Consider the following 57,671-nt stretch of genomic DNA (forward strand, 5'->3'; position numbering starts at 1 on the left):
CTCGGCCGCACGATATTATTCTGATAGCGGGCAAAGGCCACGAAACCTACCAGGAAATCAACGGCATAAAATATGCCTTCGATGACCGGGCTGTGCTACGGGAGGCTTTCGCAGAACACGAAAATCAATAACTTTAGCACATAATTGCGAATGAGTGAATGAGCGAATGAGTGAATAGCTGACGCAAGAATATTCAGCCGGATGGTATTCACTCATTCACTCATTCGCTCATTCACTCATTAAGCACTATGCTCTATTACCTCTTCCAGTTTCTCGACGAACGCTATAACTTCCCCGGAGCGGGAGTTTTTCAATATATTTCGTTTCGTGCGCTTGGGGCGGTTGTCACGTCGTTGATGGTGGCCGCCATATTTGGGCGACGAATTATCGACAAACTCCGCAGTCTTCAAATTGGCGAATCCATCCGCGACCTGGGCCTCGAAGGCCAGATGCAGAAGCGAGGAACGCCCACGATGGGCGGTTTCATTATTCTGGCATCGCTATTGATTCCTGCTCTATTGTTTGCCAAACTCTCCAGCGTCTACGTCATACTGGCCCTTATTTCAACCGTCTGGACGGGTCTTATTGGGTTTTTAGACGACTATATTAAAGTCTTCAAGAAAAATAAAGAAGGGCTTCAGGGAAAATTTAAAGTGGTTGGGCAAGTTGGTCTTGGCCTCATTGTTGGGCTAACCTTATCGTTCAACGACTTTGTCAAAATCCGCAAATATGCACCCCGCCTGCTCAGTACATCGACCGTACCGGATATATACACCGATATTAAATCGACGCTGACTACAGTGCCGTTCATTAAGAATAATGAATTCGATTATAGCTCGCTGCTGTTTGGGTTAGTGCCCGACAGTTATACCTGGATTGTGTATGTACTGGTCTGCATTTTCATCATCACGGCCGTTTCCAACGGGGCCAATATTACTGATGGTATCGACGGACTGGCGGCTGGCACATCGGTCATTATCGGCCTGACGATTGGTGTACTGGCTTACCTCTCGGGCAACAAGGTATTCTCCCAATACCTTAACATCATGTACATTCCCAACGCTGGCGAACTGGTTATTTTCTGCGCGGCCTTCGTAGGGGCCTGCGTCGGGTTTCTGTGGTACAATTCTTATCCCGCGCAGGTGTTCATGGGAGACACGGGGAGTTTAATGCTCGGTGGTGTGATTGCCGTCCTGTTTTTGTCTATCCGCAAAGAACTGATGATTCCGGTCATATGCGGCATTTTCTTAGTCGAACTGATGTCAGTCATGATGCAGGTTAGCTATTTTAAATATACGAAGCGAAAATATGGAGAAGGCAGGCGAATCTTTCTGATGTCGCCCCTGCACCACCATTTTCAGAAGAAAGGTTACCACGAAGCCAAACTCGTTACCCGCTTCTGGATTGTCGGTATTATTCTGGCTGTGCTGGCTCTGGCAACGCTGAAATTGCGATAGACCAACAGAGCCGGGATACCTACTCCCGACTCTTTTTTAACTGTTCAATGTCATTTAAGTCTCTTGCTCGTCCTGCTGCTTCTTTGGCACGAATCAGGTGGTTATAATTAATAAGCCGAACTAATAATCCATCTACATCTACTTCAGAAGCCTGTGCAAAAACCTCTTCAAAAGATACCCCCTTCATGGCCGTTAAAATGTCGATAGCCACTGGTGGCCGGCCGAATGTGAATACATCGAACGCAGTATTGTTCAAAAAATTCTCAGCCGTCATATCAAAAACCGACATTCCAAAATCATAGAAAGCCTTAACGAGTCGTGTATAGTTTTCCATAGATTTCTCCACAAGGATATCCATATCACCAGTTGTTCGATTGTAGCCATGCAGGATGACAGAATAGCCGCCAATCAAGACATAACGAACGTCACGCTGTCGCAGGGCTTGCACAAAATCCTGAAAGTCAGGGTTAAACAAGTCAGCCATTTTCGTGTTTTCGAGCCGAAAAAGCCATTCGGTCTAATCGGGGTGGATTATGAATATCATACCGAAATGCAATACTATTTAAATAAGTAGCCGCTCGTAAACGCTCAGCAAAGGTTTTGGGCTGGCTACGCGCGTAATAATTTTCCGCTTCTTCATGCGTACCCATATGAAAGGCAAGGCGGTCAAGTCGAAAAGAATCAGCCATATACTGTATGTAAAGCAGTCGCTTCAAAATTACGGATTCACGGCTATATTCCAGCCATCCCCTTGTTTTTCAGCTTGATAACGCCTATATTTGCACTCCCGTTTCAGAACGGGGCCACTTTTTTTGTGGGCAAGTCATTAAAAATCAACCAATTAGTCTCCATAAAGTGAACACGCTCAGTTACAAGACCATCTCTGCCAACAAAGAAACGGTGCAGAAGGAGTGGATTGTGGTTGACGCCCAGGGTGAAGTGCTTGGTCGGCTGGCCAGCCAAATCGCACGCCTGATTCGCGGCAAACACAAAACTAACTTCACTCCGCACGTTGACTGCGGAGATAACGTGATTGTCATCAATGCCGACAAGGTACGCCTGACGGGCACGAAGATGACCGACAAAGTTTACGTTCGCCACACAGGCTATCCCGGTGGTCAACGGTTCGCATCGCCCCGGCTGCTGCTCGAAAAACATCCCGAACGCATCATTGAACACGCCGTGAAAGGTATGTTGCCTAAAAACCGGCTTGGCCGGCGGTTGTACACCAACCTGTACGTTTACGCGGGTGAACAACATCCACACGAGGCTCAGCAACCCACAGCAGTTAAATTCTAAGTTATAATGGATCGTATCAATACCATTGGCCGACGTAAAACTGCCATCTCCCGCATTTATATGTCGGCAGGCAGTGGAGCCATCTCGGTAAACGGAAAAGATTACAAACAGTATTTTCCGACCGAAGTTCTGCAAATCATTTTAAACCAGCCATTTGCCACCGTTAACGGTGTTGGCGGTTACGACGTGAAGGTCAACGTTCGCGGTGGTGGCGTAGCCGGTCAGGCCGAGGCTACACGCATGGCTATAGCCCGTGCCTTAGTCGAACTGAACGCTGAATTCCGTCCAGCCCTTAAGAAAGAAGGATTCCTGACCCGGGATTCGCGCATGGTTGAACGGAAGAAGCCCGGCCGGAAAAAAGCCCGCCGTAAGTTCCAGTTCTCGAAACGCTAATTTCATTAGTGAATACTGTAAACTGCATAATAGCCTGCGGGCGAACTCATTTTACAGTATTCATTTGTCCTTATACATTAAAATAGTCCAGACCTCGCTTAGATGATGCCGATGCGGGGTGCTGCGTATTTTTCATTTTTCATTCTCTATTTTTCATTGTATCCCAATGGCACAAATTGAATATAAAGACCTCTTAGACGCTGGTGTGCATTTTGGCCACCTTACGCGCAAGTGGGACCCCCGGATGGCTCCGTATATCTTCATGGAGAAGAACGGTATCCACATTATTGACCTCAACAAAACCGTTGCTGCCCTCGACGAAGCCTGCAATGCCATGAAAGGTATTGTGCGTTCGGGTCGGAAAGTAATGTTTGTGGCGACCAAAAAACAAGCGCAGGAAATCGTATCGGAAGAAGCACGTCGCCTGAAGATGCCCTACGTCACCGACCGCTGGCAGGGAGGTATGCTGACCAACTTTGCCACGATTCGTAAGTCGCTCAAGAAAATGCAAACGCTGGATAAAATGCTGAAAGACGAGGAGACCGTCAAGGGCATTGCCAAGCGTGAGCGTTTGACCCGCAGCCGCGAAAAAGAGAAACTGGAGCGGGTACTGGGCGGTATTTCCGACCTGACCCGGTTGCCCGCTGCGCTGTTCGTTGTTGACGTGAAGCGTGAACACATCGCTGTTGCCGAAGCGCACCGGTTGGGTATTCCCGTATTTGCGATGTGCGATACGAACTCGAATCCAGAGGAAGTGGATTTCGCTATCCCGGCTAACGATGACGCCTACAAGTCGATTTCGCTGATTACGCTTGCCATCGGAAAAGCCATTGAAGAGGGCCTGATGGAACGGAAACAGGATAAAGACGATCAGCGGGTTCAGGAGGAAGAGGAAGCCAAGCGCAATGAAGATCTTGCTCAGGCTAAAGCAGAAGGCGAAACACAGCCTGAGGCCGAAGTTGCTCCAGCCGCCGTAGCTGAAGACGGACAGGAAGCATAAAAAGAGTTATAAAGCCAGGTAGTTTTAAAGTAGTAGAGTTAGTTAGCGTGTAGCCAATCACTTGATAACTCAACGACTCCGTCAACTTTACAACTTCTAAAGATAGCCCGTAGCCAGCCGCTATGGGCTATTGCATTTCAACTGCAATAAATTCATTACCAATTAATTTTTGGCAATTTAAATCGACAACCACTTTTTATTATGGCAATTACTGCTGCTGACGTAAATAAACTTCGGCAAGAGACCGGAGCTGGGATGATGGACTGCAAAAAAGCCCTGACCGAAGCCGATGGCGATTTTGACAAAGCAAAAGAGATTCTGCGGAAGCAAGGTCAGAAAATAGCCGACAAACGTGCTGATAATGCAACTGCCGAAGGTATTGTGCTGGCTCATGTAAGTCAGGATGGCAAAACGGGTATGGTGGTCGCCTTAGCCTGCGAAACGGAGCCGGTATCGAAAGTTGCCGATTTCCAGAACCTGGCAATGGCCGTGATGAGTGCAGCCGTTTCAACGAATGCTGCTGATAAAGCTACATTATTAGCCACGCCCCAGGCGGATGGCCGCTCACTTCAGGATCATATTACTGACCTGATGGGCAAAATTGGCGAGAAAATTGACGTTGCGTCTTTTGAGACCGTTTCGGCCGATAAAGTGGTGTCATACATTCACTCGAATGGTAAACTGGGCGTGCTGGTTGGTTTAGCCAATACGAACGGTATGGATGTTGCCGAAGTTGGCAAGGATATTGCCATGCAAATTGCGGCCATGAAACCTGTTGCCTTAGACAAGGACGGCGTAGATGCAACAATTGTCGAGCGCGAAATCGAAATTGGTAAAGAGCAGGCCCGTCAGGAAGGCAAACCCGAAGCGATGCTTGAGAAAATTGCCTTAGGCAAGCTGAACAAGTTTTACAAAGAGAATACGCTGCTTAATCAGGAGTTTGTAAAGGACAACTCGGTAACAATTGCTCAATTGTTAGACAAAACCAGCAAGGGTTTAACTGTTTCAGTCTTTAAACGGGTAGCTATTGGTTAATTAAAGTTTATTCTTCTTGTCAAATACCCGGCTTTATGTCGGGTATTTTTATTTTATCGAACTTGATCTGCTGTTTTGATTGGCCACTACCTGGCTACGTTATGTTAATATCATCATTTTAGTTACATACGCCGTAATGATGTATTCTGCATCAACAATTCACACCTATTTTTTAAAAGTGTTTACAACAGGCCATATACCTTGTAAGCAGAAATCCATGAATGTATTTGGCTCCTAATTCTGTCTCTCTTTTGATTAAGTACGTTGTACTACTAACATCTTTTTACTGAATAGTTTGTAAATAAATATTCTCTTTTTAGTATACTATTGCTGGCAGAATTTGCTGTTTTAAAGATAGTAATTAGTTAATAATTAGAACATTATCGTTACTTAAGCCAGATTTTGTGAAGATGAAAACTATATGAGCACCAAAGTAGAATCGGCATCATTATTGGATAATAATTATAAAACAAAATTAAAAACGAATTTCATGTAGTGGAACATGTAAATAGGTTATTAATTTAAACTTATTTACTTATTATTAATCAAATTTTGAATAGATTTTTATTTTAATTTACATATTGTACTGAGTAATTTGTTAGTATTGGGCCTCCAACCTGTGTTATTTTTACAGCAAGTACAGGATTTAACTGCCACCACCACATAAAATGGAGCATTTTTCGGATGAAGAGTTGGCCCGGTTGTATGTCGAGACACAGCGTAATGTATATTTTGAGAAATTATATGAACGCTATTGCGATAAAGTTTACCGGAAATGCCTGTCGTTTACTAAGGACCCCGTTCGGGCTGAGGACCTAACGCACGACATTTTTTTGAAATTAGTTTTTAAGCTGAGTAGTTTTCGGGAGCAGGCTAAATTCTCTACCTGGTTATATTCAATTACATATAACTACTGTACCGATCAACTTCGGTCGCAGCAGTTACGCCGGGAGGTCTATGTAGACGAAGGCTGGGAGCGTTTAGACCTTGGAACGGATGATGGGTTAGGTGAAATGGCGGAGATGGAAGCGCAGCAATTAGAGAAGGCACTTCATCAACTCGCTCCCGATGAACAAACAATGCTACTAATGAAATATCAGGATGACATTAGCATTCGCGATATTGCCATGATTAACGGGCTAACGGAGAGTGCTGTTAAAATGCGGCTCAAACGGTCGCGCGACAAACTGCGTAAACATTACCTGGAAGGGGCCGTTTTCTGGCTATTACTGGCTATCAAAGTTGCTTTATCTATTCGCTGGCCTATTCGTTAACTGAACAGAAAGCTATGGAAAAACCAAACCCATTTAAAGAGATGGAGTCGGATGCCATCTGTCCTCCGCATCTGAAAACCGAGATCGTCTCCGAAATAGACCTGATGCGGAATGTAATGACCGTTGTCGAACTCTATATCGGCGATTTATTCAACCTGGCATCCGCCCTCGCAGACCCATCGAAGACTACTTCCTCTACCAATTCACAAACCGAATCATGAAACAACTTCCTGAGCTAACTGAAGTACTCCGTAACACGTTTCAGAGCCTGATCGACCAATTTGTCGATTTTGTGCCTCGTGTGCTGTTTGCCATCGTTATTTTGATCATTGGATTCAGCGTTGCCCGACTTTCAGCAATTATTGTCCTGCGCGTTCTGGGCAAGGTAGGTTTCGATAAAATCGGTAATCGGCTGAACGAAATCAATGTTATCAAGCAGTTAAAAACAGAAGTTAAACTAAGCGAAATCCTTTCGAAAGTTCTTTACTATTTCATTCTGCTGGTCTTTATCAAAGCAGCCACCGAAAAACTGGGAGTAGCCGCCATTACCGAGATGGTTGCTTCGTTGATTGATTTTATTCCTAAACTCATTGCAGCCGCTATCATGCTTCAGGTAGGAATTTTGCTGTCGGATGGCCTGCGGGCTGCCGTACTGAGCGTATGCCAGTCATTTAATATTGCCTCTGCCCGGCTGCTCAGCATGATTGTATTTGTTTTCTTCGTGATCATCACCATTATCAGCGCATTGGGTCAGGCAGGTATTAATACCGAACTGCTCGAATCAAGTTTCAACCTCATTATTGGCGGAGTGATTTTCGCCTTTGCCATTGGCTATGGCATTGCTTCGCGCGATTTAATGGCCAATATTCTGTCGTCGTTTTACACAAAAAATAAGTATAAAGAAGGTCAAATCATTAAGATTGACGATGCAAAAGGCGAAATCATCAAAGTTGACAATATATCCCTAACCCTTCGTACCGGCGAAACAACGACGGTTATTCCGCTTCAGACCCTACAAACGAAGAAAGTAGAGGTTTTTTAAGACCATTTGCTGCCTTACAATAAATTGACAGGAAGTCCACCGCTCCCTGCTTTATCACTCATGAAGAATGCGTTATCTGGTATTTTTGTGTGCTGGCTTTGGTTTGGCAGTGCAATAGGTCAGGACTCAACCCGGGCTACAACGAATTTCAAGGATACGCTGGTTGTTAGGCCGGATACATCCTACTGGCAGCGATCATTTAGTGGCGGAGTCAATTTCAACCAGGCGTCCTTTAGTAACTGGTCGGGTGGTGGTGTCAATTCGATTGCTTTGGGCGGAGTTGTTGCGGCCCGCGCCCTGTATGAAAAAGAAAAAACCTCCTGGGATAATACCGCCGATCTTCAATTGGGTTACGTTACCCAGTTTGGCAACACCCGGAAAGCCGCCGACCAGATTATTCTGATTTCGGTATTGGGGCATCAAATTGCCCCCAAATGGGATTTATTTATTTCCGGAACGTTCAATACGTTTTTTACGACAGGCTATCGCTACGAGAAACTCCCTGCCGACCAGGCCCGGCTCCGTGTATCTAATTTTTTCGCCCCGGCTCAACTCACACTTTCGGCCGGTATTGCCTACAAACCCAACGATTGGTTTGCTCTCCGGCTCAGCCCTCTCGCTCCACGCATCACGTTTCTGGCCGACCAGAGTGTGCGGGTGCGCGAATTGGCGAACGGTACGTTTGTTGCTGACCCTACCCAAAAAGCATACGGTGTCGAACCCGGAAAGAGCAGCCGAACCGAGTGGCTGGCGTTTCAGCTACAGGCAGCCCTTACTCGTAATTTGTCTGAAAATGTATCCATAAACGCTCGTTACCAACTCTTCACGGAGTATTCGCATTTGAATAACATCAACCACCGGCTCGACCTGATTATGACCGCGAAAGTTAGCCGGTATCTGAACACAACCTTTGGGCTAATTGCCCTGTATAACAAAGATTTCAGTTCAGAACTGCAAATTCAGCAGACGCTGGCAATTGGTCTCTCGTATAACATCAGCTCGTTCCGAAAGAAAAAAGACCCGCTCAAATCGACGGACCCGTTACCGGGCCGGTTTTGATTTGACTTTAAAGTTGCGTAAGTTGACTACCTGCTGTTACTTTTCTAACCCAAAACAAGTATCGTATGCTTCGTGAATTTCGTACATTCATCGCCCAGGGCAACGTGCTCGATTTAGCCGTTGGCATTATCATTGGCGCAGCCTTCACCAAAATTGTAAACTCGCTGGTTGAGGACATCCTAAATCCAATTGTTGGTTTGATTTTGGGAGGAGTAGACCTGACCCAATGGAAAGTAGTACTTAAAGAGGCCGTTGGTACGGCACCGGAGGTGGCCATCCGGTATGGTAATTTCCTGAATAACATCATTCAGTTTCTCATTGTGGCGTGGGTAATTTTTCTGCTTGTAAAAGCTGCCAACCGCGCCCGACTCTCTAATTCACTAACTCCCAAAGAGTAGCTTACCGATAGAAAAAATAATGAAAAGCCCTGGCCCATAGTCGGGGCTTCTGCATTTATGCGTTATTTTGCCAGTAGTATAGCTTTAGTATGTCTGTTCAGAGAATAGTTATTCTTGGGGGGGGCGAAAGTGGAGTTGGTGCGGCTCTGCTGGCGCAATCAAAAGGCTTCGACGTCTTTTTGTCGGATAAAGGTGCGTTAAAAGAAAGCTACCGGGCCACGCTTCAAACGGCAGGAATTCCTTTTGAAGAGGGACACCACACCGAAGAGCGGATTGTAGTTGCTACAGAAGTCATTAAAAGCCCCGGCATCCCCAATTCGGCGCCATTGGTTCAGAAACTGCGGGCGCAGGGAACGTCCGTCATTTCGGAAATTGAATTTGCCGCCCGCTACACAAACGCCAGGCTGATTGGTATAACGGGTAGCAACGGCAAAACCACGACCACGCTCCTGATTTATCACCTGCTTAAAACAGCCGGGTTTAATATTGGTTTGGCCGGAAATATAGGCGACAGTTTCGCCCAGCAGGTTATCGCCGACACATTCGATTATTACGTGCTTGAACTGAGCAGTTTTCAGTTAGACGATATGTATGACACGCACCTCGACGTAAGGGTGCTGCTCAACATTACACCCGACCATCTCGACCGCTACGGCTATGATTTTCAGAACTACGTAGCGTCAAAATTTCGGATTCTACAGAACGCCCGCCCCAGAGACAACTTTATTTTTTTCGCTGAAAGCCAGCCCATTCTGGACGAACTGGCTCACCGTGAACTTGTTATTACCAAGTTACCCATCTCATTGCAGGCACATGTTTCACCCGGTGGTTATCTGGCCAACGGGCAACTGATTGCCTACACTAAAGAACAGTCTTTTACGATTGAGCAAGCTGAAACACCGCTGCGTGGCCCGCACAATGCTATCAATATGCTGGCGGCTATTCTGGCGGCTCAGTCGGTGGGAGTTCCAAACGAAGCCATTACATCAGGTTTAAAGACGTTTCAAAATGCGGCTCACCGGCTCGAACCTGCCGGAACAATCAATGGTGTTCAGTTTATTAATGACTCGAAAGCCACGAATGTGGATTCCGTTTTTTATGCTCTGTCGAGTATGGATTCGCCCACCATCTGGATAGCCGGTGGGTTAGATAAAGGCAACGATTACAGCCAGTTAGACGAAGTAGTACGCCAGAAAGTGAAAGCGTTGATTTGCCTTGGCGTCGATAACCATAAATTAATCGAGTACTTCGGACCTAAAGTGCCGGTTATTTACGAAACGCAATCCGTTAGCGACGCCGTGCAAAAAGCATTAACATTAAGTCAGCCAAACGATATTGTGCTGCTATCACCCGCCTGCGCCAGTTTTGATCTGTTCAAAAACTACGAAGACCGGGGAAATCAATTTAAAGAAGCAGTCAAACGACTGATGACTGATAACTGATGTATGCGGTGTCTTTGCATACATCAGTTATCAGTCATCAGTCATCATTCAGAAAAACATGGCCCTGCGCGAGTGGATTCGTACACATCTTAAAGGCGACCGCCAAATCTGGCTGATTGTCCTGTATCTGTCGATTATGAGTGTGCTGGTTGTGTATAGCGCAACCGGCACAAAAGCGTTTCGGGAACTCGACGGCAACACCGAGATTTTTCTGTTCAAGCATGGAACGCTGCTGCTGGTTGGCATAGCCTGCACCTATTTTGCCCACAAAATTAACTACGTGTACTACGCCCGGCTGTCGAAATTTGGCCTGTGGCTATCGGTACCGTTGCTTTTATGGGCGTTTTTCAAAGGTGAAGCCCTCAATGATGCATCGCGCTGGGTCACCATCCCGATCATCAATCAGACATTCCAGCCATCCGATTTGGCCAAACTGGCCCTTATTTCCAACCTGGCGGCCATGCTGGCCAAACGGCAGCGTTTTATGAACGACCCCACTGTGTTGTTCAATCTTATTATCTGGATAGGGCTGATTTGTTCACTCATTATTCTGTCCAATACCTCAACGGCCCTATTGCTGGGGGCAACGTGCTTTTTGCTCATGTACATTGGCCGCGTGCCGGTTCGCTACTTAGGCTATATGATTGCCGTTTGTGTAGTGTTTGGCGGTATTGGTCTGGCATTAGGCCAACGGTTAGGAACGGCGGTTAACCGGGTCAAAAGTTTTTCTAATTCCGATACCATTGTTTATCAGGTCGAACAGTCTTACATCGCGCTGGCCAACGGTGGCGTAACAGGACAGGGGCCGGGCAACAGTCACCAGCGGAATACGCTGCCCAATCCCTTCTCCGACTTCATTTACGCCATTATTGTTGAGGAATACGGCTTACTCTTTGGCGGTATTCCGGTGGTGCTGGCTTACCTCTGGTTTTTGTGGCGAGGTATGAAAACACTCCAGAAAGCTACCCGACCGTTTGGGGGATTGCTGTCGGCAGGACTAACGTTCAGTATTGTTTTTCAGGCATTTGCCAGTATTTGCGTAGCCATTGGACTGGCCCCCGTAACAGGCCAGCCACTCCCTTTGTTAAGCATGGGCGGCACATCGCTCATTTTCACCGGCTTAGCTATAGGCATTGTCCTGAGTGTCAGCCGGGAAGAAGCCGACGAAAGTAAAATCTAAGTATGAAAGTCATCATCAGTGGGGGCGGAACCGGCGGACATATCTACCCGGCCATTGCCATTGCCAACGAATTGAAGGCCATCGACCCAACAACAGAAATCCTGTTTGTTGGGGCAGAAGGCAAGATGGAGATGGAAAAAGTGCCCCGCGCTGGTTACACCATTGTAGGTTTGCCGGTGGTGGGTATCAAACGGGAACTATCGCTGGCAAATCTGGGCTTCCCGCTCAAACTGGGGCGAAGTTTGTTGCGGGCGCGGCAAATCGTTCGCGATTTTCAGCCCGATGCTGCCGTGGGCGTAGGCGGTTATGCCAGCGGACCCCTGCTGCTGGCGGCATCGCTCAAAGGCATTCCGACCCTAATTCAGGAGCAAAACTCATACGCTGGCCTCACCAACAAAGTGCTGGCCCGCTGGGCAAAGCGTATTTGTGTTGCCTATCCCGGCATGGACGCATTTTTCCCCGCCGAGAAACTTAAACTGACAGGCAATCCGGTTCGCAGCGATATTCAGTTTGCCGGTGAGCAGGTGGAGGCTGGCCGGCAATTTTTCGGTTTGGAAGTCGCTCGTCCAACCCTATTAATTATTGGTGGCAGTCAGGGAGCACGAACCATAAACGAGAGTATGGAAGCGGGTTTGCCGCGTTTTATCGATGCGGGCGTTCAGGTAATTTGGCAAACAGGACCCGCTTTCATCGAGCGGGCGCGAACGGCTGTTGCTGCGGTGGGTTCCCGGTTACTTAACGCGTATGATTTTATTTACGAGATGGACAAAGCCTACGCCGTTGCCGATGTTGTTGTGTCGCGGGCGGGCGCCCTGTCCGTCTCTGAGTTGTGTTTGGTGGGGCGCCCGGCGATTCTGGTACCCTTTCCGGCAGCCGCCGAAGACCACCAAACTAAAAACGCCATGAGCTTAGTCGAAAATGGTGCGGCCTTGCTGGTCAACGACCGAACCGCCCGCGAAGAACTTATAACGGCTGCGTTGGACTTACTTAGCAATCCAGTTCAACAGCAGCAGTTGAGCCGTCAGATAAAAACATTAGCCAGGCCCAATGCCGCCCGCGACATTGCCGACGAAGTACGAAAACTAATAAAATGAGGAGGAAAAGGAGAAGCGGGACGAGTGGGAGGAAAGGGGAAAGAGCAGTAGTTTTTTATCCCACTTGTCCCGCTCCTCTCTTTCCTCCCACTCGTCCTTTTCAATTATGACCTTAGACAAGTTCAACTACATTTATTTTCTCGGTATTGGCGGTATCGGCATGAGCGCCCTGGCCCGATGGTTTCAGGTGAATGGTTATGAAGTAGCCGGTTACGATAAAACCCCAACTGCGCTAACCAACGCGCTGCAAGCCGAAGGCATGACCATTCATTTCAGTGAGGACATTGACCAGATACCGGCTGCGTTTCGGGAAAATCCGGCTCAAACATTAGTGATTTATACGCCCGCCGTGCCAAAAACCCATGCCGAATACATTTATTTCACCGAAAACGGCTTTTTGCTACAAAAACGCTCACAGGTGCTGGGGCTGCTGGCGGGCCAAATGACGACCGTTGGCGTGGCTGGCACTCACGGAAAGACCACAACCTCGTCGATGGTGGCCCATATTCTGCGCGATGCGGGAGTTAACTGTGCCGCTTTTCTGGGCGGCATTACCAATAACTATGGCACCAACTTCCTGCTCAACGAACCCACCGACGACCTTCGCTCGGTGGTGTGTGTGGTTGAAGCCGATGAATTTGACCGCTCCTTTCTAACGCTCTTTCCAACGTATGCTATTGTCACTTCAACCGATGCTGATCATTTAGATATTTACGGAGCGCATGATGCTGTACTTGAATCATTTGGTATATTCGTCAGCCAAATTGAAACAAACGGTGTCCTGTTCATGAAAAAAGGATTGTCGCTGACGGATAAGACAACAGCAACAGTTCGGCAGTATGCCCTGAAGGCTGGCGACTACTACAGCCAGAACCTGCGAATTGAGCAGGCTGCTTTCCTCTTCGATCTGGTTTACCCGCAAGGCATTATCGCCGATATTCACCTGACGGTTCCCGGATTTCATAACGTCGAAAATGCGGTGGCGGCCGGGGCTGTTGCGCTGGAGGTAGGCGTATCGCCAGAGGCTATTCAGTCTGCCCTGAATAGTTACCGGGGTGTTCGCCGACGCTTCGAGTACGTCCTCAAAACCGATTCGGCAGTGCTGATTGATGATTATGCTCATCACCCAGCCGAAGTGCAAGCCTTTTTGTCGTCGGTCAAAGCCCTTTATCCCGATCGCGAACTAACGGCGATATTTCAGCCGCACTTGTTCTCCCGCACCCGTGATTTTGCCGAGGGATTCGCCGAAAGCCTGTCGCTGGCCGACCATGTTCTTTTGTTGGATATCTACCCAGCCCGCGAATTGCCGATAGACGGCGTAACGTCGGATTTGATTTTTCAGGGCATACAATCGAAAACCAAACAAAAATGCACCAAAGCCGAGTTACCCGACGTTGTGCGAAACATGAGGCCTTCGTTGCTTGTCACTATTGGTGCCGGTGACATTGACCAGTTATTACCAACACTAAAAGATGCAGTAACATACCAATAGATAAAAATATCTGATAAACAATTTAGCTTATTTACAGATGTTTTCTACCTTTAATTCATCCAAAAAGTGGTTGTTCGCACTTGGCGGACTTTTAAGCTTGTTTGGTCTCATTGCGTTTACCGAAATTCGGCATGGACAGAAGCACGTTCGGGCGGTAGTTATCCAACTCGATCAGGTCGATGGTTATCGATTTCTGACCCGTCGGGACGTGATGGGCTATCTAACCAACGAAGGCGCTGATCCGATTCTTGGTATAAACTACGCAGAGGTCGATTTTCGGCGGCTGGAAAAAAGGTTGAAACACCATGGGTTAGTAAAAAATTGTCAGGTATCGCGTGACTTAACGGGCAATTTGCTCGTCGTGATTGAACAGCCTCGTCCGTTAGCCCGGCTGATGGCTTCCGTTGAGGGCGTGCGTCCGGTGTCCGGGCAGTATGTGAGTGAAGAAGGAAAGTTTTTTCCTGTATCCATGAACTATTCGGCCCGGGTTGTCTTATTAACAGGCAAATACTTTGCCAAAAATCGCTCCTTAGCGAACCAACGAAACCGGCCATTGCTGGATGTATTGAAAAAAATCCACGATGACCCATTTTGGCGGGCGCAAATCACCGAACTATCGGTGGACGAGCAGGGTGAGCTAACAATGTGGCCCCAAATAGGCAACCATCGAATTGAGTTTGGACCACCGACTGAAATAGAGGCAAAATTTAAAAAGTTAAAATTGGTCTATACGGACGTTTTACCGGCTAAAAGTTGGGACCACTACAGCCGGGTGAGTGTTCAGTACCGAAACCAAATAGTTTGCGAATGACAACAACGGGTATGGACGAGAAAATTGTAGTAGGATTGGACATTGGCAGCACCAAAGTGTGCGCCGTAGCTGGGCGGTTGATCCGGAATAATAAAGAGCACGAAACGCTCGAAGTGCTGGGTGTAGGCGAGACCAATCTGACCGACGGCGTTGTGAAAGGGTCCGTTGTTAATGTCAACAATACCGTGAATGCCATCCGGCGGGCGGTAGCAGAGGCATCAAACCAGTCGAACCTCAACATTCATTTGGTTAATGTCAGTTTTAGCGGGGCGCACGTTACATCGGCGAAGTCGAGTGGTAGTATTACCCGCTCATCGTCGGGCGATGAGGTGCAAATTGAAGACATCGACCACCTGCTGAATGACATGTACCGAACGTCTATTCCGGCTGATAAGGAAATCATTCACGTGCTGCCGATGGATTTTGTGGTCGATACAGAAACCAACGTAAATCAGCCCGTAGGGCGTAATGGCGTTAAACTCGGTGCTGATTTTCAACTAATCACCGCCCAGGCAAATGCCGCCCGTAACATTCGCAAGTGCATCACCCGGAACAACCTGCTCCAGGACACAATGATGCTGTCGGCCCTGGCTTCCGGGTTGGCCGTGCTGACGGATGAAGAAAAGTATGCGGGCGTTGCGTTGATTGACATTGGTGGCGGCACCACCGAGATGGCCATTTATTACCGGAACGTGCTGCGTCATGTGGCCGTGTTTCCGTGGGCGGGCAACAGCCTGACATCGGATATTCAGGCGGGCTGCAAAATTTTGCCTACCCAGGCTGAAATCCTCAAAAAGAAATTTGGCAGCGCCAATCCATCCGAATACAATCTCAACGAAGTAGTGGCCGTGCCGGGTTTAAGTAATCGCAAACCCAAAGATGTGCTATTGAAAAATGTAGCGGTCATTATTGAAGACCGCTTACGCGAAATTGCCGCACTGGTGCAGGCCGAAATTATTCGGTCGGGCTACGAGGGCAAACTGCTGGGTGGCATCGTACTAACGGGCGGCTCGGCGCTGATTCCGGGCGTTGAGCATATTTTTGGCCGCGTAACCAGTGTTGAGGAAGTCCGGGTTGGTTATCCCGAACATCTGGAACCAAACGGTCGTGCCGATTTAGTGGGCGACCCGGCCTATGCCACCGCTGTTGGTTTGGTATGGGCGGGCTATAAAACGATTGACAACCGCATCTCCTTTATTACGGACCCGAATCGGGCCATTTATAAAGATGATGAGCCGGTTGCACGGCCAATATATGGCGGAACAACGGGCGGCCATCGCCCCGAAAAACCCCAGCAGCCTCAGCAGGAAGAACCCGATAAAAAACAGGAAGAGGGTGGCCTGCTGGATTGGTTTCGGAAGCTTACCCGCCCCATTCGCGGTAACGAAACCGACCCGTATTAGCGGCTCGGCAAACCGGTTTTTGCCGGGTCAATAGCAGGAAATTCTTGTATAACGAATAGACATTACATACCCACACGATGAATAATCAGGGCTATAGATTCGAAACAGAGGCCGACGAAAACCCAATTATCATTAAGGTTGTTGGCGTGGGCGGCATGGGCGGAAATGCCGTTAAGCACATGGACAAATTAGACATGAAGGATGTCAGTTTTGCCGTGTGTAATACAGACCGTCAGGCCCTGATGAGCAACCCCGTGAAAACGAAGCTGCAACTGGGCGACGGTTTGGGCGCCGGAACTGAAGCCAAAGCGGGTGAAGATGCGGCCCGCGCTAGTATCGACGAAATTCGAAATCTGCTGGCTCCGCCCACTAAAATGGTGTTCATTACGGCGGGTATGGGCGGGGGCACCGGCACCGGCGCAGCACCGGTAGTGGCCGAAGTAGCCCGCGAGATGGGACTCCTGACGGTTGCCGTTGTGACGGCCCCTTACTGGTATGAAGGAACTGACAAGAAAGAACAGGCACGTGATGGGATTGAAAAGCTAAAGAAAAGCTGCGATACCGTGCTGGTTGTATTGAACGATAAGCTGGCTGAGTTATATAGCGAAGAGACATGGACCGAGGCTTATGCTCACGGCGACGATGTACTGGCCAATGCCGTGAAAAGCATTGCTGAAATTATTACAACCCAGGGCGACATTAATGCTGACTTTGCCGACGTGAAGAAAGTACTCGAACAGGCTGGGCAATCGGTGATGGGTTCGGCGGAGATAGCGGGCGAAGATCGGGCGCTGCGGGCCATCGAAGCCGCGCTGAACTCCCCGCTGCTCAACGACCATGATATTCGCGGAGCCAAACGAATTCTGCTGACGATTTCGTCGAGCAAACAGCACGCCATGAAGTTGAAAGAACAAATGGCGATTTCAGAACACGTTGCCAAGAAAATTCAGAGCGAAGCCCGAATGTTTAAGTTCGGCGCGATCACGGACGAAAATCTGGGCGAGAAGTTGCGCGTGACGATCATAGCGGCTGGTTTCGACGGGACATCTACGCTCATGGATCAGCTTGGAAGTTCAACCGATGCGGGTATAAAGCCTGTGGAGGAGAATGTGAAGGATGCCGAAAATGAGTTGCCGGAAGATAGCCTGAATCAGGAGGGAACATCAGAAGAGCTGGTTCTTGTCGACGCCAATGGCGACGAAATTAATCCCGAACCAGCCGGCATGAGCGTTAAATCGGATGACAAACAAACACCCACTGGCGGCTACAACGTAGGTACGACTACGATTCGGCCAGAAAACCCAACGACGGGCACCTTCATCGACGATGTACTTGACGAAAGTGTGTTGGTGCTGGATGAAGAAGAGCGCCCAAATGACGCCGACCTAATTAAGCGAACAGTAGAAATGTTTGTGAAAGGCCAGTATTTAGCGGCTGACCTTGACCGCCCAACGTTTGAACGGAACAAAACCATGCTCTACTCCCTGCCCCTGCTGTCGGAGCAGGAATTCATTCGCACGAAACTGAATGACTAACCGGAATCTGGCGATGCTACTGGCAGAGACTCCTATGGGTCTCTGCTTTTTTTGTCATTATGGAATTGACTCATACCGACGTTAAACAGACCTTACTGGCACTGGCCCAACCTGAACGGTCCATTCTTGTGGCTCGTTTTTTCAAAACGGGACTGGGTCAATATGGCGAAGGCGACCAGTTTTTAGGGCTTTCCATGCCCCAGCAACACCTTGTCGCAAAACAATACCAGAACCTGCCCCTCGCTGAAACGGAAAAATTAGTGCAGGATTCTTACCATGAATGCCGGATGACCGGACTACTGATTTGGGTGCATCAAACCCGAAAAGGCAATCCGGCGCAACAAGCGGCCATTCTGGAACGGTACTTAGGCAACCGGCAACACATCAACAACTGGGATTTGGTCGATGTCACCTGTCCGCATATTCTCGGTCGGGCGGTCATTTACGGGGATCGTTCCGTTCTTTACGAACTGGCCAGCCAGGCCTATCTCTGGGGCCAGCGCATAGCTATCGTCTCTACATTTGCCCTTATTCGGCTGGGGCAGTTTGCCGATACATTTGCCATCGCCGAACTGCTGCTGTCGCACAAACACGATCTGATTCATAAAGCAATTGGCTGGATGCTGCGCGAAGTAGGCAAGCGTAATGCTGACGCGCTGGAAGAGTTTCTGCACGACCATGTCCGGCAACTGCCACGCACAACCCTTCGTTACGCCATTGAGCGATTCGAACCAGCCCGTCGGCGCTATTATCTGGATTTATGAATGGCAAGGTCAGAACGCGTAGCCCACTGTCAGTTGCCAGAGCGTTGTTTTAGCCGTGAAACGAGCGTCGTTGCCGGGCGTACTGATACCCACCTGCGACAAATCGGAGAGGTTTCCCTCATAACGCGCGTCGAGTTGAAAGCCCAGCAAGGTCAGGCCGACGCCTGCCTGATATCCAAATACGGCTTGTTTGACCGTTTCGTCAATAGATTGTGACGTATATTGGTTTAGAGCACCTTTGAGGCTTTTATTTTCCGAAATGGTTAGCGAAGCCATCGGGCCAGCGTTCAGGCGAAGCGGACCAAGTCGAAAACCGATGAGTACGGGAACATCCAGCGTAGTGAGTCGTACATCGATCTGCTGGGTAGCCAGCCCCGACCGAATCAGGTCGAATGAGCCACCTTTGGCGGAAAAGAGGAGTTCAGGTTGAATAAAGAATTTCTGACCGAACCGAAAAAAAGCCCCGCCAACAATACCTGTGGTGTTTTTATTGTTATCCTGAAAAAAATCATACACAATTTGCCCGCCCGAAACAACCGGTATCCCACCCGGCCCGGTGAGTCGGGGCGTTTTTAACTCGAGCGTGTTAAGCTGGGAGAAATTAGCGCCAACCTTCACGCCGAATGTAAAGAACTTGCCCGTACCGCCAAATTGGGCGAAGCCAATGCTGGGTACGATGAGTAAAATCAGGACAAGTCGGTTCATGAGAAAGGAAGTTAATAAGTTTAGCAGCTACCCACGTCATTGTGTAAATCAGTTTATATCGGGTATCTACTATCCAGCATTACAACAGGTTAGAGAACGACTGAATTGGCACCCAGGCAAAACGCCCCGTCAGCTTAAAGCTGGCGGGGCGTCGGCAATCGTATACCCTAAATACGCTATCGCATCATCTTGTTCAATTTGCCCGATGACTGCATGGTGTTCATTTTCTTCATCATCTTACGCATTTCATCGAATTGCTTCAGCAAATTATTCACCTGCTGAATGCTCGTGCCACTGCCAGCCGCGATGCGTTTCTTACGACTTCCCTCAATGATGTCGGGGCGGCTACGCTCTTGGGGTGTCATCGAACTGATAATGGCTTCAATGGGCTTAAAGGAGTCGTTGTCGATGTCTAAATCCTTAATCATCTTGCCCATACCCGGAATCATACCGAGCAGGTCTTTAACGTTACCCATCTTTTTAATCTGCTGCAACTGCGACAGAAAGTCATCGAAGTCGAACTGATTCTTACGCATTTTAGCGTTGATGCGCTTGGCTTCGTCTTCATCAAACGCCTGCTGCGCCCGTTCCACCAGCGAAATCACATCGCCCATACCCAGAATCCGGCTCGCCATCCGGTCGGGGTAGAACACGTCGAGAGCTTCCATTTTCTCGCCCGTGCTAATGAATTTGATGGGTTTATTAACGACCGTTTTAATGGAAAGCGCGGCTCCGCCCCGCGCATCGCCATCGAGTTTAGTTAGCACTACCCCGTCAAAATTAAGCCGTTCGTTGAACGTTTTGGCCGTGTTGACTGCATCCTGCCCGGTCATCGAATCGACTACAAACAACGTTTCGGTAGGAGAAACGGCCCGCTTAACGGCTTCGATTTCCTGCATCATAACCTCGTCTACCGCCAAACGGCCCGCCGTGTCGATGATAACGATTTTCTTCCCGGTTTTGCGGGCTTCAGCAATACCGTTCTGTGCGATGACAACAGCGTTCTTGTTTTCCGGCTCCGAATACACCTCTACGCCAACCTGCTCGCCCAGCACTTTTAACTGGTCGATGGCCGCCGGACGGTAAATATCGGCGGCTACCAGCAGGACCGTCCGGCCCTGTTTTTTCAGATAGGAAGCCAGTTTGCCTGAAAAAGTGGTTTTACCAGATCCCTGCAAACCCGCGATCAGGATAACGGCTGGTTCGCCCTTGATGTTGATGCCCTGCGCTTCGCCCCCCATCAACTCGGTCAGTTCCTCCTGAACGATCTTGACAAACAACTGGCCCGGTTCAACTGAAATCAGCACTTTTCGGTCGAGCGCCTTATCCCGAATGCGGTCGGTAATGTCTTTGGCAACTTTGTAGTTAACGTCGGCATCGGTAAGTGCCCGGCGCACTTCTTTAATGGTTGCGGCAACATTAATTTCGGTAATGCGGCCCTGCCCTTTAAGGGTTTTAATGGCCTTATTCAGCTTATCCTGAAGATTCTCAAACATAGTAGTTTACAAACGATGGGACAAAGATAACAGTTTATAACGGGCAATAAGTGCCTGTAGACGAATTAGGCGTGGTTGCATAATCATAAAGATGAGACCATTTTTCTGTAGCAATTAACCATATCAATTTTTTGGCACTATAGTTGCTAAAGGAAAAATAGATACCTGTTTAATTTTTATTTTAATACAATTGCATGAGGCAATAATACTATTTCGTTATATTCGCAATGAATGCACCTCTTTGCATGGATTGCTGAATTGACCCAACAGTAATTCTAAACCAATTGCCTCATGAGAACTCTTTTGATGAAAAAAGCAGCAGGGTATGCAGCCACTGTCTCATTAATTGCCTGCCCGTTTGTAACGACGGTAACTGTCGCAATGCCCTCGCAACGGGCATTCACAACCACGCCAAGCCCTGGCACAGAAGCGGTCAAACGGGTAACTAATCCGGTTTTAGCTCGGAACACTACGGCTAAATCAGACAGGACACTCGCTGGCCCATTGCCCAAAGAGCCGAAACAACATGATAAGAAAACCATTGACCGATGCTGGAAACGCCTGATAACCATGATGCGTGAAGTAAGTCATTCTCACCGTACAACTACTAAATAGCAGCCTTATAAACCATCAAAATGCCCATCGGTTTTCACAATCGATGGGCATTTTGCTTGCGCTTTATGGCAGGCAAGAGTTAGACATAGTCAGCCGAAATTCTTTATTTACGTCGCAAAATCGGTAGGAACCTCACGCTGCGGACTTCTTTTAGGTAGCTGTCTCTCAAACAAATTAACCATGCCATTCCCGGTTCTCTTCGTCCTGACAGGTATGCTGCTGTCAGAGACCTTGTTTGCTCAGAAATCAGCCCCAATCAATGTGGCGACCTATAACATTCGCTACGACAACAAAAACGATGGCATCAATGCCTGGCCGAATCGGAAGGAAAATGTGAAAGCGCTCATTCGATTTCATGAATTTGACCTTTTCGGAACCCAGGAAGGGCTGCGAAATCAATTGGACGGTATTGCCGAACTGAACGAGTTTGCATTTTTGGGAGTTGGTCGCGATGATGGCAAAGAAGCGGGTGAACATTCGGCGATTTTCTACAAAAAAGAACGGTTTAAGGTGCTTGAGTCGGGCAATTTCTGGTTGAGCGAAACCCCCGACAAACCCGGCAAAGGCTGGGACGCGACTTGCTGTAACCGCATCTGTTCGTGGGCTAAGTTCAGCGATGTGAATACGAAAAAATCGTTTTACTTTTTCAGCGTTCACTTCGATCACCAGGGGGTTGAGGCCCGGCGGCAATCGGGAAAACTGATGGTGGCGAAACTAAAGGCGATCGCTAACAATGAACCGGTAATTCTGGTGGGCGACTTTAATTCAACCCCCGAAACCGAGCAAATCCAACACATTCAGACCGTTTTGAGCGACGCCCATCAAATTACGGCCCAGCCGCCTTATGGTCCTGAAGGTACGTTCAACGCCTTCAAATTCGATGCGCCGATGAAGGATCGCATCGACTACATCTTCGTAAGCAAGGGGTTCGATGTGTTGAAATACGGTGTCTTAACCGACGCCAACCAACAGCGCTACCCGTCCGACCATCAGCCGGTGGTGGCAACTGTGGTCATAAACTAATGAGTGGAGTCAGTTTTGAGAAACCGACTCCACTCATTCTTATTTGACCCTGACTTTGTGTGGTGCAAACCAAACATGACAAAGTTCCAGCACGACAAAACACTACTCCGACCGCGACGACGAAACTTTGGCTGCTGTCGATTTGTCTTTTTCGAGTTGCTTTTTAACGGCCTCCCGTTGATCGTCGCGCAGGGTTGGGTACTTGATGCCGAGTTGCTCTAAATAGGTTTTATACTTGCTGGGGTCGTAATAAAACGTTGATAATTTCGGCTTGAACTCCGCCATAATCTTCTTGTTCAGATAAATCGCTGGTTGCTCTTTGGGCGAAATTAGCGGTTCATACTTGATGTCTTTAGTTTGTTCGTCTTTGTAATAGGCCCACGCTTCTTTGATAATTTCGGGTTTTAGCAGCAAGTCCAGCAGCGTCATCGCTTCGGCTTTGGCCCCGTACACAACTCCTTTGTGGGCAATGGGTGTAGCCATTGAAATGGCATTGGCCCAGTGGTGCCCCGGCAGACCCGGAATGTTGCTGGGGTAGCGCAGCACGATTGTCGGCAGCGACCACGAAATATCGGCGATATCGTCGGAGCCACCACCCATGGGTGTCATGGTCTGGCCACCCATCATCACCACCGGTGCCGATGAAGTAGGCATCCCCATCGAATCTAATTTCACAGCCAGACCCTCAATTTTCGGGGCCTGTAACTCGATCTGCGAGGCCCGCGCCAAAAGCTGATCGTCATCTGACCAGGCTGGCAGGCCAACTTTTTTGATATTCTCATACATCGCAGCCGCAATGGGGCGGTTGGTATGCACGGGCCAGGCCGACCCCAGAATATCGTAGGTGAATTTAGTATCGGTCATCATCGCGGCTCCCTCCGCCATTTTTACGCCCGTTTCAAAAAGTTTCTTGATTTTGGGATAGGTCCGTTCGCGGAAGTAGTACCAAACGGCGGCTTTGGAAGGCACTACATTGGGTTGGTCGCCCCCATCCGAAATGACGTAATGCGAGCGTTGAGTAAGTTCGAGGTGTTCGCGCCGGAAATTCCAGCCAATGTTCATCAGTTCGACGGCATCCAGCGCACTCCGCCCACGCCAGGGCGCACCAGCCGCGTGGGCAGCCTGGCCTTCAAAATTAAACCGTACCGATACCAGACCGTTATTGCCATTGTCGCCCCACGACACGCCGAGGTTGTTACCCACATGGGTGAAAATGCAGGCATCGACATCTTTGAAATAACCGTCCCGAACGTAGAATGCTTTGGTGCCGACGAGTTCTTCGGCTACACCCGGCCAGAGCATGAGTGTACCCGGGATTTTCTCCCGCTCCATCAGTTTCTTCACCGCCAGCACCGCCACAATGTTGAGCGCCTGACCTGAGTTGTGCCCTTCGCCATGACCGGGAGCGCCTTCCACAATCGGGTCTTTGTAGGCTACGCCGGGTTTCTGGCTGGCTTTGGGAATGCAGTCGATATCGGAGCCGATAGCAATAAGTGGCTTGCCCGACCCCCAGGTAGCAATCCAGGCGGTGGGGATACCGGCAATGCCTTTCCTGACGGTGAAGCCTTCTTTTTCGAGCAAGCCCGTCAGGTAGTTAAACGACTCTTCTTCCTGGAAACCCAGTTCCGAGAAACTGAACAGCATGTCGTTTATTTGCTGCGCCATCACCTTATTGGTTTCAACGGAAGCCACCGCTTCGGCTTTCAGTTTGTCAATTCGGTTCGACGCCCGGTTGTCGGTAGGTTTTGCTTTTTTCGGCTGGCCAAACAGGACAGCAGGAAGCAATAGCAACCCAAGTAAAAGATTTGTACAGTATTTCATAAAAAATGCCAAATTTTATAGAGATAGACGAGCAGTTAAGTTGATAAATATAGGGCAAAAATGCGATTACCTATCTGATTTATCCTGAAAAAGAGCATCTGCAAGCAGTTATTTTCCGGCTCGTATGTCTGGCTAAAATCGGATTAGCCCAATAAATTACTTGATTTGGCCTATATCTTTAACGGAGGATAAGGATATTTCCCGGCACTTTATGCTTTTATGAAAAAGCGGATACATGCCCAAAACCATTTCATACATGAAATTAAACTGGAATCTTTTTCTGGGAACAAGCGTAGCAAACCGGTTTGTGATGTTGCCGTTCATGGTCTGCATTCTGGTTTTCAGCCGGGTACAGGTATTGGCTCAATCGTCCGTAAAGACAGAATCCTTATTTGATGGGAAAACCTTAACCGGCTGGAAAACGGTCGACCCGGCCCATGCGAACCTGTGGGTTGTGAAAGACAGCGTGATTTGGAGCGGTGACGGCCTGAAAAAGATACCGGAGAATACGTATTTGCATACGCTGAAAGAGTATGGTGATTTTGAATTCCGTTGTCTGTTTCGGTTGCATGGCGACCCCAAGACGGGGATGATCAACAGCGGAATTCAGTATCGTTCGGTCCTTGAGGGCGGTAAAATAGTTGGCTATCAGGCCGACATTGGCACTGGGTATTGGGGCGATATTTATGATGAACACCGGCGCGGCAAACTGGTTGGGGGCGATTTGAGTACCCTCAAACGGCTCCTAAAGGAAGATGGCTGGAATAGTTACATTATCCGCTGCAAAGGCAACCGGCACGAGCTGTATATCAATGGCGTCAAAACCGCTGATTACGTGGAGCAGGACCGCAAAATTCCCCAAAAAGGGGTCATTGCCGTTCAGATTCACAGCGGAGGTGTGGCCCAGGTGGAATTCCGGGACCTGACCATTTCCGAACTGTAGTTTTAATGTCGACAGGATTACAGGATTAACAGGATTTTCTTCCTCTTTCAATCCTGTTAATCCTGTAATCCTGTCGAAATTAAAACCTGCTGTCAATTATCATTCGCGTTAACCAATTTATGCTTATTCCTATGCACAAATTTCATTTGCTTGTAGCCTTTCTTAGTGTCATTTTCTTGGTAGCCCAAACGCACAGCAAGGCCCAGTCGTCCAAAACAAAGGTCGTTCAGGATACGGCAAAGGTTGACCGCGAGTATGCGCTGGAATCGACCATGCTGGGTTATTTTAGTAAGGATGGTGCCCGCAACCCTACCCTGCGGGCCAACAAAGGCGACCGGGTCCGCATTACCATTACCAACGGCGAGTTGATGACGCATGACATCGCCCTGGAAAAACTCGGCATCAAAAGCAAGACACTTCAGGAGAAGGGAACCAGTGCCAGCATCACTTTTACTGCCGATAAAACCGATACGTATTACTGCACGGTTCCGGGGCATCGGGCGGCCGGTATGGTCGGAAGTGTCGAGGTGGTGGAGGGCGCTATCTCCAATGCGATGATTGCCGGACAGCTACCCATGAAGATCGGACAACCGCTGAACCTGAATTTTGAGACGGGGACCCTGAAAGACTGGACCGCCACCGGAGAGGCTTTTACCAGCCCTCTTTTTAACGCAGACCCTTCGCCGGTTCATGAGAAAGAGATGAGTATTGGCTTTGCCGGGAAGTATTTTCTGAGCAGCGGGGGAACCACAAACTATAAATTAACCGGAACCTTAACGTCTGTGCCCTTTACTGTAACCCAACCCTTTGCCGCATTTCGGGTGTCGGGCGGGGCGTTGCAGGATACGCGCGTCGAACTCGTACAGGCAAGCACGGATAAGGTCATTTTTCATAGTACGGGGCAGGGTCGGGCCACGCTTCAGCCGGTTGTCGTTGATTTACAGCCTTACCTGAATCAGGAGATATTCATTCGGATCATCGACAACGAGACTGGCATTTCGCAGATTCCCTACATCCCGAATGATAAATGGGCGCACATCAATTTCGATGAATTTCTCTTTTATCCGACTCGCCCTGATTTTCCGAACGAGTTGAAGCAAAAAGACATTATCATCCTGCCGCCCTTAGACCCTGTGCTCAATGCCGGGCTTTCGGGTATCGAAGCGGCTAAAGCCATGACCCTGCCCAACGGGTTTAAAATCACGCTGGCAGCCGCCGAACCGGACATCATCCGTCCGATTTGTTTCACCACCGATTCGCGCGGTCGACTTTGGGTAGTGGAGGGGCACACCTACCCGGTTCCGGCGCCCGAAGGCCAGGGCCGCGACCGCATTCTGATCTTTGAAGATACCAATGGCGATGGAACACTGGACAAGCGGAAAGTCTTTATTGAGGGACTGAATCTGGTTAGCGGCATGGAAGTAGGTATGGGTGGCGTGTGGCTGGGTGCGGCCCCGTACCTGTGGTTTATTCCCGCCGATTTTACCAATGATAAACCCACGGGTCCGCCCCAAAAACTGCTCGACGGCTGGGGCACGCAGGATACCCACGAAACCCTGAACAGCCTGCGGTGGGGGCCTGATGGCTGGCTCTACGGCACCCACGGTGTGTTTACCCACTCCAACGTTGGCAAACCGGGCGCGCCCGATTCGGAACGGACCAAACTGAACGCCGGGGTATGGCGGTTTCACCCGACTACGCATCAGTTCGAGCTATTTGCCGAAGGCACCAGTAATCCCTGGGGGCTTGATTTCAATGACTACGGCCACGCCTTCATCACGGCCTGCGTCATTCCGCATATGTATCACATGATACAGGGCGGGCGCTATCAGCGGCAGGGTGGGAAACATTTCAACCCCTATACCTACGACGACATTAAAACCCACGCCGACCATGTTCACTGGGTGGGCGAACGAGGTCCTCATGCCGGTAATTTCCGGTCGGGGTCAGCGGGCGGTGGACACGCTCATGCCGGGGCCATGATTTATTTAGGTGGCGACAGTTGGCCGAAGGAGTACCGGAACGATATTTTCATGAACAACATCAATGGGGCCAAACTGAACCAGGATCACCCAACCCGGTCAGGATCGGGCTATATGGTCACTCACAAACCGGATTTTCTGGCCATGAACGATTCCTGGTCGCAGTGGCTGAATATGAAATACGACCCCAGCGGTTCGGTGTGGGCCATCGACTGGTACGACAAGAACCAGTGCCACAGCCCCAACCCCGACGTGCATAACAAAACGATGGGCCGGATTTTCAAGATCACGCATGATAATGACAAGTGGGTGCAAGTCGATTTGGCAAAGGCGTCGGATAAGGAACTGGTGAATTATCAACTCCATGCCAACGAATGGTATGTGCGGCAGGCCCGAACCCTGTTGCAGGAGCGCGGCCCGAATAAAAAAGTGCATAAAGCCTTAAAAGAAATTCTGGCCAAAAACCCGGATGCTACCCGTAAACTCCGGGCGTTATGGGCGCTTCATGTAACGAAAGGACTAACCGAAAACGAGTTGGCAGACTTGCTGGCCAACGAAAATGAATACGTCCGAAGCTGGGCCATTCAGCTATTGGCCGAAAACAAAACCGTTTCGCCGGAAACCCTGAAACGCTTCGCGGCTTTGGCGCAAACGGACAACTCTGCGCTTGTTCGGCTCTATTTAACCTCGGCCATGCTTCGGCTGGAACCCGCTCAGCGGTGGGATGTGCTGGATGCCCTCGTTCAGAAAGATGTAGACAAGGATGATCACAACCTGCCGCTGATGCTGTGGTATGCCGCCGAACCGCTGGCCGCTGTGGATATGAAACGAGCGCTGGCACTGGCCCAGAAATCAAAAATGCCAAAGCAGTTAACCTACACCATTCAGCGAATTGCTGCCATTGGTACCGACGATGCCAAAAAGCTGCTGAAAGAATTGAACGACCGCGTGGGCAAACTGGATCATTCGCACGAGAATCACGAGATACAAACGCTGATTGCTAAGGTGCTGGAGGAGTGAGGGTTTTGATCCGGGGGCGATGCCCCCGGATATCCATGTTCAACCTCTACAGGGTTAAAACTTGAAAGGCCATCACAAAATAACCCTGTAGGGGTTGGATACCATAACCGGGGGCATCGCCCTCGGATAACACCAACTACCATGAATACAAGCACAAATACGTACAATCAAGTTCTCTTAAATATCCTGCTTTGCTGCTGGCTGACAAACGCCTATTGCCAGGATAAGCCGCTGTTCAACATACGGCAACAGCAGGCCACAAATACGGCTGCAAAAGCGGATAATCCGGCCAAACCGGTTGTTCCGTCCAACGACTTTGTGAAGACGACAATAACCCGCGATTTCATATCCGAAGGCGTCGCCGTCGCCGATCTAAATAAAGATGGGCGCATGGACATTGTGGCCGGTTACTACTGGTTTGAAGCGCCCAACTGGACCCGGCACGAAATGGCCCCCTCCCGCGCATATGACCCCCGAAAGGAGTACAGCAATTCATTCCTGAACCTGGGTATGGATGTGAATCAGGATGGCTGGGATGATGTAGTGATTGTCGATTTTCCTGGAAAGCCCGGTTTCTGGTTTGAAAACCCTAAAAATCAGCAGGGGCGGTCCGCCGGTGCGGAATGGAAAAAACACATCCTTGCCGATTCAGTTGGCATCGCCAATGAGTCGCCGGGGTTTATTGATATAGATGGCGATGGCCGACTCGACATTCTCTGTGGGGATAAGGCCAAAAAGCAAATTGTCTGGTTAAAGTCCCCGACAAAACCCGGCGAAACGGACTGGAAGCGGTTTGCTCTCAGCCAGGAGAATGTGCCCGGCACCGAGATTTTCTCGCACGGAATTGGCTATGGCGATGTGAATAAGGATGGGTTTAACGATGTTGTGATTCGGGAAGGATGGTTTGAAGGAACCGCCAATAACAAATCCGGCAACTGGGTATTTCACCCGGCCAACTTAGGCGAACCCTGCTCCCACATGCAAGTGCTGGATGTGAATGGCGATGGCAAAAACGACGTTGTAAGCGCATCAGCGCATGCCCTCGGCGTCTGGTGGCATGAGCAGGTAGCTGATGAGTCGGGTAAAATCAATTTCAAAACTCACCTGATGAGCAACACCACGGCCCAAACCCACTCTTCTATCATGGCCGACCTAAACGGCGATGGCCGCAAAGACTACATTACTGGCAAGCGGTTTCTGGCTCATCATGGCCGCGACCCCGGCGACAGTGATCCGGCCATCCTGCTATGGCTTGAATTCACTCCCGGCAAGGAGCCCTATTACAAAGAACACATTATCGACAATGATTCCGGCGCTGGTCTCAATATTGTGGCGCAAGATATGAATGGCGATAAGCGGCCCGATATTGTTGTGGCTAATAAAAACGGTGTTTTTTTATTCGAGAATAAGATTAAGAAATAGAGTGCCTTGTTCTAAGCATTGACCTGCCAAATACCAGCGGAGTAGTGTGGCAAAGGAGTACCCATGTTTAGGCTATATTTATTACTTTTGCGGCCAGGTTTTCGTATCGTTTTCAATCGTTTATAACCAAGTCAAATGGAAAAAATTAAGGTAGCAAATCCGGTTGTCGAACTGGATGGTGACGAAATGACCCGTATTATCTGGAAGTTCATTAAAGACAAGCTGATTCTGCCCTACGTTGACGTTGATATTAAGTACTACGACCTCGGCATCGAATACCGCGACGAAACCAATGATCAGGTAACGATTGACGCGGCCAATGCCATTAAAGAATACGGTGTCGGAATCAAATGCGCCACCATCACCCCCGACGAAGACCGGGTGAAAGAGTTCAACCTCAAGCAGATGTGGAAGTCGCCCAACGGCACAATCCGCAACATTCTGGACGGTACGGTGTTCCGCGAACCCATTGTGATGAGCAATGTGCCCCGCTTAGTTACCAACTGGACGGCCCCCATCATTGTCGGTCGTCATGCCTTTGGCGACCAATACAAAGCGACGGATTTTTTAGTGCCGGGCGCGGGTAAACTGACCATGAAATTTGAGGGCGAAGACGGTACCATACAGGAATATGAAGTATTCAAGTTCAAAACATCGGGCGTAGCCATGGGCATGTACAACGTCGATGAATCCATCCGGGGTTTTGCCATGGCGTGCTTTAACATGGCTCAGCAAAAAGGCTGGCCGCTTTATCTCTCGACCAAAAACACGATTCTGAAAAAATACGACGGTCGCTTCAAAGACATCTTCCAGGAGATTTACGAAGGTCAGTTTAAAGCCAAAGGCGTTCACTACGAGCATCGCCTGATTGACGACATGGTAGCCTCGGCGCTGAAGTGGCACGGAAACTTCGTTTGGGCCTGCAAAAACTACGATGGCGACGTGCAATCCGATACAGTGGCGCAGGGCTTCGGGTCGCTGGGGCTGATGACGTCGGTGCTGGTTACGCCGGATGGCAATACAATGGAGGCCGAAGCCGCCCACGGTACGGTAACGCGCCACTACCGCGAATACCAGAAAGGCAACAAAACCTCGACCAACCCCATTGCCTCGATCTATGCCTGGACACGCGGCCTGGCGTTCCGGGGTAAACTCGATGGCAACCAGGACCTGATTGACTTCTGCACTGCGCTGGAACAAGTATGCGTGGAAACCGTAGAAAGTGGCAAGATGACCAAAGACCTGGCCCTATCGGCCTTCTCCAACGATACGACGTTAGTAGCTGGTGAGCATTATTTAAATACCGAAGATTTCCTCGAAGCGCTGGACGAGAATCTGAAAGCGAAACTGGTACAAGTGTAGAGTTAAACCATTTATTTGTTCAGACCTGTAAGGTTTTAAAAACCTTACAGGTCTTTTTGTTTTCTTTGTTCAAAAAAACTAACTCCATGAAAAAGCTCCTTACTCTACTCACCGTTTCCCTATTGCTTTCGGTAAGCGCATTTGCCAAACCACCCGTCAAAAAAATGAAAAACAACGCCGTTCAGCACATTGTGCTCTTTAAGTTCAAACCCGAAACTACTACCGAAAAAGTGAAAGAAATCGTGGCCGCGTTTGAGGCTTTGCCTTCCAAAATCAGCCAGATCAAAGGGTTTCAGTGGGGAACCAACAACAGCCCCGAAAAACTCAACAAGGGCCTGACGCACGCATTCATTCTGACGTTCGACTCCGAGAAAGACCGTGATGCTTACCTGCCCCACCCCGCCCACAAAGAGTTCGGCACCATCGTTGGCCCCTGGCTGGCCGAGGTGACGGTCGTAGATTTTACAAATCAGGGGAAGTAAAGCCGATTTCACTAAAAAACACAAAAAGGCTGTCATGGATATAGACAGCCTTTTTGTGTTTTTTAGTGAGTTGATTTATATCTAAGGTTATGTTAATGAACTTACATTAGAAAGCGGCTTTTTCGTTTTCGTTATATGGTCTTCAAAACGTCTTATTTCTAGAGAACGCTTATCCAAAATTACAGCTTCACATCTCTTTAAAGTAGCCTTATTAGAGACTGGTAGAGCCGACTGGTAATCACATTGATAACAAAGGCTCGATGCTTGAACTACCAAGGCAATCGGAATTAGGGAGGTTGGTCTAATAAAATTTCTTAGCAGTAAAATCAAGCCCAGCAAAATGGCTGGTATACTTAAAAGTTGACCCATATTAAGGCTCATGTTATCTTCAAAAGTAACTTGGTTTTCTTTGAAGAATTCCCAGACGAATCGTAGGCCAAACACCCAAACTAAGGAGATGCCTAACATACTCCCCGATGCTGCTTGGTTGCGGTAATTCTTCCAAGACCAGAATAGCCCTATAAATAAAATCAAGTAAGATAACGATTCATAAAGTTGGGTAGGATGGCGAGGTACTTGACTAAACTCATGATCTCTTAAGAAAATAAAAGCCCAGGGTACATCAGTCGGTTTACCAAAAATTTCGGAGTTCATTAGATTGCCAAATCGAATAAAGGCCCCTGTTAAAGCCGCCACGATGCAAATTCGATCACTAACCCATAAAAATGTTTGACCGCTAATTTGACTGGACTGACGACGTGAGTAAAGCCAAAGGCCAACAGTAATACCCAGTATACCCCCATGGCTAGCTAATCCACCATAAGGGGGAGTTATGATATATAACGGGTCTTGAATGAACATATAAGGTTCATAAAATAAAAAGTGCCCAAGTCTGGCCCCTAAAATCGTTGAGACAATCATGGTTATCAGTAACGAATCCGTATCGGCGAGGGGCTTCTTCTCAGTTCTAAAAATGTAGCTCATAATCTGAACACCAATCAAAAATCCAGTAGCGAACAGTAAGCCGTACCATCTCACGGGCCAAGAACCAATCCGAATGATTTCAGGATCAACGTTCCAGATAATGTATTGAAGCATATTTTCCTGTTGCATAAGTGCAATTATGTAAACCTGATAGCAGAAAATCAAAAATTCAGTACTTCTTTCACATTCGTGGTAAACCCAATCAGCACACGGTCGCGGGAGAGCGTCTCCGCAAAAGGGTTGGTTTCGGATTCCTGTCTCCTGCAATGATATAACAACCTGACAATCGATAATGTACTCAATATGCAGATGAGAGTTCGCCAGGCACAGCAAGCAAAATCTTCCGCATTATCCACGTTAAAAGTAGGTGGTATCGTCAGCGTGATAGCCTGCATGAGCGGTAGGCGTTTTTATCAAATATAAAGAAAACAGAAATCACAGATTCTTCTCCACAAAATCCGTCATCATCTGGTAAAGATGTAACCGTGTATTGCCCCCATAGATACCATGATTTCGGTTAGGATAATAGAACGACTGAAACTGCTTACCGGCGGCAATCAGGGCGTTCTCAAAGGCAATGGAATTCTGAAAATGGACATTGTCGTCGCCAGTGCCGTGAATGAGCAGATACGGCCCGCGTAGTTTGGCTGCGTGCGTAACCGGCGAGTTGTCGTCGTAACCGGCTGCGTTTTCCTGCGGGCGTTTTAGGTAGCGTTCGGTGTAAACGGTGTCGTAGAAGCGCCAGTTCGTAACGGGCGATACCGAGATGCCCGCTTTGAACACGTCGGCGCCAAGTGTCATGCAGAGAGCCGTCATGTAGCCGCCGTAACTCCAGCCCCAGATGCCCACACGGTTCGGATCAACATAGGGCAGGGTTTTCAGGTGCCGGGCAACGGCTATCTGGTCGTCGGTTTCGAGTTTACCCAATTGAGCGTAGGTAGCGGTGCGGAAAGCCGTCCCGCGCCCGCCGGTTCCACGCCCATCCACCGACACAATGATGTATCCTTTTTGAACCAGGGTTTGGTACCAGAAAAAATCGCGGGTGTCCCAGTCATTTTTAACCGTTTGCGAGCCGGGACCGCCATATACGAACATCAGTACCGGGTGCTTCGTTGTGCTATCCAAATTTGTCGGCGCAATCATCCAGCCATTCAGGAGCGTGCCGTCGGCTGCTTTAGTCTGAAAAAACTGCTTCGGCGCAATCGTGTAGGTCGCCAGCCGCGCTTTCAACACATCGTTCGATTCCAGAACGCGCCGATCCAGAGTGGCTTTTGTGTCGCGCAGGCTAACCGTTAGGGGTGCGCCAGCCGATGTGTGATAGAGCAGATACCAGGCAAAATCGGGGCTGAAATTGGCCTGATATGTACCGGATTGTGTGGTGAGCCGCTGTTTGTTCTGCCCATCTATCCCAACGCGATACAAGTGCCGTTCGAGCGGGGACACCTCCGTAGACGTAAAAAAAATCGTGCCCGTCTTCTCATCTATACCCGATACGGTGGCCACCTCAAAATTGCCCGACTGAGCCGTCGAACCGGTAATAGGCCGGATGAGTTTACCCCCCATGTCGTACAGATACAAATGCTTGTAGCCGTTGCGTTCGCTGCTCCAGATAAACGATTCGCCCGCGTTCAGATACGTCAGGTCGTCGGTGAATTCCAGGTCTACATACGTTGTGTTTGTTTCGCTCAGGACCGTTGTGGCCTGTCCGCTGGTGGCATTAACATGCAGCAGATCGAGTTTATTCTGCAGTCGATTCATCCGCCGAACTGAAAGCAGATTCGCGCTCTTCGTCCACTGAATGCGGGGCAGGTAGATGTCGTTCTCCATGCCAGCCTTCGCGTCTGTGGTTTGCGCCTGCACTTTTTTGCCGGTCAGAACATCAGCGATCCAAACCGTTACGAGTGAGTTAGCCTCACCTGCTTTAGGGTATTTGAACCGATATTCGACCGGATACAGACCGCCCCAAAGCTGCATGTCGTATTCGGGAACGCGGCTTTCATCAAACCGAATCCAGGCCACCCGTCTACTGTCGGGCGACCATTCAAAGGCCCGTGCCATGCTGAACTCTTCTTCATATACCCAATCCGCGCCACCGTTGATAATGGCATTGCGTTTACCATCGGTAGTTAGTTTAGTTTCTCGGCCGGTCGTTAGGTCGACAACAAACAGGTTATTGTCGCGCACAAACGCTACCCGTTTGCCATCGGGCGAGAAGGTAGCATATTGTTGTTTACCGCCTTTACTCAGGCGCGTGAGTTGCTTTGTTGTCAGGTCATAAACGTAAAACTCGGCTTTGCTCGACCGGCGATAGATTGCCTCTTCCTGCGTTGTCAGAAGTAATTTACGTTCATCTGCCGAGAGCTGATACCCGTCGATGTTGATTAACTGACCCTTTTCTGATGCTGTGGCCTGTCGCGGGTCGAAGAGTGTTTCAACGAGCGATCCAGTCGTTATGGTGTATTTATTAATTTTACCCCCATCGAGTGTCGTATAAAACCCGCCCTGTTTCATCCAGTTGACGCCAGCAACAGTACGCTGATTTAATACGGCCTGGTTAGTGCCCCAAATGTCATCGAGGGTAATCGGTTTAGGCGTCTGGCCAAAGGCCTGACTCATAAACAGAATCAGTAGACTAACAGGCAGAAAGCGAAGACTTGTCATGCGTATAACCAGATTTAGGTATTAAATATAACAACAGAGCGGTTCGCCGGTGCGACATTCAGAGCATAGAGTAGCCATTATCTCTAAATTCTGTGTATCGCACCGGCGAACCGCTCTGTTGTTTGTCAGCTTACTTTACGGTTTCGGCAGGAACGCTCCCTGGCAACAGGCCCTTCCGTTTCAGAAGCGCATCGGTAAAGCGCAGGTCGTTCTCACTCGTAAAAATGGAATACGGTAAATAAAGAAATTGCGCTTTAGCCAGTCCCTTCGTTACGGTTTTGGCAATCCAGTTGGCCTTTACGTTGTTCATGGCTTCGGCATTATCCAGGAACAGAATGTAGGCCTTTTTATCTTTGATAACACTATCAATCTGGCTCCATTTCAAAATGCCGCCTTCTTTGGCATTGATCCGCATCAGAATCTGGCGACTATCGATTTCATACACATACTTCTGAAAAAGTGCCTTGCTTTGCTCCATTTGGGCAATGCCCGTAATCTGCACGGCCCAGAACAGCACATATAGAATGGTCAGCAGCACAATGACGATGTACATCCAGTAATTCGGATAAACGCCCGTCAGGTTTAGCACAACGTTTAGCAGAATAAGCGCTAAAGGCACAAACGCCCACTTCCAGTTGTCTTTTACCCACTGCCGCAGGGCAATATTGATGTACGTTTTTTGATCTAACGCGTACTTTTTGGTCTTAACAATCATAACACCTCCACATGAAAGTGCAAAGATAAGGCGATTTGGCCTTAATGATGAATGATGAATTATGAATTGTCCGACGTGAAAGATTATCATTCATCATTCTCATCATTCCTTTCTAAAATGGAGGGCGTTGATAACGTACTGATGACTGGCCGATTGACGCATGAGTACGTATACGGCAAATTGCTGGCCGTTGGTTTCATACGTGCCGGTGCTGTAGCGTAGCCGATCTGATTTACCCCGGTAGATAAACTGGAAGCTATGGGGCGGATATTTGCGAAAGAAGGAGCGTAAAATCAGTTCGGCATGCGTGGCCTGCACCGCCTGAAACTCTACTTTTTCGGCATCAATTACTAATTCAATCGTTTTAGCAAACTGGGCAGATAACCGACCGGCATCACCACTTCGCAGCGATGACCCCACCGTTTGTGTAATGTCGCTCTCCGTAATTAATTTGCCAGGAAGCAGCCAGATGAACAAACCAACAAAAAAACAAACAAGAGTATGCATAGCCAAAGAAAGCGTAAACCACGTTGGCAGACCAAAGGCGAAAACTATGCCAACTAACGAGCCTTATCCGATTTTTCGTTGACTACGTGTTTTTTGCTCATCTTTACGCCCTCAACTTCGTTCTTCGATTCTTGCATGACTACCGCTCAACCGACCCTTATCCTGAATCCAGAGCAGATTCGTCAGAAAATCAGACGAATAGCGTTTCAGATTTACGAGAATAATTTTGAAGAGTCCGCTCTGCTACTGGCAGGTATTGCGGGCGAAGGCTATGTGCTGGCGCAGGCGTTGGCACGCGAATTGCAAACAATAGCCCCATTTACCGTAAACTTAAGTCAACTCAATTTTGACAAAGAGCAGATTGCTCAACCCGCTATTCAATCCAACCGCCCCGCAGCCAATTATACCGATATGGTCGTTATCGTTGTCGATGATGTGCTGTATACGGGCCGGACACTGGCGTTTAGTTTACAGCCGTTTCTTCTGGTGCCCGTCCGCAAATTACAGGTAGCTGTGCTGGTCGATCGCAACCATCCACGCTATCCGGTCGCTGCCGATTATAAAGGGTATGAACTAAGCACCACCCTGACCGAACACGTCGATGTGGTACTCAGTGATGAAAAGCGGATGGGGGTGTACCTGCGATAAGTCATCAGTCAAAAAAAGTCAATAGTCGTTAGTGGCTATTGACTTTTTTTGACTGATGACTCTTTTTTAGGCTTTCGTGCCCCGAATGAGGCCGATACCGGCGAAGAAAAAAATTCCCCCCAGAATAAGGTAAACAAACGAAGCCTGAGCAGCGCCCCCCTTCGTAAAATCGAGTCCTGCGTAAATAAGGCCCACTAAACCGAGTAGCGTGAGAATAATGCCGAAGATGCTTTTGACGTTCATACGTTAAGTTATTTATCGTGAATGCGTGTGTTTTTGATAGATAACTAACGCGAGTGAATACCTTCCCGCAAAAGCCCTGATTTTGTTCAGGTTATTATTCCAGCAACACCAGAATATCCTCCTTCGTCAGCGACTTCATGAAGTTATCTTCGGTTGTGATGAGACTCACGGCGAGTTGTTGTTTGGCCCGCTGCAGCGATAAGATTTTTTCTTCTACTGTATTTTTGGCAATGAATTTGTACGTAAAAACCGTTTTCTGCTGGCCAATGCGGTGCGCCCGGTCAACGGCCTGTGCTTCGATGGCCGGATTCCACCATGGATCGAGAATGAATACATAATCGGCGGCTGTCAGGTTATGCCCAAGCCCCCCCGCCTTCAATGAAATCAAAAAAAGTTTTACCGTATCGTCGGTTTGAAATAGTTCGACCTGGCTCTGACGGTCGGTGGTTGAGCCATCCAGATAAGCATATTTAATATTTTTCTCTTTTAAATACTGTCGGACAACCGTCAAGTGTTTGATAAACTGGCTGAACACCAGAATTTTATGGTTTTCAACCATTGCACTTTCGAGTCGCATCAACACATCGTCCAACTTACCCGAATCGCCCTCATACTCCGCATCGACCATGCGCGGATGGTTGGCAATCTGCCGCAGCTTCGTAAGCCCCTGCAACACAATCATCTGCGATTTAGCCATACCTTCCTCCTCGATTCGCTCCAGAATCAGGTTTCGGTAATACGATTTTGCCTCTTCATACTGAGTCGATTGCTCAGGCGTCATTTCCGAATACAGTATACTTTCGACTTTGGGTGGCAAATCGGTTGCTACCTGCGCCTTATTACGCCGGAGCATAAAGGGCTTAATCAATCCATAAAGACGACTGGTCTTGGCATCGTCGTGGCGTTTTTCAATAGGGACCTGAAATTCGTTGCGAAAAAAGGATTGGCTGCCCAGCAGGCCAGGATTAATAAACGACATCTGCGACCAGAGGTCCATCGTGCTGTTTTCGAGTGGCGTACCGGTCAGAATAAGCCGATGCGCCGTATTGAGCTGCATAACGGCTTTGGTGATGTGCGACGAAGGATTCTTGATGGCCTGCGACTCATCTAAAATGGTGTAATTGAACCGGTAGCTGCTCAACAGGTCAATGTCGATTCGGACAATGCCATAGGAGGTCAGAACCAGATCATACTCGTCAAATTGGGCCGTATTCTTATCCCGATACGTGCCCGTATACACCATCACCCGCAGATCGGGCGTGAACTTACGAGCTTCGAGTTCCCAGTTATAGAGCAGGGAGGTTGGCATAATCAGCAGGCTTGGCTCGGTGGTGCCGGCCTCTTTCTGGCTCTGTAGCATGGCCAGCGTCATCACTGTTTTACCCAGCCCCATATCGTCGGCTAAACAACCCCCAAAGCGATACTGCCGCAAAAAATTCATCCAGTCATAGCCAGCCTGCTGATAGGGGCGCAGTGTACCATTGAAGCGATTTGGCAACGAAAACCGTTCTATTTCATCAAAATCGCGCAGCCGTTCGAGCTTGCGGCTCATTACGGTTGTGGCCACATTGTCGCGCTCGAGTTCCTGCACCAGCGCGAGGTGATGTTTTTGCAGCACAAACCGGCCGTCGGTGTCAACGGGGTGTTCCAGAAAACTGAAGAGTTCGGAGTAGGTCGTGAACCAGGCTTCGGGAATAACGGCGATCTCGCCATTAGGGAGCGTGAATTCACGTTTTTTGTTCAGAATCAGCCGACATAGTTTCAGAAAGGGAATCTCAAACTCGCCAAAGCGGACGTTTGCATAAATATCGAACCAGTCGCGCCCTTCTTCAATCGAAACCTGAATACTGGAATAGCCCAGGAAATACCGCTTGGTATCCTGTGTATCCTGCCGGAGCAGAAAACCCGTTTCCTGAATTCGCTCGTTATTGGTCGATAACCAGGCAAACGCTTCAGCCTTGGGCAATGCCAGCCGCCCATGCCGCAGGTCGAGGCCCGTATCGCGCAGGAACGTCAGTTTCTGGCGTTCCTGCCGCTGATCCCGGCGAATTTTATGGAAAATGTACTCGTCGTTTTTCTTCTCTAAACTTACATTGGCCGACGGCCCAAAACTGTCAAAGCGAAACATAAAATCGCCGTATTGAAACGACAGATCAAAGACAATTCGCTGGCCGGTTTCTTCGCCCGCGGGCTGATAAGCTTTCGCTACCGAATCGGGGGAGTCTGCCTCGCCCTCAAACATCGGGACCGGCACGGGTCGGGTAGATGTACTCATTTCAGAAACGGTCAGCACCGGAACGGGTTCCAGCACTTCAGACCTGATCTCAAACCCTTTGGCATAAACATCGTATGCCGCAATGAGCTGAGTCACAAACCGTTCATAATACTGCTGTTCAATATTTCGGGGAATGACGATGTGGTTTTTCGTAAAAAAAGGCCGCAGTTTCCTGCCATCTACGTTTTTGCTGAAATGATAGAGCCGATTGCCAACCATCATGTAGGCTGGCTCATCGCATATCATGAGTGCGTCTTTAAACTGGAAATCCACCCGTTCGGTTTCGGCCGCCTGCCCGGTTTCTGCGGGCCGGGTCGGGTACCGGATTATCGGGAAGTAGTGGGTAGAGTCCGCATTTCTGACGAAGTGAAAATGCACCCGCGCGGGTTCGGGCATCCAGCTTATGGGCGACCAGGCCGGATTGCCATCATTGCCCATGATGTAAAAAGGCTTGCCGGGCATTAGGCCCATAATCTGGGCTTTTATGGTCTCCAGATACCCACAAATGGCTTCCTGAACAAGTTTATCGCCCTTCTGCGGGTCATATATTTTCAGGAAGAAATCGACGGCAGGCAGTTTTCGGGTATTAAACTTCTTGACAATCGTATCCTGATGAATGCTGTCGATGAGTTTTACTAACTCGAAATCACGTTCGTCCAATCCCTGAGCAAACTCGCCGACATTCTGCGTGGAGAGTGTTTGATTCTGCAAGGTAAGTTCGCCCCGGCTATTGCGCTGTACTACGAAAGCCTCGATCAGATAGCCCAGGAACTCATGATCCAGCAACGAATAAACGATTTGAAACGGCTGCAGGGGCGAGACTTTCATGGATGGGCTATGCCGTTCGGAACCAATCAATTGGGACTGGGTCGAACGCCGTGAAAAGTTGAACAATGACTACAGGGTGGATGGCTCTGTCAACAACTACTGAAAAAAGAATCACAAAACAGTCAGTATGAATGCTTTATGAGTAAGTCGCAGTTGTCAACGATTTCAAATATACGAACCAAAACAAAATGTGCAAGAAAGAATCTGACAAAATCCCTAAACGGCCGGAACGGCCTGGAAAAATGGGCTGCGTAGTCGAAAACACACGGGAAATGATTGCTTCCTGCCACACATACGGCCGAAATACACCTATTTACCTAAAGCCCACTTCCTAACTTTATCTGCTGATTTTAGTTGTATAAATCACCTATTATTCACCACACATATCCTCTATAACGCATGGACAGCCAGTCACTTAGTTCAGAACCAACTCAAAAAGGTTTCTTTGAGCGTTTTTCGTCGGCTGTGGCAAAAGCGACCGGTAGTTCAGCCTCTTTTATAGCCGCTTTTTTCACCGTAATCGTTTGGGCAGCTACAGGTCCTTTCTTTCATTATTCGGAAGGTTGGCAGCTTGTCATCAATACAGGCACAACCATCGTTACGTTCCTAATGGTTTTTCTGATTCAGAAAGCGCAGAATAAAGAGTCGATATCGGTACAGCTAAAGCTCAATGAGTTAATAGCCGCCACAAAAGGGGCCAGCAATCGGTTGGTTTCCGTCGAAAACCTGACCGAACAGGAATTGACAGTTTTACAGAATCATTACCAGACAATGGCCGAAATAACCCGTCAGGCATCCGACCTGCGGAAATCGCACTCGATCGAGGAAGCGATAAAAGAGTCTGCCGAAAAATTAGAGAATGAATCGGAGTCGGGACACACATTATGAACTGAAAACACCCTTCGTAAATCTGTCTATAAACAAAAAATGCGCTGATGATCAGCGCATTTTTTGTTCGTACCAGGAGCGGGTACAAAATAACTTTATAACTGCTTCTATTTCAAGGAGTTAAAATTAATGAGTAACAAATAGGAAACAAATTTCACAAGAGTAACAGAAAAAGATACTTTCTTTATAATATATTTTGGCAAACTACGGGAAAAATTATTTTAACGATCAACTAACAATGAAAGCTTTGAAAGTGAGCATTTTTAAAGTCATCCCCGTTTCTATTTCCGTTTGTGCAAAAGTGAGTTGACACTAATTGTGTGAGGTTGTTAATTCTTGATACTCATTAAAACTTTGCGGGAGCCGACCACCCTCCATTCTTAGCAACTTGCCAGATATGAGAGAGAGAGCCATCTTCACCAATATAAAATAGTTCAAGCCGTTTATCTTGGTTACTCCCAATTGCTATGCTTCCATGACGTTGGTTCTGAACGTTTATATGAAAAGATTGCTCTTCTGTCCATTGTGCTGGATTTTGAGTATTCTTAACGGTTTGCCATCGATGATATATATTATTATTAAGACCAACATAAAATAACTCAAGTCGACCATCTTCATTTTGTCCGATGACGATATCTTGAGCAAAATCATTATTCCCAAGTCGGTTCTCAGCACTCCATTGAGCTGGATTTTGAGTATTCTTGACAGTTTGCCACTTATGGTATAGTTCAGAATCCCTCCCAATATAGAATAGCTCGAGTCGACCATCTTGATTTTGTCCTACAGTCAAGAAGTTTGCAAAGTCATTATTCCCGAGTCTATTCTCAGCACTCCATTGAGCTGGATTTTGAGTATTCTTGACAGTTTGCCACCGATTGTATAATGCGCCTAAATCAAAATTATTAAGAAAAAATAATTCAAGCCGCCCATCTGCATTACTTCCTACTGTAAGATATCTGCCCTCAAGATCATTTAAAGCTAAAGCGATGAATTTTTGTTCACCACTCCATTCGTTCATTTTAGCATTTGGGATTGATTGCCATTTGTGGTAAAGTAGACCGTCATTAGCAACGTAGAATAACTCGAGTCGTTTATCTTGATTTTGTTTTACAACAATTGGTTGATAACTATTAAGATAAGCTCTCCCAATGTTAGTTAGTGCTTGGTCAGCACTCCATTGGACAGGATTTTGAGTATTCTTAACAGTTTGCCACTTATGGTATATAGCATCATCCGCACCAACATAAAATAGCTCAAGTCGACCATCTTGATTCTTTTCTACAACAATCTGTTTAGCACCTATAGTTGTATCTATTTGTGCAGGACCGGCCCATCCATTATTGGCCCTCGTTTGCCAAAAGTGAAAAATATGTGGAGACATACGATCTAATGAGCCTTCCTCCTCTTGAATAAAAAATACTTCTAACCGGCCATCTTGGTTACTAGCAGCAGTTACTTGATTTATGCGACTCATTGCTATATGAAATTTAAAGTATGTCAGCTAGAATGAACTACCATGATAATAATCGCAAAATATTAGACACTGATTTTAAAGGACTTATCGAACGGCAATATTTATTTTCAATGTAGCTATGCATCTATAGTGTACCCCATTCTCTGTACCACCGTTGGGCCAAACGAAATGGTTAGTTGATAGATTCATGTTGATTTCTTTCCCCTTTGTTCCCTTCCATCAGCACGACAGCCGGTGTTCGGTAACTTAATGATTGGTGGGGCCTTTGATGATTGTAATAGTGAAAGTACTTCGCTAAGCCTGCCCGTAACTCGCTGCCAGTTTGGTAGTTCCGCAAGTACACATCCTCATATTTCAAGGTTCGCCAAAAGCGTTCTACATAGATATTATCCAATGCCCGACCTTTCCCGTCCCAGCTAATTGCAACTTGGTGACCCTGTAAGACAGCAACAAAACCGTCGCTGGTGAACTGGCTTCCCTGATCAGAATTAAAAATCTCAGGCTTGCCCCACCGTTGTAAACTCTGCTCTAAAGCCGCCACGCACCAATCCGCGTCGAGCGTGTTGCTCAATTGCCAATGCAGCACGTAGCGACTATGCAAATCTAAGATGGCCATCACATAAAAAAAGCCTTTGGGCATAGGAATGTATGTAATGTCGGTTGCCCAAACCTGATGCGTATGACAGACTCTAAAGCCGCGCAACAGATAGCAAAAGCGTTGCCGGGGTACACCCGGTTTAGATAAATTCGGTTTAGGATATTGCGTTTCTAAGCCCATTAAAGCCCGTAAACGGCGGATTCGCTTAATGTTTATCGTCCAGCCTTCCTGCTTTAGAAGTACGACCAGGCGTCGGTGGCCCAAGTCGGGATGTTCCATATACCATGCGTCGAGTCGACGCATGATTTGCAACGTTTGGCCATCGACTGGTGCGGGCTGATAAGATAGCCCAGCTCGGCTAACGCTCAAGAGCCAACACTGCCGCCCAAGACTCAAACTGGTATGCGATTGCTCGATCATAGCGCGTCGTTGAGTCAAAGGTTGCTGGGCAATTTTTTTTTGAGCCAGGTCAACTCCATCTGAAGTCGCCCAATCTGCTCATATAAGGGGGCCGTCTGGTCAGGAGTAGACTTTTCTATGCCCTTTTGCTGCTCAAATACCTGAGCGGCAGCAGTCAGAAATGTTTGTTTCCAGGTTTGTAGCAACTGGGGATGTAGCTCATTTTCGCTGGCAATTTGGCTCAGGGTCTTTTCTTGGCGTAAGACCTCAAGGACTACTTTCGCTTTAAAAGCGGCAGTGAATTGACGACGGCTTTTTGCTTTCATGGTTGACTAAGTTAGCAACCATTCCGACAAGCTTAGGCGGTGGTACAAAAATTGGGGACCATTATAGTTCTCAGCGGTCCTCAGCGTCTCTTTGTTATGCTCTTTCTCCAGAGCATCTTTGGGACGCGGGTAGAGGTAGAGTTTCAGAAACTCATACTGTCGTTGCTCACCGTCCCAATTGTCTAAGTAGAGGCTGAGTTTACCGCTTGCTAACGGCTTTTTCCTGAGTTTGATAGCCATACCCTGTTTTGCCTTTGTTTGGATGTTGTAATCCAAGGGTAAACATACAAATAAGTTGCAAAAACGAGTAACAAATGAGTAACAAGAAACAACAAAACAAGGTCAAACCAACAGAAAACAGCAAAGGCCTAAAACAGTAAAAGCCCTGATAATCAGGGCTTTTACTTGACTCTTTGTTTCCCTTTTTAGAGGGGGTGGTACCAGGAGCGGGAGTCACACCTACTTAATTTGACTAATTGCCTCTTTCATTAAAAACCATCAATTATAGCCATTCTTAATGCTCAAAGCCACTATTTAGTTCTGTCAAAATTAAGTAGAGTATAGATAGATTAAAATAAATTAAGTAATTCCGTACACCGTTCCGTATACCTTCTTAACTTTGGTATACGGAAATAATCAACCGTTTACTGTGTATGGCCCGCACCTCTGATTCGCCCGTTACCTATTTGCTTCGCGATCCGAAAGCCAAAAGACCCACTCCGATTAATTGTATCGTCCGATTCGATAACCAGCGGGTTAACGTTGGAACACGCTTCAAAATACTATCTGCTCACTGGAACGCGAAGACCAGCCGCGTAAAAAATGTCGTCGATGCTACCGATAAAGACGAGATTAATCGGTTTCTAAGTGATCTGGAAGAGGTTATCAAACGCATTATTATTGATCTCAGGGCTGATCGGCAGTTGACCAAAGAAGCAGTCAGGCAACGAATCGACGCTTATTTAAAGCCAGCGCCTTCACTAGCCGCGCCAGCAGTCTCCACGTTATTTAGCTTCATTGCTGACTACATCGAGCGGGCGCCAAAACGGATTAATCCAGAAACCGGTAAGCATGTTAAGTATCGTACCATCCAGCGGTACAAAACCGCGTTCAATGGTCTTCGTGCGTTTGCTGATACCTATAAACGGGCGGTAGACTTCGATACCATCGACCTGGATTTTTATGAAGATTTTACCAGTTGGCTTACCTTCACTAAAGGCTATTCGGCCAATAATGTCGGCAAGTACATACAGATGCTGAAGTCATTTCTCAATGATGCAACCGCCCGGGGAATAACGGTGAGGCAGGATTATCGAAATAGAGCCTTCAAGGTAATTAGCGAGAATACGGATGCTATCTACCTAAGTGAAGTGGAACTACACAGGCTGATGAATATGGATTTAAGCCATAATCAGCGTTTAGAACGGGTTCGGGATCTGTTTCTGGTCGGATGCTATACGGGTTTACGATTCTCTGATTTGACAAACCTACGCCCCGAATACATCAACGATGGCTTCATTCGGATTGAGCAACAGAAGACCACTGATCGAGTTGTTATCCCCTGCCACCAGGTAGTAACGCTGATGCTCAACAAATACGAGGGAACCTTACCCCGCAGTATTTCCAACCAGAAGATGAATGACTATCTGAAAGAAGTTTGTCAGTTGGGTGGGCTTGATAGTTTGGAAAGTACATCACAGACCAAAGGAGGCAAGCGCGTGACAAAAATTCAAAAAAAATGGGAATTAGTCAGCACGCACACGGCCCGGAGATCATTTGCAACGAATATGTACTTATTAGGTATTCCGGCCATGACCATTATGCAGATTACCGGCCACCGCACAGAAAAAGCGTTCATGCGCTATATCAAACTTGACCGGGAGCAACACGCTAAAGTCATGGCTCTGCATTGGCAGAAGCAGTTGCAAGTAATGCCATTTACGATTGCCAGTTAAACACAAAAGCCCGCTACAGTCTGGACCACCGTAACGGGCAAAAAACTAACTTAATCAAGATGGAAACCACAAACGACGATCAAGGGTTCGACTTTTCTTCTGTATGGATGAATGATCCAGATGAAATTGCCAGAAGGTTAGTTGCAGACCCAAAACTATTTCAAAAATTACATCCTCAATATATTGAAGAACTTTGCGAGACACATAGGCAAAAGATAATTAACGATCCTATGTTTTACGTTGTTGATACCCGAAGATTTTTAGAGATGCTGCCCGCAAATATTGACGATGCAAAAAGAGGAGCAGACTCCACCAAACTTAGGAAGTTGAAGGTACTACAGGATAACATAGAATACATTTTATGCCCCAGCCCACCTATTCATCCGATAATTATTGAGTTCATTAATGAGCATGATGAGGAATTATATGACTACCTACTTATAGTACGGGAACTGATACGAAAAATAACTGATAATACTCCAACACAGGAGGCACCAACACCTAAAGCTGAAGAGGCACAGTATAAGACATTTGAGGAATTATTTATTTCTCCAGCTAACATAAATAAGTGCCTTGATGTGTTACGTGCTTACCGTCCTGAAAAACCAATACTTGGCGAAGGTACTAATTGGTTAGGTGGCCCAAATGCGAAGGCAGTACTGATAGCTTGGATAGAGCGAATGGAATCTATGAACCCCCAGAAGATTAACAAACTAAGCAATCGTAAACAATTAGTTGCTCTTTTAAACGCGTATTTCCCTGCCCTCAAAATGGGGATTTTTGCCCGTTCGTTTGATAACATCATAGATGCCGACATCAAAGACAAAATCACGGCAATGATGCCTGAATAAGTGCGAATGATGCGAATTTTGCATTCGTACATCATTCGCACTTGCAACCGCCCCCAGCCAGCAAACTTGCACCATGTTTTACGCCAAACAACGCGCAACATGGATATAATAGTTATGCCCGCTGAGCAAGTGCGGACAATGATGATCGAAGCGGCAAGCCTTGCCGTTAAGCACAATCTTCCCCCAGCACCATTATCCTCTAATTCGCCCGAACCTGTATCGCCCGAAGAACTCTGTAAGCGGCTGGAAATATCAAAGCCAACGGCCTGGGCATGGGAAAAGAAAGGTATTATTTGCGGCTATCACCTGGGAAATCGCAAGTACTTCATTTGGCAAGAGGTGATGTCTTCGCTTAAAAAGGCGGGTGAGTCAGCATGATCTCTCGCCCCACCTCCGCCCCTCTTCTTCACGATATCGCCCGAGAAATCCGAACCGTCGCTAAGATTTGGCACATCACCAAAACCGACGACGGGTTGCTTTTTCGTGCCGAAATGGGCCATCGCCAATTCCGAGTATTCGTCTCAAAACCGGGCCTCCCCGCGCTTGCTGAGGTCCCGGTGGAGAAGGGCAGCCCCGTTCATCTGGTCACTGACCTGCTTATACTCCGCCGTTGGCTTCGTGGCATTTGATCAACTATAGCTCTTACAAACCAGAACGGGCAGCCCACCCTCTACAGTACGGCTACCCATTCTAAAAACCTCTTCAAAACCGATGCAATTTATCCAGAATGAGCCAGTAACCCAAACTGAATTGCCTGTTTTTTCGTGGGCCAAAAATCACCACGATAAACAGTTCAAAGAGACAACTCCGGCTGAAGTATTTCAAGTTCTACGGGCGAAAAAAACCGAGGAACTTAGCGAAAAATTAGTACGCATACCTGAATCTGAGAGAATTAAATTCAGACTGGAAAACTTCCCCGTCGCGTACCCGAATTGCCAAACAACTGATGGGAAAAATGCTGATTCTTTCAGTGGGCTGGTATTCATTTTTATAGAAATTAATTCTGTCCGATTTCAGGAAGTCTATGCAGGACTGGCTCGTGATCCGAATGTTTTTCTACGTTTCACGAACTCGTTTCGCAACAAGCTTTACGTCTTACTTCTGGCTGAATATATTCCCCAGGATGTCGCCGAGTTTCACACGTATTTTAATGCTGCGGTGAACTACCTCCGTGGTCGATACCAACTGACAGATGAGGAACTGGCTTTAGTAAATGACAGCCCAACGGCACGTTGCTTTTTAGAATATGATGCTCAGGTTTGGTCAAACTTTTTTCCGGACCCGATCTGTATTGCTCAGACCACCGAGCGGGGCGGCACCGCTCCGAAGTTAAGTTCGAACAACTTGCTGGACGAGCTTCAAACGGAGCGGCAACAGGCCGAGCAGCAACAAGATGAACGAAAGCAGGTTATTGAGCAGCGTGACTCCAATCATTCCGAAGAATCACAACCAGGAACTGGTTCTTTGCAGGAAGAACTTGAGCAGGAGCGCAAAAAGGCAGAACAGCGTCAGGGAAAGGATGAAACTCAAACTATTTTCACAACCAATAGCTCGTTGATACTTGAGCAGATGCTGGCTGCCGTCGAAAAAGTTGATTTTCGGAAGGAATTAGCTATCACTGATCCAGAAGCCAAAGTGAAACAACCTGACACGCTGGTTATTGTAGCCAACCAGGTTCGCAAACTGGCGGAGAGTCGGCAGTGGGCAATAACGTTGCGAGAAGAAGTAATCTATCTGTATAATGGCCAGTATTGGCAGCCACTGGAGGAAAATCAGGTGAAACATTTCCTCTCCCAAGCCGCTGAAAAAATGGGCGTTCGCGCGGCTGACACGCAATATTACGAGTTCAAGGACCGACTTTACAAGCAACTTCTCTCATCTTCTTTTCACCCAATTTCCGAACTTGAAGAGGGCCGGGTTCTGGTAAACTTGAATAACGGCACGTTTGAAGTAAACCAAAATGGGGGGCGGCTTCGGGACTTTTGCAAAAAAGACTTTCTCCGCTATCAGCTTCCATTTAGCTACGACCCGGCGGCTGAGTGCCCCCGATTTCTGGCGTATTTGAACCGTGTTTTACCCGAAAAAGCACTACAGGATATTCTATCGGAATTTCTGGGGTACGTATTTCTTCGAGAGCCAAAACTGGAGAAATGCCTCGTCCTGTACGGTGTCGGCGCGAACGGTAAATCTGTGTTTTATGAAGTGTCATCGGCGCTGTTGGGCGCAGAAAACGTACTGACGTTCGGGTTAGCTCACTTCAAGCATGAGTATAACCGGGCCGCCTTATCCGGCAAGTTGCTCAATTACGGTTCAGAGTTGAACGCGGGGTTGGAAAATGACCTGTTCAAGCAGATTGTCAGCGTTGAACCACTCCAGGCGCGACTACCTTACGGCAAACCGTTTGTCATTCGTAACTACGCTAAGATGGCCTTCAATGCCAATGAATTACCACGCGATGCCGAGCATACGGAAGCGTTTTTTCGGCGGCTATTAATTGTGCCCTTCGACGTAATAATTCCGGAATCCGAACGCGACCCCGACCTGGCCAATTTTATTATCCGTCACGAACTGGCGGGTGTATTTAATTGGGTTCTCACAGGGCTGAATCGACTACTGAAACGTCGGGCATTTACCGAGAGTCCGGCGGTTCGATCGGCTGTTGAGCAGTACCGGAAGGAGTCGGACACGGTGGCCCTGTTCCTGGAAGAACAGGGCTATGTCCCATCGGCTGACGCACCTATCCCCTTAAAAAATTTCTACAGCGAATATCGAGCATTTTGCACGGATAACGGAAACCGGCCACTGAGCCAACAGAACTTTTCTACTCGTTTGCAGCGGCACTTAGGGTTCACAGTTAAGCGGCAAAGTGCCGGTAATGTGGTCTTCGCCAAGCTGACAGACCAGTCCGTTTAAAAAATCTTTTTTGTTTGCTCTGCATTGTCTACACGCTCTACATTTTTAAGGCTATGTCATAAGTAAAATGTAGATGATGTAGGGAATGCAGAGGTAAAATAAAAACTTATTTTATGAGCCAGCTATCTGACCAACTCGAAACGGACTATGGTACGGCCATTCTCGAAGAACTAATTGGTGAAAGTCTGACCCGCAAAGGCCAACCCGTGCGGCTCTTCGACCAGACCGCTAAAAGTGCCGAAGCCTATTATCCATCGGACGAACAGGGCAAAGCCTACGTACAGAATTTTCAGGAAGCCCGGCGGTGGTATCCCCTCACCGCCTGGATGGAAGCGCACGATCTGGATTGGAAAACCGCCGTTGAGGAACTGGCTTTGCGATACTTAGGTGAGGTCGCACTATCGGGTAAACGCAGCCATAAGGCCCGCCCCAGACCTGCTCTTGTTCCGGTCTTCAAGGCTCCGCCCAATTACCATGACCCGGCCTTAGTAACAGCAACATTGGGAAATTACGAGTGTAACAACATTGCCATTTACCTGCGCCGACTGCTGGGCACCCCAAACGCTGATGAACTGCTGAGTCGTTTCCGGGTCGGCACCTGCCCGGAAGGCATTGCCCCTGAGTGGCGAAGGTCAACCATCTACTGGCAGATTGACGAGCAGGGCCGCGTTCATTGCGGAAAGATTGTTTACCACAGTCCGGCAACCGGCAGGCGAATGAAGGAGAAAGGCTCCGACTTTGACCGCGTTTTCTGGTGGCACGACGTGCGGGCGATGCGGGATTTCAACCTGGTTCAATGCTTTTACGGACTCCATCAAATAGCCACCCAACCGATAACTAAACCCATTGCCCTTGTCGAGTCAGAAAAGACGGCCATCATCGCGACCGCCTTCGAGCCGGGATTTATCTGGCTGGCCTGCGGGGGACTAAGCCAACTTCATGCCGATAAATTCAAGCCGTTAGCAGGCAGGCAAATTGTCCTCTTCCCGGACCTGGGTGGCTTCAGTCAATGGCAGGCAAAAGCGGACGAGCTAAAGCGCATCGGCTGTCAGATCATCGTCTCGAAGGCGCTGGAAGGCAGGGCAACAAGTCTTGAACGATACGACGGCCTTGACATTGCTGACTTTCTGACCCGCTACCGCTGTCCCCATAGTGGCAGGGTGCTTAATGAAGTAGATGGCTATCCAAGTCTGTGGGACTGCGAACCGCAGAATCCTGTTCCAACCATCAAACCTATTTCACTCACCGATTACCTGAACCGAAATGATAAATTTTAACAACCACAACTACAGCCCCGACCAGATAGCTCAGATAGCAGTTGTGTAACAACGGCGATTAGCCGACCTACAACAACTCCCCCGGTGGAGCAACAGCCAGTTTGAGGAGGTGCTATTTTGCCTGCAAACCTGGGACGATAAGCACCAGCAATGGGCGCAGAACATCGAAGCCATTCAGGACCTGGCCTTCGAGGTGCGGGTGCCCGATGGCTACGCCCACAAATTGCAGCAGCTACTTCAACACTGGGCAACGACCAATCAACTCACCTAAACCAACACCCTGCCATACCCATTATTGAATCGACCCCAAATCATCAACTTTACCTGGATGATTTGGGGGGCGTATTGATACTCGTCCTGCACGACCAGCAGAGCGGTGATGTCTACTACACCCTGCCCAGCATGGCCCGCCTGCTGGATGCATTAGCATTGATGATACTCAATCAACCAATTACTCAAGCGTGATGTGGATGGGCCTGAAAGCCGCCGGATTAACGTAGAAGGTGTGATTGGCCTTGCCATAGGCGACCAGCCTGGCCCGCAGCAGTTCGGTCTTTGCCCGGGATATATTGGCCGAATGATGGCTGAAGAGCGTCCGCAGTTCGCGGGTCGGGCAATAACTAATACCCGTGCTGGCATCCACCCGGGCGGCAATAACCAGCAGGACCCGCAGGGCTGGGGGCGAGAGCGAAATCAGCAGGGTGAGCGTGTAGTCGTCGGGCTGGAACACTGAGCGGGCATAGGCTTTTTTCTCACCTATAAAGGGATTGGTGCTGTAGGTGGCATGGTCTCTCAGATTTCGCATGGTGTTCGAGGGCCAGAGGATGTCGCTGACGGTCAGGTGAATATAATTAAAAATCATAATATCCTCACTAAGTTATCGACGAGAGGCAGAAGGATAGCCATACCTACTAGATTATACCCCATCGCCCTAATTATCAGCCTTGGTTCTAACTCAACCGGAGATGGCGTAAAAACGGTTGCTTCTGTTCTGATGACTGTGGGAATTAGCGTTGGTATAAATGGGATTTATCTCCTGCCAAAAGCCAGTTGTCTGCCGTGGTCTGGCCGGGAAGGTTTGGCGACAGCATAGCCCCTAGACCCCTACCCGTAGTGGCTTCCTAAGACGGGTACCTGTAGAGGGACGTGTAAACTACCCCCCATAGGGGTGGATGCTGCCAGAGATAAACTGATTTATTAAAAGCATCTGCGTCTGGGACTATCCCCTCTGCTCCCTACCTGGCTGAAGCGTTTTTTTGTGCCCTCCTGCTGTTTTGCCAGCTTAGTTGAAAAGGGAGGTAAGGGCAGGTTATACTAGGCCGGTTGCTCTTGGGTCTTGGGATGGCATCAAGCTGGTCAGAGCGAAGTTAGAAAAAAAGGAGGTTTTCTTGAACGATTTCCAGCAGTAGCTGATATTAACACAACTCATTCAATGGTAACGAAATGACGAGTTCATTAAAAAGCAGTCGTTACCCTTTTGTTGGACGAAATGGCCAGTTGAGTAGGAGGGGAGCCTGTATGGATATAAACAGGTAATTGGCGTAAAGAAAACCCGACGCAACCTATACCAGAAACTTGACGAGGGGTTATTGAGCTATTTTTTGCTTAAAGGAAACGGAGCAGCCCTATCCTTGTAAAATCACTTGATTAACTTATATCATTTCTTAGGCTGATTCTGAAATAATCAGTACTGATGGCATAGAGCAGCAGGCTTTAATAGAATTGAGCTAACTACGAACTGTAGCAATCTATGGCAAAAAAGCGCATTTGACGGTTGCCGAGGTAATCGAAATAAAATTATTTAGTTATTTTTCTTAATAATTTAGGGATTCCTCCGCTTTGCTCTACTGTAGGGGTAGTAAGGCGAATCTGTATGGCGATCCTTGGTTTAAAGCAGTTCGATGACGGCCAATTGGTAAGCTTTCTTCAGGAGGGCAAAATTAGTGCTTTTGAAGAAATCTACCGGCGCTACTGCTACAAACTCTACTGCATTGCCTTTCATCAGACAGGTGTTCGGGAGGAGGCCGAAGAACTGGTTCAGGAAGTGTTCCTGAGCCTTTGGCACCGACGCTCAGCCGTGCAAATTCGTCACTTGGATTTATACCTGACGCTGGCCATTAAGAACCAGGTGTACGACTTCATTAAGGGTCAAATCAACATCCGAAAGTATCAGGAGTATCTTATCTTCCAGGAAATACAGCAGCATAGCAGCACCGACGATATTGTAAACGTGGCTGATCTTACCCAGGCCATCCAGATGGCATTGGCTCGTTTACCGGAAAAAAGTGCGGAGGTCTTCCGGCGGAGCCGTTTCGAGAATCAGTCCGTCCGGGAAATCGCCGATAGCCTGCACATGAGCGAAAAAGCCGTGGAGTACCACATTACCAAATCGCTCAAATTCCTGAAGGAAAATCTACAAGCCTACCTGACCGATAATTGACACCACTCAACCGCTGCGCCCCCATGACCCAACAGGAATTCAATATGTTGTCAAAAAAATATGTTGACTGCCAGGCGACCGAGGAGGAGGAAGCGCTCCTGCTAACCTGGCTGGCCGCCCAACCCAGTCGAACGGAAACGGGTCTGTCGGAACCGCAGAAACAAACGCTTCAACGACAACTCTGGCGTCGGATTCATCACCAGATCCAGCCCCGTATACTGGGGATGCCCACCCGCCAACTCGCCTGGCTGACGGGTGTAGCCGCTTGTGTAGTTCTCGGCTATTTTGGGTTGAAACAGGTTGTTTTGCCCCATACGTCCTCACCGTCAGTTGTCAATAATCGAATCAAAACCCCGTCGGGCATCGACATTCACAATACGACCCTGACCGAGCAGTCCGTCAAATTGAAAGATGGCACGCTGGTTTGGCTTAAACCCAACAGCAGTATTCTCTACGACAAATCATTCAACCTAACCAAACGAACCGTTTACCTGAAAGGAGAGGCTTTTTTTAAGGTTCATCGGGATACTAATCGCCCGTTCATTGTCCACGCCGGCACATTAGTCACGGAGGTTTTGGGAACAAGTTTCCGAATCAAACCCCGCCTGACGACGGGGGAAATCGAAGTAGCCGTCACGACGGGACGGGTCTCCGTCTACGCCCAGCAGCCCCGTTTGCGGGCCGAACGCAATGGCGTTATTTTAACCCCTAACCAACGAGCCACGTTTAATCTGGCTTCCCAGACGATTGTACCGGCCATCGTGGAGAAGCCGGTTCCGTTATTTTCGGCGGAAGTAGCCAAGCCGGACTTAATGTTTCAATCGGCCTCGTTGCAAACCGTGCTGAACACCCTGACGCAACGGTATGGTATTGACTTCATCGTGGTTAATCCCAAGGCCCGTACCTGCCAGATTACGGCTGATTTAACGGGTTTGCCGCTGTTTACCCAACTCGACCTGATCTGTAAATCCATTGAAGCGACCTATGAGCAACGGGGTACGGTTGTCTTCATCACCGGCGATGGCTGTTAACCAAGAAGCCAGCGGTGTTGGTAGCACCGCCGGCTTCACTGAGTGGTCCTGCTGCAAACGTTAATCCGTCAGCGAGACCGTGTTTTTCAATCTCCAATTAAAAAACAGGCGGGCCGCGCTCGGCTAAAGCTATGAAAAGACCCTTACCAATTGCTAACCCACTGTGGATGGCTATGAAAATTACCCTTTACCAACTTGTGCTGGGCCTGCTCTGTAGCAGCTTAGTACTGGCTCGTCCAGGTTTCGCCCAAGATGTGTTGAACCGAACGATATCGATAAAAGCGAATGGTCTTGAGCTTCGGGAAGTACTTCAGCAGATTGAGCGGCATGCCGATGTTCGATTCGTTTACAGCACGAAGATTCAGACGACCCAACGGGTAACCGTGCAGCTTACCAATCAGAAACTCTCGGTGGTATTGGCCGAGGTCCTTACGCCTATTTCTATTGGGTACGAGGTCGTTGAAAATCGAATACTGCTGAGAAGAGCAGTCCTCCAGCGTAGCTCTTTGCCCCCAACAGACATTACTCAGCCACAGGTAACATCGGCTGACCAAACCATCACCGGTACCGTCACCGATGAAAAAGGCGTCGGGCTGCCTGGTGTGAGTATCGTACTAAAAAATACCACCAAAGGAACGACAACCGAGCCGGACGGCAAATACCGAATCGACGTGCCTAACCGGAACGACGGCGCGGGAGAGACGACGCTGGTCTTCAGCTTTCTGGGGTACGTCTCGCAGGAAATTGTCGTGGGAAATCGGTCGGTTATTGATATTTCGCTGGCAACCGACTCCAAATCACTCGATGAAGTCGTGGTGACTGCCTTCGGTATTAAACGCGACCAAAAGGCCCTGGGCTATGCTGCCCAGAAAGTAGAGGGCGAGCAGCTTTCGGCGGTGGGCAACACCAACCTGCAAAACTCCCTACAAGGCAAGGCCGCCGGGGTGCAGGTGCGCCTTAGCAGCGGTATGCCGGGCCGGCCGGCATTGGTTAACATCCGAGGTTCGCGCTCGATTACCGGCTCCAACGAGCCGCTCTACGTCATCGATGGCCTGCCGGTGGCGGCGGGTAGCCGAAGCATTGATTTCAACCCCGCTGACGTAGAATCGGTGGACATCCTGAAGGGCGCAGCGGCTTCGGCGCTGTACGGGGTGAGGGCCTCCAACGGGGTGATTGTGATTACGACCAAAAGCGGAAAAAACGCCAGCCGAAAGCCGACGATTACGTTCGATTCCCAGATCGCCCAGGACCGGGTGAGTTTCCTACCCAAACTCCAGTACGAGTACGCCCAGGGTAACAACGACGTCTTCGATCAGAACGCCCTGTTTGCCTTTGGCCCGAAAATCAGTAGCCTCGGCACTTACACCAATTTGCTCGGCGAGCAGGAACAGGCGGCCTCATACCGCAACATGGACGACTTTTACGGCACAGGCACGACCTGGAACAATAACCTCGAAATCGCCCAGGGAGGGAGTTTCGGCAACTACGCCATCGGCCTGGGCCGTACCGACCAGACCGGCGTGATTGCTACCACTGGCCTGAAGCGCACCAACTTGAAATTCAACGGCCTCATGACGCCATTTGAAAAACTAAAAATCGGCTTGTCGCTCAACTACGCCGACATCAATGTCGATGATTTTCCCGACGAAGCGGGCAACACCGCCTTTTTCCGCACCGTGTACGAAACCCCGGCTTCGTACAACCTGGCGGGTAAACCCTTTGCCTCGCCGACGAATCCCTACCAGCAGATTTTCTTCCGGGCCGCCCAGAACAACCCGTACTGGATTCTGGCTAACAACTCGCGCAACATCCGAACCAACCGCACCTTCGGTAACCTGTTTCTGGAATACCAGCTTGCCCCCGGCCTGAAGGCCACCTATCGGGTAGGGCTGGATAATTTCAGCACTAAAACCGAGCGCTATGACGAACTAGGCACCGGCCCGACGGGCCGCACCACCCCGCCCAGCGGGGGGCAATTCATGCTGCAAAATCAGCAGGAAACTCAGCTCAATTCTAATTTTTTCCTAGCCTATGACAAAACCCTCAGCAAAGCCCTTTCGCTCAACTTTATCGTGGGCAATGAACTCTTCGACATCCGGCGATCGGGCAGTTCGACGAGCAGTTCCAACTTCGTGACGGGGGACTGGCCGAGCATCGCCAACGGCACCACCATCGTGTCCAGCAACAGCAACAATGCCCAACGAGTGGTGGGGTTTTACGGCAATGCTAACCTCGGCTTCCGCGAAATGCTCTACCTTACCCTCTCGGCCCGGAAGGATTATGCCTCCAACCTGCCCTCGGGGCGACGCTCGTTTCTGTACCCCTCGGCAGGGCTAAGTTTCGTAGTGACAGAGGCCGTTTCGTCACTTCGTAAGGTGTTCACCTTCGCCAAGATCCGGGCCAACTACGCCGAAGTAGGGCAATTGGGTCAGTTGTTTGTCAACGGTGTTGGGTACTCAGCGGCCAATCCGGGCTACCAGTTTCCGCTTAACGGTGTGGCGGGATTTCTGCCCAGCGGTACAAGCATTAGTTCGACGCTACGCCCCGAAAACACGCGCAGCGTTGAACTGGGCACCGAACTCCGGTTCCTGAAAAACCGCGTCAGCATCGATTACACTTACTTTCGGAGTTTGTCAGACGGGCAGATTTTCGGCATTCCGCTCGCTCCCTCCACAGGCTTTGGTAGCCAGGTGAGCAACGCGGGTAAGATGCTGTCGCGAGGGCACGAGGTGATGCTGCGGGTGACACCACTGAAAACCGCCGCGTTCAACTGGGACCTGAATGTCAATTTTTCGAAGTACAAAACTACGGTGGAAGCCCTCCCTGAGGGCCTGACCCGCATCCTGCTGGCCGACGCCAACGGGCAGGTGCAGTCGGTGGCCGAAAAAGGGCAGGTGTACCCTTCGTTCTACGGACGTCCCTACCAGCGCGACCCGGCTTCCGGCCAAATTGTCGTCAATTCCACGACCGGCATTCCGCTCCAAAATCCGGCGTTGCAGATTCTGGGAACGCCCAACCCCGATTTTGAAATCAATTTCATCAACACGTTCCGCTACCGCTCGCTCTCGCTTGGCTTCCAGGTGGATTGGCGCAAGGGCGGGTTGTTTTA

General features: G+C 48.7%; 53 protein-coding genes (2 of these 53 running past the window's edge). 37 read left to right on the forward strand and 16 right to left on the reverse strand.

Features of this window, described 5'->3' with window-relative positions:
* Positions 1-131: the 3' portion of a UDP-N-acetylmuramoyl-L-alanyl-D-glutamate--2,6-diaminopimelate ligase gene (locus ACYVI1_RS31310; RefSeq protein WP_460915585.1), read on the forward strand. The gene continues 1,348 nt to the left of window position 1, outside the view; 131 of the gene's 1,479 nt are visible here — the last part of the coding sequence; its start codon lies beyond the left edge, outside the window; it ends in the stop codon at positions 129-131.
* A gap of 117 nt (positions 132-248) precedes the next feature.
* Positions 249-1,457 (forward strand): phospho-N-acetylmuramoyl-pentapeptide-transferase, encoded by a 1,209-nt coding sequence (mraY, locus tag ACYVI1_RS31315; protein WP_460915586.1) that lies wholly within the window; start codon positions 249-251, stop codon positions 1,455-1,457.
* Between the two features lie 19 nt (positions 1,458-1,476).
* On the opposite strand, the gene ACYVI1_RS31320 is transcribed toward mraY, so the two are convergent.
* Both ACYVI1_RS31320 and ACYVI1_RS31325 read right to left on the reverse strand, forming a co-directional pair.
* The gene (locus tag ACYVI1_RS31320; protein ID WP_460915588.1) at positions 1,477-1,941 is read right to left on the reverse strand and encodes a nucleotidyltransferase; all 465 of its coding nucleotides are present in this window, start codon (positions 1,939-1,941) and stop codon (positions 1,477-1,479) included.
* The gene (locus tag ACYVI1_RS31325; protein ID WP_460915590.1) at positions 1,934-2,146 is read right to left on the reverse strand and encodes a hypothetical protein; all 213 of its coding nucleotides are present in this window, start codon (positions 2,144-2,146) and stop codon (positions 1,934-1,936) included. The genes ACYVI1_RS31320 and ACYVI1_RS31325 overlap by 8 nt, the downstream gene beginning before the upstream one ends.
* Positions 2,147-2,312: 166 nt before the next feature.
* Here ACYVI1_RS31325 and rplM point away from each other — a divergent pair, with 166 nt between their 5' ends.
* The 17 genes from rplM to ACYVI1_RS31410 all read left to right on the forward strand — a co-directional run bounded on the left by rplM (position 2,313) and on the right by ACYVI1_RS31410 (position 18,678).
* A complete protein-coding gene (gene rplM / locus ACYVI1_RS31330; RefSeq protein ID WP_460915592.1) occupies positions 2,313-2,756 on the forward strand; it encodes a 50S ribosomal protein L13 in 444 nt (147 codons plus the stop codon).
* 6 nt (positions 2,757-2,762) lie between these two features.
* Positions 2,763-3,149: a 30S ribosomal protein S9 gene (gene rpsI, locus ACYVI1_RS31335; protein ID WP_460915593.1), complete on the forward strand. Its 387-nt coding sequence runs from the start codon at positions 2,763-2,765 to the stop codon at positions 3,147-3,149.
* 166 nt (positions 3,150-3,315) lie between these two features.
* Entirely contained in the window at positions 3,316-4,149 is an 834-nt protein-coding gene (gene rpsB / locus ACYVI1_RS31340; RefSeq protein WP_460915594.1) for a 30S ribosomal protein S2, read from the forward strand.
* 201 nt (positions 4,150-4,350) lie between these two features.
* Positions 4,351-5,184: a translation elongation factor Ts gene (tsf, locus tag ACYVI1_RS31345; protein WP_460915596.1), complete on the forward strand. Its 834-nt coding sequence runs from the start codon at positions 4,351-4,353 to the stop codon at positions 5,182-5,184.
* Between the two features lie 668 nt (positions 5,185-5,852).
* A complete protein-coding gene (locus ACYVI1_RS31350) occupies positions 5,853-6,458 on the forward strand; it encodes an RNA polymerase sigma factor (protein ID WP_460915597.1) in 606 nt (201 codons plus the stop codon).
* Between the two features lie 14 nt (positions 6,459-6,472).
* Complete coding sequence (locus ACYVI1_RS31355; protein WP_460915598.1) at positions 6,473-6,679, forward strand: hypothetical protein; 207 nt, start codon at positions 6,473-6,475, stop codon at positions 6,677-6,679.
* Positions 6,676-7,500, forward strand: a complete 825-nt coding sequence (locus tag ACYVI1_RS31360) for a mechanosensitive ion channel family protein (protein WP_460915600.1) — start codon at positions 6,676-6,678, stop codon at positions 7,498-7,500. The genes ACYVI1_RS31355 and ACYVI1_RS31360 overlap by 4 nt, the downstream gene beginning before the upstream one ends.
* Positions 7,501-7,560: 60 nt before the next feature.
* The gene (locus tag ACYVI1_RS31365) at positions 7,561-8,559 is read left to right on the forward strand and encodes a DUF3078 domain-containing protein (protein WP_460915602.1); all 999 of its coding nucleotides are present in this window, start codon (positions 7,561-7,563) and stop codon (positions 8,557-8,559) included.
* Positions 8,560-8,624: 65 nt separating this feature from the next.
* Positions 8,625-8,957 carry a large conductance mechanosensitive channel protein MscL gene (gene mscL, locus ACYVI1_RS31370; protein WP_460915604.1) on the forward strand — a complete coding sequence of 111 codons (333 nt, stop codon included), beginning with the start codon at positions 8,625-8,627 and terminating at the stop codon, positions 8,955-8,957.
* A gap of 89 nt (positions 8,958-9,046) precedes the next feature.
* Entirely contained in the window at positions 9,047-10,399 is a 1,353-nt protein-coding gene (gene murD, locus ACYVI1_RS31375; protein WP_460915606.1) for a UDP-N-acetylmuramoyl-L-alanine--D-glutamate ligase, read from the forward strand.
* Between the two features lie 58 nt (positions 10,400-10,457).
* Positions 10,458-11,579, forward strand: a complete 1,122-nt coding sequence (locus tag ACYVI1_RS31380; protein WP_460915608.1) for an FtsW/RodA/SpoVE family cell cycle protein — start codon at positions 10,458-10,460, stop codon at positions 11,577-11,579.
* 2 nt (positions 11,580-11,581) lie between these two features.
* Complete coding sequence (gene murG, locus ACYVI1_RS31385; RefSeq protein ID WP_460915610.1) at positions 11,582-12,673, forward strand: undecaprenyldiphospho-muramoylpentapeptide beta-N-acetylglucosaminyltransferase; 1,092 nt, start codon at positions 11,582-11,584, stop codon at positions 12,671-12,673.
* A gap of 106 nt (positions 12,674-12,779) precedes the next feature.
* On the forward strand, positions 12,780-14,165 hold the full coding sequence (gene murC / locus ACYVI1_RS31390; RefSeq protein WP_460915612.1) for a UDP-N-acetylmuramate--L-alanine ligase: 1,386 nt from the start codon (positions 12,780-12,782) through the stop codon (positions 14,163-14,165).
* A 37-nt stretch (positions 14,166-14,202) separates the two neighbouring features.
* Positions 14,203-14,976, forward strand: coding sequence for a cell division protein FtsQ/DivIB (locus tag ACYVI1_RS31395; protein WP_460915613.1), 774 nt, complete (start codon positions 14,203-14,205; stop codon positions 14,974-14,976).
* Complete coding sequence (ftsA, locus tag ACYVI1_RS31400; RefSeq protein ID WP_460915615.1) at positions 14,973-16,379, forward strand: cell division protein FtsA; 1,407 nt, start codon at positions 14,973-14,975, stop codon at positions 16,377-16,379. The genes ACYVI1_RS31395 and ftsA overlap by 4 nt, the downstream gene beginning before the upstream one ends.
* A gap of 77 nt (positions 16,380-16,456) precedes the next feature.
* The gene (gene ftsZ, locus ACYVI1_RS31405) at positions 16,457-17,914 is read left to right on the forward strand and encodes a cell division protein FtsZ (RefSeq protein ID WP_460915617.1); all 1,458 of its coding nucleotides are present in this window, start codon (positions 16,457-16,459) and stop codon (positions 17,912-17,914) included.
* A gap of 59 nt (positions 17,915-17,973) precedes the next feature.
* Positions 17,974-18,678, forward strand: a complete 705-nt coding sequence (locus ACYVI1_RS31410; protein ID WP_460915619.1) for a DNA alkylation repair protein — start codon at positions 17,974-17,976, stop codon at positions 18,676-18,678.
* Between the two features lie 9 nt (positions 18,679-18,687).
* On the opposite strand, the gene ACYVI1_RS31415 is transcribed toward ACYVI1_RS31410, so the two are convergent.
* Together ACYVI1_RS31415 and ffh are read right to left on the reverse strand one after the other, a co-directional pair.
* Positions 18,688-19,383: a porin family protein gene (locus ACYVI1_RS31415; RefSeq protein ID WP_460915621.1), complete on the reverse strand. Its 696-nt coding sequence runs from the start codon at positions 19,381-19,383 to the stop codon at positions 18,688-18,690.
* Between the two features lie 176 nt (positions 19,384-19,559).
* Positions 19,560-20,879 (reverse strand): signal recognition particle protein, encoded by a 1,320-nt coding sequence (gene ffh, locus ACYVI1_RS31420; protein WP_460915623.1) that lies wholly within the window; start codon positions 20,877-20,879, stop codon positions 19,560-19,562.
* A 291-nt stretch (positions 20,880-21,170) separates the two neighbouring features.
* Here ffh and ACYVI1_RS31425 point away from each other — a divergent pair, with 291 nt between their 5' ends.
* Together ACYVI1_RS31425 and ACYVI1_RS31430 are read left to right on the forward strand one after the other, a co-directional pair.
* Entirely contained in the window at positions 21,171-21,494 is a 324-nt protein-coding gene (locus ACYVI1_RS31425) for a hypothetical protein (protein WP_460915625.1), read from the forward strand.
* A 180-nt stretch (positions 21,495-21,674) separates the two neighbouring features.
* The gene (locus ACYVI1_RS31430) at positions 21,675-22,517 is read left to right on the forward strand and encodes an endonuclease/exonuclease/phosphatase family protein (RefSeq protein WP_460915627.1); all 843 of its coding nucleotides are present in this window, start codon (positions 21,675-21,677) and stop codon (positions 22,515-22,517) included.
* A 102-nt stretch (positions 22,518-22,619) separates the two neighbouring features.
* Here the strand turns inward: ACYVI1_RS31430 and ACYVI1_RS31435 are convergent, their stop codons facing one another.
* Positions 22,620-24,338, reverse strand: coding sequence for a peptidase dimerization domain-containing protein (locus ACYVI1_RS31435; protein ID WP_460915628.1), 1,719 nt, complete (start codon positions 24,336-24,338; stop codon positions 22,620-22,622).
* A 256-nt stretch (positions 24,339-24,594) separates the two neighbouring features.
* Between ACYVI1_RS31435 and ACYVI1_RS31440 the strand changes: the two genes are divergently transcribed.
* The 5 genes from ACYVI1_RS31440 (at position 24,595) to ACYVI1_RS31460 (ending at position 31,549) form a co-directional block, all read left to right on the forward strand.
* Entirely contained in the window at positions 24,595-25,281 is a 687-nt protein-coding gene (locus ACYVI1_RS31440) for a 3-keto-disaccharide hydrolase (RefSeq protein ID WP_460915630.1), read from the forward strand.
* 131 nt (positions 25,282-25,412) lie between these two features.
* Positions 25,413-28,283 (forward strand): PVC-type heme-binding CxxCH protein, encoded by a 2,871-nt coding sequence (locus ACYVI1_RS31445; RefSeq protein ID WP_460915632.1) that lies wholly within the window; start codon positions 25,413-25,415, stop codon positions 28,281-28,283.
* Between the two features lie 141 nt (positions 28,284-28,424).
* On the forward strand, positions 28,425-29,705 hold the full coding sequence (locus ACYVI1_RS31450) for an FG-GAP repeat domain-containing protein (RefSeq protein ID WP_460915633.1): 1,281 nt from the start codon (positions 28,425-28,427) through the stop codon (positions 29,703-29,705).
* A 135-nt stretch (positions 29,706-29,840) separates the two neighbouring features.
* Complete coding sequence (locus tag ACYVI1_RS31455) at positions 29,841-31,067, forward strand: NADP-dependent isocitrate dehydrogenase (RefSeq protein ID WP_460915634.1); 1,227 nt, start codon at positions 29,841-29,843, stop codon at positions 31,065-31,067.
* A gap of 86 nt (positions 31,068-31,153) precedes the next feature.
* Positions 31,154-31,549 (forward strand): Dabb family protein, encoded by a 396-nt coding sequence (locus ACYVI1_RS31460; RefSeq protein ID WP_460915635.1) that lies wholly within the window; start codon positions 31,154-31,156, stop codon positions 31,547-31,549.
* A gap of 87 nt (positions 31,550-31,636) precedes the next feature.
* Here the strand turns inward: ACYVI1_RS31460 and lgt are convergent, their stop codons facing one another.
* The 4 genes from lgt to ACYVI1_RS31480 all read right to left on the reverse strand — a co-directional run bounded on the left by lgt (position 31,637) and on the right by ACYVI1_RS31480 (position 36,416).
* On the reverse strand, positions 31,637-32,662 hold the full coding sequence (gene lgt, locus ACYVI1_RS31465; RefSeq protein ID WP_460915636.1) for a prolipoprotein diacylglyceryl transferase: 1,026 nt from the start codon (positions 32,660-32,662) through the stop codon (positions 31,637-31,639).
* Positions 32,663-32,968: 306 nt separating this feature from the next.
* Positions 32,969-35,194 (reverse strand): S9 family peptidase, encoded by a 2,226-nt coding sequence (locus ACYVI1_RS31470; RefSeq protein WP_460915638.1) that lies wholly within the window; start codon positions 35,192-35,194, stop codon positions 32,969-32,971.
* 130 nt (positions 35,195-35,324) lie between these two features.
* A complete protein-coding gene (locus tag ACYVI1_RS31475; protein WP_460915639.1) occupies positions 35,325-35,909 on the reverse strand; it encodes a YcxB family protein in 585 nt (194 codons plus the stop codon).
* A 102-nt stretch (positions 35,910-36,011) separates the two neighbouring features.
* Complete coding sequence (locus ACYVI1_RS31480; RefSeq protein ID WP_460915640.1) at positions 36,012-36,416, reverse strand: DUF4783 domain-containing protein; 405 nt, start codon at positions 36,414-36,416, stop codon at positions 36,012-36,014.
* 135 nt (positions 36,417-36,551) lie between these two features.
* Between ACYVI1_RS31480 and ACYVI1_RS31485 the strand changes: the two genes are divergently transcribed.
* Positions 36,552-37,064 (forward strand): phosphoribosyltransferase family protein, encoded by a 513-nt coding sequence (locus ACYVI1_RS31485; RefSeq protein ID WP_460915641.1) that lies wholly within the window; start codon positions 36,552-36,554, stop codon positions 37,062-37,064.
* Positions 37,065-37,130: 66 nt separating this feature from the next.
* On the opposite strand, the gene ACYVI1_RS31490 is transcribed toward ACYVI1_RS31485, so the two are convergent.
* Positions 37,131-37,307 (reverse strand): hypothetical protein, encoded by a 177-nt coding sequence (locus ACYVI1_RS31490; RefSeq protein ID WP_460915643.1) that lies wholly within the window; start codon positions 37,305-37,307, stop codon positions 37,131-37,133.
* A 94-nt stretch (positions 37,308-37,401) separates the two neighbouring features.
* On the reverse strand, positions 37,402-40,410 hold the full coding sequence (locus ACYVI1_RS31495; protein ID WP_460915685.1) for a DEAD/DEAH box helicase: 3,009 nt from the start codon (positions 40,408-40,410) through the stop codon (positions 37,402-37,404).
* A 399-nt stretch (positions 40,411-40,809) separates the two neighbouring features.
* Here ACYVI1_RS31495 and ACYVI1_RS31500 point away from each other — a divergent pair, with 399 nt between their 5' ends.
* Entirely contained in the window at positions 40,810-41,298 is a 489-nt protein-coding gene (locus ACYVI1_RS31500) for a low affinity iron permease family protein (RefSeq protein WP_460915645.1), read from the forward strand.
* Between the two features lie 346 nt (positions 41,299-41,644).
* Here ACYVI1_RS31500 and ACYVI1_RS31505 read toward each other — a convergent pair whose 3' ends face one another.
* The 4 genes from ACYVI1_RS31505 to ACYVI1_RS31520 all read right to left on the reverse strand — a co-directional run bounded on the left by ACYVI1_RS31505 (position 41,645) and on the right by ACYVI1_RS31520 (position 44,371).
* Positions 41,645-42,772: a PLL family lectin gene (locus ACYVI1_RS31505; protein WP_460915647.1), complete on the reverse strand. Its 1,128-nt coding sequence runs from the start codon at positions 42,770-42,772 to the stop codon at positions 41,645-41,647.
* 172 nt (positions 42,773-42,944) lie between these two features.
* Positions 42,945-43,808: an IS3 family transposase gene (locus ACYVI1_RS31510; protein ID WP_460915649.1), complete on the reverse strand. Its 864-nt coding sequence runs from the start codon at positions 43,806-43,808 to the stop codon at positions 42,945-42,947.
* Positions 43,805-44,095, reverse strand: coding sequence for a transposase (locus ACYVI1_RS31515; RefSeq protein ID WP_460915651.1), 291 nt, complete (start codon positions 44,093-44,095; stop codon positions 43,805-43,807). The genes ACYVI1_RS31510 and ACYVI1_RS31515 overlap by 4 nt, the downstream gene beginning before the upstream one ends.
* A gap of 6 nt (positions 44,096-44,101) precedes the next feature.
* On the reverse strand, positions 44,102-44,371 hold the full coding sequence (locus ACYVI1_RS31520; RefSeq protein WP_460915653.1) for an Arm DNA-binding domain-containing protein: 270 nt from the start codon (positions 44,369-44,371) through the stop codon (positions 44,102-44,104).
* A gap of 377 nt (positions 44,372-44,748) precedes the next feature.
* Here ACYVI1_RS31520 and ACYVI1_RS31525 point away from each other — a divergent pair, with 377 nt between their 5' ends.
* The 6 genes from ACYVI1_RS31525 to ACYVI1_RS31550 all read left to right on the forward strand — a co-directional run bounded on the left by ACYVI1_RS31525 (position 44,749) and on the right by ACYVI1_RS31550 (position 51,362).
* Positions 44,749-46,050 (forward strand): site-specific integrase, encoded by a 1,302-nt coding sequence (locus ACYVI1_RS31525; protein WP_460915655.1) that lies wholly within the window; start codon positions 44,749-44,751, stop codon positions 46,048-46,050.
* 59 nt (positions 46,051-46,109) lie between these two features.
* Positions 46,110-46,901, forward strand: a complete 792-nt coding sequence (locus tag ACYVI1_RS31530) for a hypothetical protein (protein ID WP_460915657.1) — start codon at positions 46,110-46,112, stop codon at positions 46,899-46,901.
* A gap of 99 nt (positions 46,902-47,000) precedes the next feature.
* Positions 47,001-47,279: a helix-turn-helix domain-containing protein gene (locus ACYVI1_RS31535; protein WP_460915659.1), complete on the forward strand. Its 279-nt coding sequence runs from the start codon at positions 47,001-47,003 to the stop codon at positions 47,277-47,279.
* 333 nt (positions 47,280-47,612) lie between these two features.
* On the forward strand, positions 47,613-49,814 hold the full coding sequence (locus ACYVI1_RS31540) for a DNA primase family protein (protein ID WP_460915661.1): 2,202 nt from the start codon (positions 47,613-47,615) through the stop codon (positions 49,812-49,814).
* A 113-nt stretch (positions 49,815-49,927) separates the two neighbouring features.
* Positions 49,928-51,091 (forward strand): DUF6371 domain-containing protein, encoded by a 1,164-nt coding sequence (locus ACYVI1_RS31545; protein ID WP_460915663.1) that lies wholly within the window; start codon positions 49,928-49,930, stop codon positions 51,089-51,091.
* Positions 51,092-51,200: 109 nt separating this feature from the next.
* The gene (locus tag ACYVI1_RS31550; protein WP_460915665.1) at positions 51,201-51,362 is read left to right on the forward strand and encodes a hypothetical protein; all 162 of its coding nucleotides are present in this window, start codon (positions 51,201-51,203) and stop codon (positions 51,360-51,362) included.
* Between the two features lie 180 nt (positions 51,363-51,542).
* On the opposite strand, the gene ACYVI1_RS31555 is transcribed toward ACYVI1_RS31550, so the two are convergent.
* Positions 51,543-51,953: a hypothetical protein gene (locus ACYVI1_RS31555; protein ID WP_460907837.1), complete on the reverse strand. Its 411-nt coding sequence runs from the start codon at positions 51,951-51,953 to the stop codon at positions 51,543-51,545.
* 1,011 nt (positions 51,954-52,964) lie between these two features.
* Here ACYVI1_RS31555 and ACYVI1_RS31560 point away from each other — a divergent pair.
* The 3 genes from ACYVI1_RS31560 to ACYVI1_RS31570 all read left to right on the forward strand — a co-directional run.
* Entirely contained in the window at positions 52,965-53,531 is a 567-nt protein-coding gene (locus tag ACYVI1_RS31560; protein ID WP_460915667.1) for an RNA polymerase sigma-70 factor, read from the forward strand.
* Positions 53,532-53,554: 23 nt separating this feature from the next.
* Positions 53,555-54,562 (forward strand): FecR family protein, encoded by a 1,008-nt coding sequence (locus tag ACYVI1_RS31565; RefSeq protein WP_460915669.1) that lies wholly within the window; start codon positions 53,555-53,557, stop codon positions 54,560-54,562.
* Between the two features lie 173 nt (positions 54,563-54,735).
* Positions 54,736-57,671 carry the 5' portion of a SusC/RagA family TonB-linked outer membrane protein gene (locus ACYVI1_RS31570; RefSeq protein WP_460915671.1) on the forward strand. It continues 460 nt past the right edge of the window, so 2,936 of the gene's 3,396 nt are visible here — the first part of the coding sequence; its start codon is at positions 54,736-54,738; its stop codon lies beyond the right edge, outside the window.

The organism is Spirosoma areae (assembly GCF_054781775.1).

What these genes read in the sequence shown, in the direction of transcription:
- mraY (WP_460915586.1), top strand. Translation starts at nt 249, where the DNA reads ATGCTCTATTACCTCTTCCAGTTTCTCGACGAACGCTATAACTTCCCC.
- ACYVI1_RS31320 (WP_460915588.1), bottom strand. Translation starts at nt 1,941, where the DNA reads ATGGCTGACTTGTTTAACCCTGACTTTCAGGATTTTGTGCAAGCCCTG.
- ACYVI1_RS31325 (WP_460915590.1), bottom strand. Translation starts at nt 2,146, where the DNA reads ATGGCTGATTCTTTTCGACTTGACCGCCTTGCCTTTCATATGGGTACG.
- rpsI (WP_460915593.1), top strand. Translation starts at nt 2,763, where the DNA reads ATGGATCGTATCAATACCATTGGCCGACGTAAAACTGCCATCTCCCGC.
- rpsB (WP_460915594.1), top strand. Translation starts at nt 3,316, where the DNA reads ATGGCACAAATTGAATATAAAGACCTCTTAGACGCTGGTGTGCATTTT.
- tsf (WP_460915596.1), top strand. Translation starts at nt 4,351, where the DNA reads ATGGCAATTACTGCTGCTGACGTAAATAAACTTCGGCAAGAGACCGGA.
- ACYVI1_RS31350 (WP_460915597.1), top strand. Translation starts at nt 5,853, where the DNA reads ATGGAGCATTTTTCGGATGAAGAGTTGGCCCGGTTGTATGTCGAGACA.
- ACYVI1_RS31355 (WP_460915598.1), top strand. Translation starts at nt 6,473, where the DNA reads ATGGAAAAACCAAACCCATTTAAAGAGATGGAGTCGGATGCCATCTGT.
- ACYVI1_RS31360 (WP_460915600.1), top strand. Translation starts at nt 6,676, where the DNA reads ATGAAACAACTTCCTGAGCTAACTGAAGTACTCCGTAACACGTTTCAG.
- ACYVI1_RS31365 (WP_460915602.1), top strand. Translation starts at nt 7,561, where the DNA reads ATGAAGAATGCGTTATCTGGTATTTTTGTGTGCTGGCTTTGGTTTGGC.
- mscL (WP_460915604.1), top strand. Translation starts at nt 8,625, where the DNA reads ATGCTTCGTGAATTTCGTACATTCATCGCCCAGGGCAACGTGCTCGAT.
- murD (WP_460915606.1), top strand. Translation starts at nt 9,047, where the DNA reads ATGTCTGTTCAGAGAATAGTTATTCTTGGGGGGGGCGAAAGTGGAGTT.
- ACYVI1_RS31380 (WP_460915608.1), top strand. Translation starts at nt 10,458, where the DNA reads ATGGCCCTGCGCGAGTGGATTCGTACACATCTTAAAGGCGACCGCCAA.
- murG (WP_460915610.1), top strand. Translation starts at nt 11,582, where the DNA reads ATGAAAGTCATCATCAGTGGGGGCGGAACCGGCGGACATATCTACCCG.
- murC (WP_460915612.1), top strand. Translation starts at nt 12,780, where the DNA reads ATGACCTTAGACAAGTTCAACTACATTTATTTTCTCGGTATTGGCGGT.
- ACYVI1_RS31395 (WP_460915613.1), top strand. Translation starts at nt 14,203, where the DNA reads ATGTTTTCTACCTTTAATTCATCCAAAAAGTGGTTGTTCGCACTTGGC.
- ftsA (WP_460915615.1), top strand. Translation starts at nt 14,973, where the DNA reads ATGACAACAACGGGTATGGACGAGAAAATTGTAGTAGGATTGGACATT.
- ftsZ (WP_460915617.1), top strand. Translation starts at nt 16,457, where the DNA reads ATGAATAATCAGGGCTATAGATTCGAAACAGAGGCCGACGAAAACCCA.
- ACYVI1_RS31410 (WP_460915619.1), top strand. Translation starts at nt 17,974, where the DNA reads ATGGAATTGACTCATACCGACGTTAAACAGACCTTACTGGCACTGGCC.
- ACYVI1_RS31415 (WP_460915621.1), bottom strand. Translation starts at nt 19,383, where the DNA reads ATGAACCGACTTGTCCTGATTTTACTCATCGTACCCAGCATTGGCTTC.
- ffh (WP_460915623.1), bottom strand. Translation starts at nt 20,879, where the DNA reads ATGTTTGAGAATCTTCAGGATAAGCTGAATAAGGCCATTAAAACCCTT.
- ACYVI1_RS31425 (WP_460915625.1), top strand. Translation starts at nt 21,171, where the DNA reads ATGAGAACTCTTTTGATGAAAAAAGCAGCAGGGTATGCAGCCACTGTC.
- ACYVI1_RS31430 (WP_460915627.1), top strand. Translation starts at nt 21,675, where the DNA reads ATGCCATTCCCGGTTCTCTTCGTCCTGACAGGTATGCTGCTGTCAGAG.
- ACYVI1_RS31435 (WP_460915628.1), bottom strand. Translation starts at nt 24,338, where the DNA reads ATGAAATACTGTACAAATCTTTTACTTGGGTTGCTATTGCTTCCTGCT.
- ACYVI1_RS31440 (WP_460915630.1), top strand. Translation starts at nt 24,595, where the DNA reads ATGAAATTAAACTGGAATCTTTTTCTGGGAACAAGCGTAGCAAACCGG.
- ACYVI1_RS31445 (WP_460915632.1), top strand. Translation starts at nt 25,413, where the DNA reads ATGCACAAATTTCATTTGCTTGTAGCCTTTCTTAGTGTCATTTTCTTG.
- ACYVI1_RS31450 (WP_460915633.1), top strand. Translation starts at nt 28,425, where the DNA reads ATGAATACAAGCACAAATACGTACAATCAAGTTCTCTTAAATATCCTG.
- ACYVI1_RS31455 (WP_460915634.1), top strand. Translation starts at nt 29,841, where the DNA reads ATGGAAAAAATTAAGGTAGCAAATCCGGTTGTCGAACTGGATGGTGAC.
- ACYVI1_RS31460 (WP_460915635.1), top strand. Translation starts at nt 31,154, where the DNA reads ATGAAAAAGCTCCTTACTCTACTCACCGTTTCCCTATTGCTTTCGGTA.
- lgt (WP_460915636.1), bottom strand. Translation starts at nt 32,662, where the DNA reads ATGCAACAGGAAAATATGCTTCAATACATTATCTGGAACGTTGATCCT.
- ACYVI1_RS31470 (WP_460915638.1), bottom strand. Translation starts at nt 35,194, where the DNA reads ATGACAAGTCTTCGCTTTCTGCCTGTTAGTCTACTGATTCTGTTTATG.
- ACYVI1_RS31475 (WP_460915639.1), bottom strand. Translation starts at nt 35,909, where the DNA reads ATGATTGTTAAGACCAAAAAGTACGCGTTAGATCAAAAAACGTACATC.
- ACYVI1_RS31480 (WP_460915640.1), bottom strand. Translation starts at nt 36,416, where the DNA reads ATGCATACTCTTGTTTGTTTTTTTGTTGGTTTGTTCATCTGGCTGCTT.
- ACYVI1_RS31485 (WP_460915641.1), top strand. Translation starts at nt 36,552, where the DNA reads ATGACTACCGCTCAACCGACCCTTATCCTGAATCCAGAGCAGATTCGT.
- ACYVI1_RS31490 (WP_460915643.1), bottom strand. Translation starts at nt 37,307, where the DNA reads ATGAACGTCAAAAGCATCTTCGGCATTATTCTCACGCTACTCGGTTTA.
- ACYVI1_RS31495 (WP_460915685.1), bottom strand. Translation starts at nt 40,410, where the DNA reads ATGAAAGTCTCGCCCCTGCAGCCGTTTCAAATCGTTTATTCGTTGCTG.
- ACYVI1_RS31500 (WP_460915645.1), top strand. Translation starts at nt 40,810, where the DNA reads ATGGACAGCCAGTCACTTAGTTCAGAACCAACTCAAAAAGGTTTCTTT.
- ACYVI1_RS31505 (WP_460915647.1), bottom strand. Translation starts at nt 42,772, where the DNA reads ATGAGTCGCATAAATCAAGTAACTGCTGCTAGTAACCAAGATGGCCGG.
- ACYVI1_RS31515 (WP_460915651.1), bottom strand. Translation starts at nt 44,095, where the DNA reads ATGAAAGCAAAAAGCCGTCGTCAATTCACTGCCGCTTTTAAAGCGAAA.
- ACYVI1_RS31525 (WP_460915655.1), top strand. Translation starts at nt 44,749, where the DNA reads ATGGCCCGCACCTCTGATTCGCCCGTTACCTATTTGCTTCGCGATCCG.
- ACYVI1_RS31530 (WP_460915657.1), top strand. Translation starts at nt 46,110, where the DNA reads ATGGAAACCACAAACGACGATCAAGGGTTCGACTTTTCTTCTGTATGG.
- ACYVI1_RS31535 (WP_460915659.1), top strand. Translation starts at nt 47,001, where the DNA reads ATGGATATAATAGTTATGCCCGCTGAGCAAGTGCGGACAATGATGATC.
- ACYVI1_RS31540 (WP_460915661.1), top strand. Translation starts at nt 47,613, where the DNA reads ATGCAATTTATCCAGAATGAGCCAGTAACCCAAACTGAATTGCCTGTT.
- ACYVI1_RS31545 (WP_460915663.1), top strand. Translation starts at nt 49,928, where the DNA reads ATGAGCCAGCTATCTGACCAACTCGAAACGGACTATGGTACGGCCATT.
- ACYVI1_RS31555 (WP_460907837.1), bottom strand. Translation starts at nt 51,953, where the DNA reads ATGATTTTTAATTATATTCACCTGACCGTCAGCGACATCCTCTGGCCC.
- ACYVI1_RS31560 (WP_460915667.1), top strand. Translation starts at nt 52,965, where the DNA reads ATGGCGATCCTTGGTTTAAAGCAGTTCGATGACGGCCAATTGGTAAGC.
- ACYVI1_RS31565 (WP_460915669.1), top strand. Translation starts at nt 53,555, where the DNA reads ATGACCCAACAGGAATTCAATATGTTGTCAAAAAAATATGTTGACTGC.